The organism is Aquabacterium sp. (genome assembly GCF_016234775.1).
Classification (GTDB): Bacteria; Pseudomonadota; Gammaproteobacteria; order Burkholderiales; family Burkholderiaceae_C; genus Aquabacterium.
Map to the genome: position 1 here is coordinate 56,508 of NZ_JACRAH010000001.1, position 56,451 is coordinate 112,958.

Consider the following 56,451-nt stretch of genomic DNA (forward strand, 5'->3'; position numbering starts at 1 on the left):
TTGCGCAGAGCCTGTCCGATCTGCCCGACCTGCATCTGGTGCTGGGGCATCCCCGCACCGGCCCCGGCGACGATGTCCGCACACGTTCGTGGTCTGTCCCTCGCCACCTGAACTCGGCCAGCTTGATCCGTGGAGGCCAGCTGGTGGCCAGCTACGCCAAGCGCGAGCTGCCCAATTACCAGGTCTTTGACGAGCGGCGCTACTTTGTCAGTGGCCGTGAGGCTGGCCTGGGCCCGGTGGTGGTGGATGTGCTGGGCTGGCGTGTGGGCCTGCTGGTCTGCGAAGACGCCTGGTTCGACGAGCCCGCCCAATCGGCTGTGGCACAGGGCGCGCAAGCCCTGGTGGTGCTCAATGCCTCGCCCTTCCACGCGAGCAAGCGTGCCGAGCGTGAAGGCCGCATGGGTGACCGTGCCCGTGAGTTGGGCCTGCCGCTGGTGTATGCCCACATGGTGGGCGGCCAGGACGAGGTCGTGTTCGATGGCGCCTCGTTCGCGGTGGATGCACAAGGCCGGGTGGCGGCCCGCGCGCCCAGCTTTGAAGTGGCCACGCTGGCGGTGAGCCTGCAGCCGGGTGGGCAGGTCAGGGGCACCCTGGCGCCCGCCTTGTCGCCCGAAGCTGAAATCTGGGCGGCCCTGGTTTGTGGTGTGCGCGACTACGTGGGCAAGAACGGCTTCCCCGGCGCCATCATCGGCCTGTCCGGTGGCATCGACTCTGCATTGGTGCTGGCCATTGCGGTAGACGCACTCGGCGCCGACAAGGTGCGCACCGTGATGATGCCCTCACCGTACACCGCCGATATCTCGTGGATTGATGCGCGCGACATGGCCGATCGCCTGGGTGTGCGCCATGACGAGATCGCCATCGCGCCCATGTTCGATGACTTCAAGCAGTCCCTGGCGCCCTTGTTTGTGGGCCGTGCAGAGGACACCACCGAAGAAAACATCCAGGCTCGCATCCGCGGCACCTTGTTGATGGCCTTGTCCAACAAAATGGGCTCCATCGTGCTCACCACAGGCAACAAGAGCGAGATGGCCACGGGCTACTGCACGCTGTATGGCGACATGGCCGGTGGTTTTGCCGTCATCAAGGACCTGGCCAAGACGCTGGTTTACCGCCTGTCGCGCTGGCGCAATGCCCAGGCGCTGGAGGCCGGGCACGTGGAGCCCATCCCCGAGCGCATCATCACGCGGCCCCCCTCGGCCGAGCTGCGTCCTGATCAGAAGGACCAGGACAGCCTGCCCGAGTACGAGGTGCTGGATGCCATCCTGGAGCGCTATATGGAGCTGGACCAGTCCATCGAGGAGATCATCGCCGCGGGTTTTGACCGTGCCGACGTGGACAAGGTCACCCGCCTCATCAAGATCAACGAGTACAAGCGCAGGCAGGCGCCGGTGGGCATCCGCATCACGCACCGCGCCTTTGGCCGCGACTGGCGTTACCCCATCACCTCGCGATTCCGCGCATGAGCCCGAGTTGCTTGCTATTCCAGCGATCGGCGTGCGCCGAACGGCCCTCAGACGTGCTTAAATAGCTGTAATGCGATGCAGCATCGCCCATTGATTCGCTGACTTTATTTCGGAGTTCCCGCCATGAAACAGATCACCGCCGTCATCAAACCTTTCAAGCTGGAAGAAGTCCGCGAAGCCTTGGCCGAAGTCGGCGTCACTGGCCTGACCGTCACCGAAGTGAAGGGCTTTGGCCGCCAGAAGGGCCACACCGAGCTGTACCGCGGTGCCGAATACGTGGTGGATTTCCTGCCCAAGGTCAAGATCGAAGTGGTCGTCAAGACCGAGGACGTGGACCGCTGTATTGAAGCCATCATCAAGGCCGCCAAGACCGGCAAGATCGGCGACGGCAAGATCTTCGTGACCCCGGTCGAGCAAGTGGTCCGTATCCGCACTGGCGAAACCGACGAAGCCGCTGTCTGACCTCTCTACACCGCACCATCCCATCCAGCGAACACCGCAGATCCGGCTTTGCCGGTCTGCTGGTGTTGCCCCTCGAGGGGGCGCGCGAAGCGCGTAGGGGGGGGCTCAAATTTCCGGTGCGACGCCGCCCGGGCCAGGTTGAACCAGGTCCGGCGGCGTTTGTGCTTTCAGGCAGGCAAATTCGTCTTCGATGCGGTCAAGCAGGGCATTGATGTCGGTGTCGACCAGCAGCAACTCCTGCACGTCGGGCCACAGGAAACCGCTGTCGCGGCTGCGGTCGATGAAGCGCAGCAACTCGTCGTAGTAGCCGGCCACATTGAGCAGGCCCAGGGCCTTGCGGTGGTAGCCCAGCTGGCGCCAGGTCCAGACCTCGAAGATCTCTTCCATGGTGCCGATGCCGCCGGGCAGGGCGATGAAGGCGTCCGACTGCATGGCCATCTTGTGCTTGCGCTCGTGCATGCTGTCAACGACCTGCAGCTCGGTCACGCCGCCGTGGCCCAGCTCCTTTTCAATCAGCCGGTGCGGGATCACGCCGATGACCTGGGCGTTCTCGGCCAGCGCCGCATCGGCCACGGCCCCCATCAGGCCCGTGCTGCCACCGCCATAGACCAGGCGCCAGCCACGCAGGCCGATCTGCCGCCCGACCTCGCGGGCTGCGGCCAGATGGGCCGGGTCCAGGCCATTACGCGAACCACAGTAGACACACAGAGACAGTGACATGGACAGGTTTCCCGAAGACGGGCGTTCAGAGGGACGTTCAGGGACGTGTAGGGACGTGTAGGGACGTGCTGGAGGCGTTCAGGCGCGGGTATCGATCAGACGGGTCTTACAGATGACGTCGTGCAGGAACTGCTGCTGGGGCAACAGCCAGGTCAGCGCGGTGTAGATCAGGATCCACACGCCCATGGCGCCGTACAGCAGCTTGGATTGGTGCCAGCCTGCCAGCCAGGCGCCGGCCCAGGCGGGCATGAACCACAGCCAGGAGGCCAGGTAGCGCTGCAGGGCTTGTTTGAGTGGCAGGGGCGCGCCGGCCTGCGTGACAACACGGATGTGCCAGGTCTTCAAGGCCAGGGTCTGGCCGCCGTGCGTCCAGAACCACAGGAAATACGCAGACAGGGCCAGAAACTGAGCGGCCATCATGCCTTCGCGGCCGTGCAGCGCATGCCGCTGGTTGGTGGCAATGGAGTAGATGTAGCCCACCACCATGAACAGGCCGAACAGCAGCACGCCTTCGTAAACGAAAGCGGCCAGGCGGCGTCGAAGCGCAGGTGCGGGGCCTTGGGCTCGCGCCAGGCTGGCAGTGGCGCTCAGCCCGACCGGCGTCGAAGCGGGGGAAACCGTCATGGGATGAAGAAGGCGATCAACGAGGGCCGAACGATACACCAGCTTGGCGCCGATGCCAGCCGGGTATCAGCGCCGTTGCGTCTGGTCTGCCGTCGCGGTTGCCGGCAGCGAGGCCATGGCCGCACTCTGGGCGCCCTTCTTGGGCAACAGGGTGACCGGGTCCACGAAGCCCTTCGAGGCGGTGATCTTGGTCAAGCCTGTGTGCTGATGCAGGGGCGGCGTGGGGCGCTGGGTGACCAGGCTGGTCGTGGCGCCGGAGCCGGCCTTGACCATGGTCGGGCTGACCACGGTCTGGGAGGGCGCAGTCGAGCTCATGGCATTGGGCACCACGTTGGACTTTTTGTCCGAGGCCGCCTGAGCCAGATTGCGCTTGTTGGCATAGGCCTGACGGGCCTCGCGCGGGCCCACCATGTTGTCAGCCAGGAGAACGGGCTTGGCCTTGCGTTTGGCTTGCTGGACCAGATCCTGCCGGTCTTGCGCTGGCAGGGCCTGGTAGGCGGCCCATTTTTGCTGGCGCTCGTCGGCCGTCAACTGGCGCGTTTGCTGGAAACGCAAGCGCGCTTCGCCGCGCTCCTGAGGCTGCAGCTTGGACCACTGAGTCATGCGTTCCTGAACGCGCTGCTGCTCGGCAGGCGAGAGTTTGCTGAAGCGGTTGGCCACATTGATCCACTTGTCTCGCCCCGTGTCGTCCATGCCAGACCAATGACGCTCCAGCGGTGTGAGCACCTTTTTCTGTGCTGGCGTCAGTTCACGCCACTGTGTCGGGGTGTCGACTTCCACCACGCTGTTGGCGCTGGCCTTGCGCACCACGGCATCCGCCTGGGCGGGTGCATGGGCAAGCCACAGCATGCCAGCGGCCGTCAAGGCCAGGGGCAGGGTGCGGAGCAAGGCAGGGGTCAACTTCATGGAAGCCAGGGGTCAGGGCGTGGTGGAGGCGGGCGCGGTTTCGGTGGTTTGCAGATCGCCGGAGGCTTCGGGCGCCGTTTCGTCGATCGGGCGTACTGTCGGCCCGGTGTCGGTGCGCAGGAACTCGGCAAAGCCGGGGTCAGCGTAGGCGTTCGGTGGCAGATCGTCTGTCAGCAGGGCCATGTCCACGTCGGTGGCGGCTTGCACCTGCTCGTGCTTGTAGTATTGATGGATGCCCCACAGGCCGGCAACCAGGGCGATCACGGGCAGGGCTGAGGCGATGCGCCAGCCCCAGGACGGTGGGCTGTCATCCAGGCGGCGGCCATGATCGTTGGAGCGGGCGTGACGGCTCTCGCTCCAGCCGGCGTCTGTGCGCATGCCGCCAGCGCCCGCCGTGCTCAGGCCTGCCACGCTCACGTTCACCGTGGGGGCCGGGGCCATCACGGGGGCGGTGGCCGCCACGCGGGCCTCGCGGCCGGCACGAACGGCCTGCTCGCGGGCAACCCGCAGGCGCTCGGAGATATCGTAAGGAACAGATTGCGCACCCTCTTCCAGGCGCGCGCTCAGACGCAGGGCAAAGCGTGCCTCAAGGGCTTCGCGTTGCGCTGGTGTCAGCGGGGTGGGTGGCCGGGTTTTCACAATGTAATTCCGCGAGATTGAAGGGCTTTGGCAAGGGACTGAACCGCGCGTGAGCAGTGCGTCTTCACACTGCCTTCCGAGCAACCCATGGCTGCAGCGGTTTCCGCGACATCCAGTTCCTCCCAGTAACGCAGCAGGAACGCTTCCCGTTGACGCGTCGGCAATTTGCCGATTTCGTCTTCGATCTGCCCCAGTATTTCGGTTCTGGCGGCGGAATCATCAGCACCTTCTGCGCCGCCTTGGTCAGATCTGAGCGATTCCAGCAGGTTGAAGTCGCCGCTGTCATCGTCATCGACGGCCGCTTCCAGGTCGCCGATGTTCATGAATACCGCATTGCGAACTTTCTGGCGCCGAAACCAGTCCAGTGTGGCGTTGGACAGGATGCGCTGGAACAGCATGGGCCACTCGTTCGAGGGGCGCTCCGAGTAGCTCTGGGTCAGGCGGATCATGGCGTCCTGCACGATGTCCAGGGCGGCTTCTTCATCGCGCACGGCATAGACCGTGCGTTTGAACGCACGTCGCTCAACGCTTTTCAGGAACTCGTTGAGTTCTTCTTCGAAGGTGGGGCTGGGCAGGGGAGTCAAGACCGAATGAGCCGGTGGGCGAGCCATTTCGCGGGCGGATTATGGCACTGACACGTGAATGTGAAGCTTTGCATCTCAGGGTCTGCTTGAATTGACGCGAAGGGATGCGATAATGTTCGTCTTTGCGCCATCTCGATCTGGCCTGAGTCTGGTTGCCTAATCGGCATCAGTGGCAGGCCGCGCAGGCTCCAAATCCGCCTCACAAGGGCGAGCACGCTGGCAATCCGTTGCCGCAGTGCTGTTGTCGCAGCCCCCAAAGCTGTGGCGATGTAGAGGGGCACCGATCGTTTTTCGTTAGAGAAATTCGGAAAGGTTCTTTCAATCATGGACATGTCTCCTGCGGATATCCGCCGCGCCGGCTCGGCCGACGCCAATGCTCAATCCCCCTCCGGCGAGATCCTCAACGGGTCCGACATCCTCGTGCGCTGCCTTCAGGCTGAAGGCGTCAAGTACATGTGGGGCTACCCGGGTGGTGCGGTTCTCTATATTTACGACGCCCTGTACAAGCAGGACACCATCGAGCACGTGCTCGTGCGCCACGAACAGGCTGCCGTCCACGCGGCTGACGGCTATGCGCGCGCCACCGGCGACGTCGGCGTGGCCCTGGTGACCTCCGGCCCCGGCGTGACGAATGCCATCACCGGCATCGCTACGGCCTACATGGACTCGATCCCCATGGTGATCATCACCGGTCAGGTGCCCACGCCCGCGATCGGCCTGGATGCCTTCCAGGAGTGCGACACCGTCGGCATCACGCGCCCCATCGTCAAACACAATTTCCTCGTCAAGGACGTGGCCGATCTGGCCGTCACGATGAAGAAGGCCTTCCACATCGCCCGCACCGGCCGCCCTGGCCCTGTGGTGGTGGACGTGCCCAAGGACGTGTCGCTCAAGACCACCGCCTTCCACTACCCCGAGACGGTGGAAATGCGCTCGTACAACCCGGTGCGCAAGGGCCACGGCGGCCAGATCCGCAAGGCCGTGCAATTGCTGCTCAACGCCAAGCGCCCCTACATCTACACCGGTGGCGGTGTGATCCTGGGTGAGGCCTCCAACGAGCTGCGCGAACTGGTCAACATGCTGGGCTACCCCAGCACCAGCACCCTGATGGGCCTGGGCGCCATCCCCGCGTCCGACAAGACCTTCCTGGGCATGCTGGGCATGCACGGCACGTACGAAGCCAACATGACCATGCAGAACGCCGACGTGGTGATCGCCGTGGGCGCCCGCTTCGACGACCGCGTGATCGGCAACCCCAAGCACTTCGCCCAGGTCGAGCGCAAGATCATCCACATCGACATCGACCCTTCGTCGATCTCCAAGCGCGTCAAGGTTGACATCCCCATCGTGGGCGATGTGAAGGACGTGCTGCTGGAAATGATCGCCCAGATCAAGGAATCGCAGCTCAAGCCGGACCAGAACGCGCTGGCCGCCTGGTGGAGCCAGGTCAACGAGTGGAAGAAACGCGACTGCCTGAAGTACAAGACCTCGACCGAGGTGATCAAGCCTCAGTCCGTGGTCGAGAAGCTGGCCGAGCTGACCAAGGGCACTGACTACTACATCACCTCGGACGTTGGTCAGCACCAGATGTTCGCGGCGCAGTACAGTAAGTTTGAAGAGCCCCGTCGCTGGATCAACTCCGGTGGCCTGGGCACCATGGGTGTGGGCCTGCCTTACGCCATGGGCATCAAGCTGGCCAAGCCGGACGCCGATGTCTTCTGCATCACGGGCGAAGGCTCGATCCAGATGTGCATCCAGGAACTGTCGACCTGCCTGCAGTACAACACGCCCGTCAAGGTGCTGTCGCTCAACAACCGCTACCTGGGCATGGTGCGCCAGTGGCAGCAGCTGGACTACGGCGGCCGCTACTCGCACAGCTACATGGACGCACTGCCCAACTTCGTGAAGCTGGCCGAAGCCTATGGCCACGTGGGCCTGCTGATCGAGCGCCCCGAGGACGTCGAAGGCGCGCTGCGCGAAGCCATCAAGCTCAAGGACCGCACCGTGTTCCTGGACATCCGCACCGACCCGACGGAAAACGTCTGGCCGATGGTTCAGGCCGGCAAGGGCATCTCCGAAATGCTGCTGGGCTCCGAAGACCTGTAATTCCTCCATGCCCGGCATGAGGCGGGCAGGGTGCAGTCAGGCGCTTGCCGGTGCCTGATTGACGACCTTGACGCCTCGGCCAGGATCAACGCACAACCGATACCCATCGCACTACGTGGCCACGGCCTGGGGGTTACCGCCTCCAGGTGCTAAGAGCCCGCAAGGACGATCCATATGAAACACATCATTGCCCTTTTGCTTGAGAACGAACCCGGCGCGCTGTCGCGTGTGGTCGGCCTGTTCTCGGCGCGCGGCTACAACATCGAGAGCCTGACGGTCGCCACGACCGAAGACCCTTCGCTGTCGCGCATGACCATCGTGACCACCGGTTCGGATGACGTGATCGAACAGATCACCAAGCACCTCAACCGCCTGATCGAGGTCGTGAAGGTTGTCGACCTGTCCGAAGGCCCTTACACCGAACGTGAGCTGATGCTCATCAAGGTGCGCGCCGTGGGCAAGGAGCGCGAAGAGATGAAGCGCATGGCGGACATCTTCCGCGGCCGCATCATCGACGTGACCGACAAGACCTACACCATCGAATTGACTGGCGACGCTGCCAAGCTCGATGCCTTCATTGAAGCCATCGACCGCGCCGCCATCCTTGAAACCGTGCGCACCGGGACCAGCGGGATCGGGCGCGGCGAGCGCATCTTGCGCGTCTGACTCACCGCAGTCTCTTTTTTCTTCCCGCTATTCCTGAATCCCTTGCCTGATTTGTTCAGGCATTCAACAGTTTTTCCGACGGAGATACACACATGAAGGTCTATTACGACAAGGACGCCGATCTGAGCCTGATCAAGGGCAAGAACGTGGCCATCATCGGTTATGGCTCGCAAGGCCATGCCCACGCTCAAAACCTGCGTGATTCGGGCGTCAACGTGACGGTCGGTCTGCGCAAGGGTGGCGCTTCGTGGTCCAAGGTGGAAGCCGCTGGCATCAAGGTCGCTGAAGTCAATGACGCCGTCAAGAACGCTGACGTCGTGATGATCCTGTTGCCCGACGAGAACATCCCTGAGGTGTACAACAACAACGTCGCGCCCAACATCAAGCAAGGCGCTGTGCTGGCTTTCGCTCACGGCTTCAACGTGCACTACAACCAGGTCGTGCCCCGCGCTGACCTGGACGTGATCATGGTCGCCCCCAAAGGCCCAGGCCACACCGTGCGTTCCGAGTACCTCAAGGGCGGCGGCGTGCCTTCCCTGATCGCTGTGTACCAGGACAAGTCCGGCAAGGCCCGTGACATCGCGCTGTCCTACGCTGCTGCCAACGGCGGCACCAAGGGTGGCGTGATCGAAACGAACTTCCGCGAAGAAACCGAAACCGACCTGTTCGGCGAGCAAGCCGTTCTGTGCGGTGGCGCTGTCGAGCTGGTGAAGATGGGTTTTGAGACCCTGACCGAAGCTGGTTACGCGCCTGAAATGGCCTACTTCGAGTGCCTGCACGAGCTGAAGCTGATCGTCGACCTGATGTACGAAGGCGGCATCGCCAACATGAACTACTCGATCTCGAACAACGCCGAATACGGCGAGTACGTGACGGGTACGGAAGTGATCAACGAGAAGTCGCGCGAAGCCATGCGCAACGCTCTGAAGCGCATCCAGACTGGCGAATACGCCAAGATGTTCATCCTGGAAGGCAAGACCAACTACCCAAGCATGACCGCTCGCCGTCGTCTGAACGCTGTTCACCCGATCGAGACCGTGGGTGCCGAGCTGCGCGCCATGATGCCTTGGATCGCCAAGAACAAGCTGGTTGACCAGTCGAAGAACTGATCTGTGTGCCGGGTTTGGCCCGGTTGCATGATTGTTTGAATGAAAGCCGCCGGGGTTCAGGCCTCAGGCGGCTTTTTGTTTGCTTCTGACTGTCTCTGATGTGATTGTTTTGGCTGCGGCTGGGACGCAGCATGCGAAGGTGGGGGCGTTTTGTCGGGGCAGCGCGGGGCGCGGCTGAGGTGGCATGCGTCCGGGCTTCATGTTGGCGGTCCCGCCTTGCGGGACTGCTCTGCGGTGCTCGTCCGGCTCAGGTGGCTGCGCAACTCGGCCTGCGGCCTCAAACATGCTCGCCATCCCCTTGCCTGCGACAAGGGGCAAACCTGAGCCTCCCTGCGCGCCTTCGACGCCAACAAGGCGCCCGGCCGCATGCCCCCTCAGCCTTTTTCGCCCCGCTGGTGGTCTGCCACGGTCGTTGGTGCGGAATCGATCCTGCGATTTCTTGTGGCCACCGAGGCCATGCTGATTCGATTCAGCTTTGCGCGGTGAGCAGTGAAATTTAGCGGCGCATGCGGCCTGTGCATGAGGCCAGCGAGGCGGACAAGGGCTGAGCCGGCATCCGGCCGGGCGCCTTGTTGACGCTGAGAAGCGCAGAGGGGAAGTGGGCACGCGCAGCGTGCGTCGTCAACTGACTCGCCGGAGCTGTCTGACCGGAGTGGTCGCAGACCACGCAGGGAGTTCTCCGGCGCCACTTCCTCGCGAGCATCGCAAGGCAGTCCCGCTTGCAAAGCGGGACCGTCAACAATGAAGCCCGGCCGGATGTTGGCTCAGCCCCCGCCTCGCGCTCTACCGAAAAAACGCCCAACTCAACGCATGAGACCGCAGCAGCCCCAAAACGCATGCCATGCACTCAACGAGAAGGCGCTTCCCAATGCAAAGTCCCGCACACCTTGTCCATCAAGGGCAGCACGATGTTGAAGTTGTGCGTGTGCATGAGGTCACGCCGATGGTGCAAGCGGTGCAACTGACGCATCTCGCGCAACCACGGCAGATTCGTCAGCCAGTGCCCGTCAGGCAGATGGTGGCAGGTGTGGAAGAACTCGTAAAGCAGGTAGCCCATGGTGGCATGCGCCCCGAAGATCCAGCCCGAGTTGGCATCCACCAGTGCGCTGATGATCCACACGGAGGGCGCTACGAAGGCCGCCAGATACACCACGATCAACCAGGGCGGAAACAGGATCACCCGCCAGTCCAGCCAGCTGTCGTAGCTCATCTCTCGCTCGCTGAAGAAGCTGTGATGATCACCCGTGTGCCGCGCATAGAAAAGCGCCGCCCAGTTGCGTTTGTGATGGCCCAGTTCCCGGTGCACGAGGTACACAGCCGCGTTGAAGACCAGCAGGCCCAAAGGCGCGGCCAGCCATTGCCAAGCCAGGGGTTGCTGGACTTGATTCAATAGCGCGCCATAGGCCGCCAGGCCAAGCCCGAACACGAACAAGGTGTGCAGCAAGGCGCTGTAGTGCGGGCTGACCTGGGCTCGGTAGCGTTGGCGAAAGGCCTGGACGGCATCAGGTGTCATGGTGCGGGGGGCTGGGTGGCTTTGCCTTCCGGTAGAGGGCCTGCAGTCCACCCCCCACCGATCGCTTTGTAGAGTAGCACTGTGGTCAGTGCCCGCGCAGTCTGCGCCTGGATCAGATCATCCTCGCGCTGCAGGGCGCCGAGCTTGGCTTCCAGAACGGGCTGCAGCAAACCGGTGCCTTCGTTGAACAGTTTCTCGGCATGAACGGCCCCGTCGGCTGATGTGCGCCAGGCCGTGGTCAATTGCTGCGCGCGTTGATCCAGCGCACGTCGCGCGCTGTAGGCGTTTTCAACGTCTTCGAGCGCGCTCATCACGGCCTGTTCGTACTGTGCGGCGGCGGCTTCCAGCCGGGCATCGCTGGCCTTGATATTGGCCTGGATGCGCCCGCCTTCAAAGATGGGTAACTTCACGCCCGCACCCCAGGCCGTGAAGCTGGACGAGGCCGAAGGCAGGTTGCCGATTTCCAGGTGCCCGTCGTTGGACAGGAAACCCAGATAGAACTTGGGCAGCACTTCTGCCTTGGCGCTGCCCAGGCGAGCAGCCAGCGCACGCACCTGATTGGCACTGCCGCGCACATCGGGGCGGCGTTCGAGCACGTCGGATGGGAGGATGCCGGGCAGTTGATCAGGGATCACGCTGCCATCGGCCGGTGCACTCGCTGTCGGAACGGGCAGCGCTTTGAGCGCCTCCGGTTGCTGACCCGTCAGTACGGCCAGGCGGCGCAGGCGGGCGCCCAACAGGCTTTGCAGTGGTGCCTTCATGGCCCCCAGCGCTTCGACGGCGGCTTGCGCGCGGTCCACGTCATAGCGGTTGGCCTGGCCGGCGTCAAAGCGGCCCTGCGCATAGCGTTGCAGGCGCTGGGCTGTGCTGAGGCTGCGTTCCAGCACGTTCATGCGTCGCTCGATGCTGCGGGCTTCGATGTAGTTGCTGGCGATGTCGCCCGCCACGATCATCTGTGCGCCGTGCAGCTTTTCCTCATAGGCCAGGGCGGCCTGGCGGGCGGCTTCGGCGTCGCTGCGGCGTGAGCCAAAGATGTCGACTTCCCACGCCGCCGCAAAACCACTCCCATTGAACGAGCTGATGGGGATGTTGATGGGGGGAACGCTGACCGGAATCGGCAGTGGCGGCAGGCTGGGAGGGCTGACATCATTGAACTTCTGGCGGCCCGTGGCGCCGTAGGCCATCAGGGTCGGGTACAGCGCCGATTCGGCCATGGTCACGACGGTGCGTGCTTCCTTGACGCGGGCAATGGCCATGCGGATGTCGGCGTTGGCTGCCAGGCCTTGATCGATCAGTTGGACGAGCGTCGGGTCGGCGATGCCGTGCCACCATCTGGCGATGTCTTGGTCCGTGGCTGTGGCGTTCGGGCTCTTGCTCACTTCGTCAAAAGCCTTGGGCGTGACCACGTCTGCGGGCATGTCCACCTTGATGGTCGTGCAGGCCATGAGGGACAGGCTCAACAAGGTCGCCAGGCCGCAGGTGCGCAGGGCAGGGTGTCGGGTGTTCATGTCAGGTATTCGCAGATAGGCTCGGTACGCGGCGCTCGGCAGGGGCAAGGTGCGATAAGTTCAGTTGACTGCTTCCAGCTGACCTTGCGCGGCTGCCAGCAACACCGCCAGGGCCGTGGAGGCCACGCGTGTGCGCGGGCTGTCGGTCGAGTCGGTCAGGATCACCGGGACGCGGCAACCCAGCACGATGCTGGCCACATCGGCACTGGCCAGAAAAATCAGCTGTTTGATCAGCATGTCGCCCGTTTCCAGGTTGGGCACCAGCAGCACGTTGGCCTGACCAGCTACGGGGGATTCCGGATCCTTGATGCGGGCCACGTCAGCATTGATCGCCGAGTCGAAGGACAGCGGGCCGTCGATCAGACCGCCGGCAAGCTGGTGCCTTTCCAGCATCTTGCACAGGGCAGCGGCGTCCATGGAGGATGGCAGGGCACTGGTGATGGAATCTGCTGCCGACAGGATGGCCACACGGGGCTCGTCGAAGCCGAGGATGCGGGCCAGATCGATGGCGTTCTGGACGATGTCGCGCTTGTCTTCCAGCGTGGGTTGCACGTGGATGGCCGCGTCAGTGATGATGATGGGGTGATCGCACTTGGGCACGTCGGCCACATAGGCATGGCTGGCGCGGCGGTGGAGGCGCAAGCCGCCTTCTGGCGCCATCACTGCTTGCAGCAGCGTTTCACGACCGATGTGGCCTTGCATGATGGCATTGACGCTGCCCGCTCGCGCCATGGCCACGGCTTGCAGGGCGGCGCGCATGGGTGTGGGGGCCTCGTCCCACTCACAGCCCGAGAGGTCCAGCGCCAGTTCTGCAGCCAGTGCCTCGATGCGCGCGCGCGGGCCGATGACGAGGGGCTTGATCAGGCCAGCTTTGGCCGCATCCAGCATGGCCATCAAATTGTGAGCCGCATCGGGAAACACCACGGCACATCGGATGGCGGCGTGGGATGTGGTCAGGGCCATGAGTTGCGCAAACCGCTCATGACGGTAGAGCTGAAGATCAGGCAAGGGCTGGGCTGCCCGCTTGACCTTGAGCGTAGGTGCCATGACCTCCGCCTCACCGGTGATCACGGGCTTGCCCAACTGGTTGCTGCACAGGCAGTCCAGCAGCACCATGTTCTTGTCGCGCTTTTCCTTGACGGTGACCTTGACCGTGATGATGTCGCCCACGTTCACCGGTCGCACGAAGCGCAGTTGCTGGCCCACATAGATCGTGCCGGGCCCGGGCAGTTTGGTGCCCAGCACGGTGGAGATCAGGGTGCCGCCCCACATGCCGTGCGCGATCACTTTGTGGAAAGGCGTGTCACGGGCATAGGCCTCATCGAGGTGTGCGGGGTTCACGTCACCGCTGAGGATGGCGAACAGCTCGATGTCGGTCTTGGTCAGCTCTCGGGTCAGTGAGGCACAGTCACCCACCTGCAGTTCGTCGTAGCAGCGGTTCTCCAGCATCACGGGTGCGGCGGCATCCAGTTCGGTGTTCATCTTGTTGGTGCTCACTGTTCGTGCACGTAGTCGCCGGGGGCGTCGGGCAGCTTCTTCTTCTGGCCGGGCAGGCCCATGCGCGGCGCTGCGGTCAGGCCGCTGGAGTGCTCGACCAGCCAGTTTTCCCAGGCAGGCCACCAGGAGCCCTCCTGATGTGGCGCCTCTGCCTGCCAGCGTTCGGGCGAGATGTAGCGCTCGTCCGGTGTACGGTGGCGCATCTGGAAGTGGCGATGCGGGTGTCCTGGCTCGCTGACAATGCCCGCGTTGTGGCCGCCACTGGTGAGCACGAAGGTGATGTCCAGCGGCAGCAGGTGCAGCTTGTAGACGGACTTCCAGGGCGCCACGTGGTCGCTGATGGTGCCCACGGCAAAGCAGGGGATACGGATGTCGGTGAACCAGATGGGGGAGCCATCCACCTCGTAGCGGCCCGTGGCCAGGTCGTTGTGCAGGAAGAGCTTGTGGAGGTACTCCGAATGCATCCGGGCCGGCATGCGCGTGGTGTCGGCGTTCCAGGCCATCAGGTCATTGGGCTTGTCGCGCTGGCCCAGCATGTAGTCCTTCAAGGCGCGTGACCAGATCAGGTCACTGGTGTGCAGCAGCTTGAAGGCACCGGCCATCTGCGAGCCTTGCAGCACGCCTTGTTCGGCCATCATGGCCTCCAGCAGGTTCACCTGGCTGTGGTTGATGAACAGCAGCAACTCGCCAGCTTCGGTGAAGTCGCCTTGCGCAGCAAACAGGGTGATGGTGCCCAGGCGGTCGTCGCCATCGCGGCCCATGGTGGCGGCCGCGATTTCCAGCATGGTGCCCCCCAGGCAGTAACCCACGCTGTGGATCTTGCGCTCAGGGATGATGGTGCTGATGGTGTTGACGGCGGCCATGACCCCATCGACACGGTAGGTCTCCATGCTCATGTCGCGGTCGACCGAAGTCGGGTTCTTCCACGAGATCATGAAGACCGTGTGGCCCTTGTCGACCAGGAACTTCACCAGCGAGTTGTGCGGCGAGAGATCCAGGATGTAGTACTTCATGATCCATGCCGGCACGATCAGGATGGGCTCGGCGTGCACCTTGTCGGTCGTGGGGCTGTACTGGATCAGTTCGATCAGGTGGTTGCGGAAAACGACCTTGCCCGGCGTGATGGCCACGTTCTGGCCGGGGGTGAATTCGTCCACGCCGGCTGGAGGGAGCTTGTGCACGATGCGATGCAGGTCATCGAGCCAGTTCAGCGAGCCGCGAAACAGGTTCACGCCGTGTTCGTCCTGGGTGGCATTGAGCACGTCCGGGTTCATCCAGGGCACGTTGGACGGCGAGAACACGTCCATCCACTGGCGTGCCGCAAAGGTGGCCACGTTCTCGTGCTTGTGGCTCACGCCGGGCACATCGCGTGTGGCGCGGTCCCAGGCGCGCTCCATGACCTGGAAGGTCTGGGCATACAGGTTATAGGGCCAGTGTTGCCAGGCCGGGGTGCTGAAACGCGGGTCGTTGCAGCATGTGGCAGACGGGTTGGCCTGCATCAGGTTGGCCGCAGCCTGCTGGGCATCTTCCAGCGTGCCCTTGATCACGTCGAGCTGCTTGCCCGGCGAGATCATGAGGTGCGACAGCCAGTCGAGGTAAACCAACATGCCGTGGATGTGCGACATGCCGCCTGTCAGTTGGCCCAGTTCGCCCTGCACATGGCGGTCGATCTTGTGGACCAGTTCCTGCCACTGGTCGCCGGCGGGCGTTTGTGTTTGTACCTGGATGTCGTTGCTCATGTTATTCACCTTGTATGTGTCGATGTCAGCCTTGTCTGGCCAGCATCGAACGGAATCTTGTCAGGGCGATGAAAAGAAAGAGTGCCCCACAAGCGGCCACGGCCAAAAGTTGGGGCCAGACGATGTCGATGCCCGCACCCCGGTACAGCACGGCCTGGGTCATCTTCACGAATTGCGTGGTGGGCGATATCTGCACGATACGCTGAATCAGCTCCGGCATGCTCTCGACCGGCGTGGCGGCGCCGGACAGCAGGTACAGCACGACGTAGACAGGGGCGGCCAGCAGCCCGAATTGCGGCATGGACGAGGCCAGTGTGGCCAGCAGGATGCCCAGGGCCGTGACGGCAAACAGGTAGAGCGCCGTGCCTGTGAGGAACAGCGGCACCGAACCCAGCAGGGGCACATGCAGCCATTCATGCACCACCAGCCACAGCGACAGACCGACGGCCAGCAGGATCACGCCACCGTTGGCCAGGATCTTGGCCATGGCGATCTCGCTGGGCCTTACCGGCATGACCAGCAAGTGTTCGATGGTGCCGTGCTCGCGTTCGCGGATGACGGCCGCACCCACCAGGATGATGGCCAGCACGGTGACGTTGGTGACGATCTGCATGACCGACGTGAACCAGTGCGACTGGTTGTTCGGGTTGAACAGCACATGCATCACCGGCGGTGCGGGCAGCATGGATTCGATGCCTTGCTGGTGGAAGAAGTCCAGCAGTTCCTTGAGGAAGATTTGGTTGAGGTAGACCACGCCCAGGCCGGCCTGCGTCATGGCGGTGGCATCCACGGTGACCTGGATGGCGGGTGCGCGGCGCGCCAGCACATCGGCTTCAAAGCGCGGCGGGATGTCGATCACGAAGATGACGTCGCTGCGGTCCAGCGCCAGCGTCGCCTCCTGGTGGGTGATGTCACGCGGGGCCTTGAAGTAGGGCGGGCGAATGGCATCGCGCAGGCGGCGCGAGAGCGCCGAGTTGTCGCTGTCGATGATGCCGACCGAGGCGTTGGCCACTTCGGCCTTGACGCCCTTGGCCGTGGAGTAGATGGCCACCGTGAAGGCGAAGATGATGAGGGCCATCAGTGGCACGTCGCCAAACAGGCTGCGCAGCTCCTTCATGGCCAGGCGCGAGACGTTGAGGATCCATTGGCGCATGGTGCTCAACCCTCCTGCTTTCTGACCAGCACCCGTGCCAGCCCCAGGTAGAGCAGGCCGAAGCCGGTCAAGGCGGCGTACATGGGCACGAAGCTGTCAAAGCTCAATCCCTTGGTGAAGGTGCCCAGGCTGATCAACTGGAACCACGATGCCGGAAAGCCTTTGCCGACCCACAAGGCCGAGCCCGTGAGGGTGGACACCGGGTAGAGCAGGCCCGAGAAGTTCACCGAGGGGATCAGGCAGATGATGGCTGAGGCAAAAGAGGCGGCGACCTGTGATTGCAGGAAGGCCGAGATCAGCAGGCCCAATGCGGTGGTGGCGAACACGAAGGTCAAGGCGCCGAGCGCCAACGCGAAGAAGTTGCCTTTCAAGGGTACCTGCAACAGCACGATGCTCAGGAAGACCAGCGTGAGAAAACTCACCATGGCCAGCGCGATGTACGGCAGTTGCTTGCCCAGCAGGAACTGGCCCACGCTGGCCGGCGAAGCGTACAGGTTGATGATGGAGCCCATCTCTTTTTCGCGCACCACGCCCAGGGCCGTGAGCATGGCCGGGATGATGATCAGGCACAGCATCAGCAGGCCCGGTGTGGAGGCATAGATGCTGCGGAATTCCTGGTTGTAGGAAAAGCGCGGTTCCAGGCTGGCGGGCAGGGTGGGCGGCGTCAGTCCCGGTTGCTCCCTGGCAAAGCGCATGGCGTGTTCCAGCACGATGCCGGTGGCATAGCCCCGCACGTTTTCGGCGGTGAAGGGGCTGGCGCCGTCAATGTAGAAGGCGACTTCGGGCCGCCTGCCGCCGATCAGGTCTCGCCCGTAATGCGGCGGGATCTCCACCACCAGCGCGGCGTCGTGGGCTTGCAGCACGCGGTTGATGTCGGCCATGTCCCGCAGCGGTTCGCGTTGTTCAAAGTAGCGCGAGCCAGCAAAGTGCTCGATCAACTGGCGGCTGTCGTAGCTCTGATCGTGGTCCAGCACCGAAAACGCCACGTGCTCGATGTCGAAGGAGATGCTCCAGGCAGCGGTCACCAGCAGGATGATGGGGCCCAGGATGGCGAAGGTCAGGCGGATCGGGTCACGCTTGAGCTCCATGGCCTCACGGCGGGCGAAGGCCCACATGCGTGACAGCCACAGGGTCATGCCATTGCTGCGCTGGTGGTTGGCTTGTATCGACGCTCCGCTGGTTGGTGATGGTGCGGCTTGTTGCCCGGTCTGTGGCACCTCGGCCTTCACCGTAGAGGCTGCCTGCGCGGCCTGCACGGTGTCGTCGGCCTGTTCGAGGTAGGCGATGAAGGCGGTCTCCAGCGTGTCGGCCTGCTTGCTGTCGCGCAGTTCCTGCGGCGTGCCCACGGCCAGTACCGTGCCACGGTGCATCAACGAGATGCGGTCGCAGCGTTCGGCCTCGTTCATGAAGTGGGTGGACACGAAGATCGTGACCTGTTCTTCGCGTGCCAGCTTGGCCAGCTGACGCCAGAACATGTCGCGCGCAGCCGGGTCCACGCCCGAGGTGGGTTCATCCAGAATCAGCACCTCCGGGCGGTGCAGGCAGGCTGCGGCCAGTTGCAGGCGCTGGCGCATGCCCAGAGACAGCGCCATCGGGTTGGCATCGGCGTGCTCGGCCAGATCAAAGCGCTTCAGGCCGTCTTCAATGGCGGCATCGGCCGCCGCACCTTCGAGGCGATACAGCCGGGCATGCAGCGCCAGGTTTTGCCGCACGCTCAGTTCTTCATACAGCGAGAAGGCCTGGGACATATAGCCCACACGCATGCGCGTGGCCAGGTCCCAGGCGTTGATGGGCTGGCCCAGCAGCATGGCTTCGCCGTCGCTGATGTCCAGCAAGCCGGTGAGCATCTTCATGGTCGTGGTCTTGCCGCAGCCGTTGGAGCCCAGGAAGCCGAAGATCTCGCCCCGCTCGATGCGAAAGCTCACGTTGTTGACGGCGATGAAGTCGCCAAAACGGCGTGTCAGCCCCCGGGCTTCGATGGCGGGCGGGCCGTCCGTGTGGGCGCGAGGCGGGATCACCAATGGCTCGCCGCTGCCGCGCTTGTCCGGTGGCAGCAAGGCGATGTAGGCTGCCTCCAGTGTCTTCTCGGGTGTGCGCGCCAGCACCGCGCGCGTTTCATCAAACACGAGGATGCGCCCGGCGTCCATGGCCACGAGGTATTCGAAGCGCTCGGCCTCTTCCATATAGGCCGTGGCCACGATGACGGTCATGCCCGGGCGTTCGCGGCGCAAGGTTTCCACCAGCGACCAGAACTGGCGGCGAGACAAAGGGTCCACGCCCGTGGTGGGCTCATCCAGGATCAACAGATCGGGGTCGTGGACGAGCGAACAGCACAGGCCCAGCTTCTGCTTCATGCCGCCCGAGAGCTTGCCGGCGGGGCGGTCGCGGAAAGGCGCCAGACCGGTGGCGTCCAGCAGGCGCTGGATGCGGGCTTCGCGCTCGGCGGCGCCTTGCCCGAACAGGCGCGCGAAGAAGTCGATGTTCTCGGCTACCGAGAGGGTGGGGTACAGGTTGCGCCCCAGGCCTTGCGGCATGAAGGCCACGCGCGGCGCCATTTGCGCGCGGTTGTTGGCGTCGTCCATGTTCAGGCCGAGCACCTCGACCTGCCCGTGCTGGATGCGCTTGACACCCGCGATGATGGACAGCAGTGTGGACTTGCCCACGCCATCAGGCCCGACCAGGCCGATGGTCTTGCCCATCGGGAGCGTCAGGTTGACGTGGTCCATGGCACGCGTGGCGCCATAGGTGTGCCCCAGGTCTGTGACCTTGACGGCCAGCTCCTGCGCAGCGCCCACGGGCTTGTCGGCTTCAGGCCGGTTCATGATGGTGTGGCCTGTGCTCAGGGTTCGGCAGCTGAGGCGGCTTCAGCGGGAGGCAGTTTGACGCTGAGCTTGGCGGGCCAGGCCACAGACGCATCCGAGCGAACGAAGCCATAGCCGGTGAGGCCTGCCTTCACATAGGCGGCATATTGATTGGCCACGTCCGTGGGCACCTGCAGCTTGACGCGGTAGACCAGCTTGTCTCGCTCCGACATGGTCTCTACGTACTTGGGCGTGAACTGCGCTTCACCGGCCACAAAGGACACCCGCGCGGGGATGACGAACTGCGTGGCGGCATCCAGCACGATGCGGGCCTCGTCGCCCACCTTGAGCTTGCCCGCCACCGAGGTGGGCAGGAACACGGTCATGTAGACGTTGGCGGTGTCCAGCAGCGTGGCCACACGGCCGCCGGACGGGATGACGGATCCTGGCTCCACCACGCGGTATTCGATGCGGCCTTTCACGGGCGCACGCAGGCTCATGTCGTCGATGGCGATGTCCAGGCGCTTCATATGTGCTTCGGCTTCAGACCGGGCCGCAGTGGCCTCGCCAATAGCAGCGGTGGCCACCATGACCCCGGCATTTTCGCCATCGCGTTGGGCCTGCCGACGCTCCACTTCGGCGCCGGATACCAGTGCATCCTGCTTCAGGCGCGTGGTGTGATCCAGCTCCAGCTGAGCCATGCGAGCCATCACCTTGCGGACCTCGGTTTCTGCCGCCGCGCGTTGCATGGCCTGACCTGCACGCTGGCGGGCGGCCTCCACGGCGGCGCGTTGCGCGACCAGCTCGGTGCTGTCTTGCCGGGCGATCAGGTCGCCAGCTTTGACTACATCGCCTTCACGCACGGGCAACTCGATGATGCGCCCGGGGTACTTGGCCGCGATCTCGATGCGTTCGACCTCCAGCCGCCCGTTGCTGCGCACCAGCCCGGCAGGAATCGGATCGCGATGGCTGTTGACCCACCAGGCCACGCCACCGGCCACGCAGGTCAGGGCTGCCAGGATCAGCCAGGTGTTGGTTTTCTTGCTCATGGGTGGACAGGCAGATGGGCCGCGCTCAACAACTGGGCGCGCAGATGAGGGGCGATCACGTCGAGCAACTGTTCGACGCGTTCGGGGGTGATGGCGTCCCAATCCATGCGACGCATCAATACCGAGTCTGCAAGACGGAAGCAGACAAACTGATGAAGCGTGACAAAGGAGAGCACGCGGGTCTGGAAATCGTCAGGCGAACGCTGGATGATGCGCGCCATGATGTCGGTGAGACATTGCTGCATGGGCTCGACCACCTGCGCAAAGATGCGCTCGAAGGCTTCGCCATGTTCGGCTTGTGCGCGCAGAAAGAACTGGATCCAGCTGGCAGGCACCTTGTCGGCCAGCAACAGACGGGCCTGTGTGAGCGTGAAGGCCATCACCTGGTCGATCAGTGCGCGTACGTCTGTTGTTTGGTCGCTCTGCTCTTTGAGCAACTGGAGCGGTGCGGCTTGTTCCTGCTCGATGAAATCAGCCAGATAGCCAGCCGCTTCCGCGTACAGGTCTTCCTTGGATCCAAAGTAATAGGGGATGGCGCCCAGGTTCATTTCGGCCGCCTGCGCGATCATGCGCGTGGTGGTGGCATCGAAGCCGTGTTTCCCGAACAGATCCAGCGCAGCCAGGACCATGCGCTCGCGAGCCTGGGCGCCACGGGATGCGTCCGGTGTTCGGCTGGCAAGATGGGCTGGAGCAGACATGGCACGATCTGAAATCAAAGTCAGTCGATCGTATGACTTTGAGTTTCTAAGGGTTTGACCTAGGTCAAGCTGCCCTTGCCGCAGTTCGAATTCGCGTCAGGCAGCGGTGCCAGATTGACGACGTTGAAGCATGAAAACGGCGTCCGCCCCAAAGGTGACCAGCTTGTCTGCGCTCACCAGGCGTTCGCTCTCATCGACCTCGAAGCCGAATTTGCGCCAGAACATGCAGGATCCCTGTACCGCGATCAGCCCCATGTTTTGAAGCCCCAAACCCTGTCGCTGCACCTTGGCCTGCTGTATCAACACGGATGCCAGACCTGTGCCTCTCGCGGTGTGCCCAATGGCCAGGTCATGAACGTAGAGCCAGTCGGCACGTTCGGCGCATCGGAAGTCGCTGGCGTGCAGGGCAGGCAGTTGGCTGCCTTGTATGGGCAGGCACACCAGATAAGCGCATACCTCGCCGCCCAGTTCGGCGACCCAACAGGTGTCGGGGGATGCCGTCCACTTGGATTCAAACGCCTCAACAGGCTCCTGGAAATCCGAGGAATAGCACTGTTGCTGAATCAAGAGCACCGCGGCAAGATCTCGCTGCAGCATGGGGCGAACCTGATAAGTGGAATGAGCCATCACGAAGAAAGTGCGCGTTTAACCTGAGGTGTTTTTTTCAGACAGTCGCCAGTGGTCACGCAAACTGATCGGCGCTTCGTGCAAACTGCTGCCTTTTGTGGCGTAGGTCGTTTGAGGTCAAGTATTCATGATTACATATCAGCGTTCCAAGTCCTGGCAGATTGCGGCGGCAGTGGCCGTGGTGGCCGGGGTGGCAGGGGCCATTTACTGGTTCTCTGGCTCCTCTGGTGAGCAATCTGGCGTGGTGCTGGCAGACAACGCCGCCAGCGGCGCAGGCTGGGTGCAACCTGGTGTGGGTACCGACGATCTGGCTGCATCGCTCAAAGTACAGATGCTGGCCGATGGCCGTCCGGCTGATGTCCAGTCTGAAGACTGGGACACCTTGAATGCGGTGATCACCAAGCTGGGGCAGCCCAAACAGGAAGCCGAGCGCATCGTCGGCTATTTGCGCTACCAGCATACATTCGAAGCTTGGCAGACCCTGGATGAAATCAAGGACGCCAAGCGCCGTCAGGCCGCCGCCAAAGCCTTGTTGGGCGAGTTGCCCGGCCGTCTGTCATCTGGCGAGTTCACGCCCATCGAAGCCAACCTCATGGGTGCCGTGTTGCTGGCCGATATCGAGCCTGACGAGAACAAGCGCAACAAGTTGGTCGAAGAGTTGCAAGGCAATCTCAATGGCATTGCGCCCATGACCGAGGACGAGCAGCAGATGCAGGCCAAGACACGCCAGACTGAACTCAAGCGCCGCATGGCCACGGCCTATGGCGAGTGGCAGGCCAAGACCAATCCCGCCGACCGCACGCCAGCCAAGCTGGAGCAGGCGCTGGAGGAAGTGCGCCGCGCCTACAACAGTGGCGAATTTTGATTCGACAGGCAGACGTGCGTCGGCCCTGTCTGGCGACGTTTGTCAGTTGTTCAGTTTGCGGCGGGCGGCAATCGCGATGCCGAACAGCCCTAGTGCCAGCATGCCCACGCTTGGGATCTCGGGCACCATGGTGCTGGTGTAAGCCTTGTCTGAGACGTTGAAGCGCAGGCCGGGCGAGATATTGATATCCAGCCGGCCGAAGTCAAGGTCGCCCAGCACCGCAACAGCGAAATCTTGCAGCACAAGCGCTTGAGCGAATGCGGTTTGTGCGCCCTTGGTCAAGTGCATCTGTGTCAGCGACATCTGCATCGACAGGCCACCTGTGGTTGAAACGTGCAGACCTTGCGCCACGTTGAAGTTGTAGACGTCAAAGTTCTTGCTCGTGCCTGCCGCAGTGATGAGGTCGGCAGACAGGACATTGCGTTTGAAGTCCAACGAGAAGTTGGCGAGTTGCAAGCCACCTTCCTCGCTGTAGATCCCCAATGCCGAACCACTGGCTTTGCCTGACACAGGTGACAGGCTGAGCGGCAGCAGGTTCATGGACAGCGCCACTTCCGTCACCGGCATGTTGAACGACCAGGCTGTGGGCGAGGTCTGTTTGCTGTTGCCCAGACCCGTGACGTACATGCCCATATTGGTCATCAGATCCTGCACGTCGCTGTTGAAGCTGAACACCGAGTTGGCGTCCAGATTGGTGGTCGGCAGTGTCATCGTGATGGCAGATGCCGACGTGCTGAGCGACGCGGCCACGAATCCGATCGAGACCGTGGCGAGTTGCAGTGTGGATTTGAAGTGTGTAGCCATCTGATACTCCTGCCGTGGCTGGCCATGTTCGGGCGATGACCCGACCTTGCCTTGACTCAAGGATGACAGAAGGTATCCGGCGTGACACGCCCCGCATTGCACTGAAAGCGGGGGGCGGTCAAATTGTTCACGATATGGCGCGATGTGCTGTGTGGCCTTGGCGACAGCATTCGCCGTGGTGCGTTGCTTACGAAATGAGTCTGGGCGCAGGAGCGTGATCTGGTTCACGCTAGAATACACATCAGCGCGGGTGTCGTTCAATGGTAGGACTCTTGCTTCCCAAGCAAATAACGTGGGTTCGATTCCCATCACCCGCTCCAGATGCGCATGAAAAAGGGCCAGTCACATTGACTGGCCCTTTTTTCGTTCCGCGCTTTCTGGCGCGAAGCTTGTCAGCGCGGCAGCAGCACTTACTTTGCAATCCCATGCGGGTAGCACAGGCCCCCGGTGATTTCGATCGTCGTGGCGTTGAGCGCTTCATTGCTGACGCAATGCGCAATCAATTCGGCGATTTCATTTGGTTCGATCAGGCGATCAATGTGCACATCTTCCAAAATGGCGTGCAAGGCAGCCTGGTTCATGCCCGTCAGCATGGGGGTGGCGGTGTAGCCCGGTGCAATGCCCACGCAGCGAACGTGCCGTATGCCCCGCATCAGGAACTCGCCCACGATCATTTTGGGCATCATGGCCACGGCCGCTTTGGCCGATGCGTAGTTCAGTTGCCCGATCTGGCCCACCTTGTTAACCGATGAAATCGGCACCAGCAGGCCTTCCCATCCGCCATTGACCATGGCTTCTGCTGCATCGCGCAGGGTAAGGAAGGTGCCGGTGAGGTCGATGTCGATCACGGGCTGCCATTTGTCCAGCCCCAGCTTCTTGGAGACCTTGCCGGTGTCCTTGTCCAGCGAGAGCATGGTGCCGTCACGGATGATGCCGGCGCAAGCCACAGCGATGTTGAGTTGCCCGAAAGCCTCCAGCGTGCCCTGGATGAACCGGGCGGTTTCGGCTTCGCTGGTCACGTTGGCCTGGATGCCAATTGCTTCGCCACCCGCAGCCTTGACGTCGGCCACCACGCGATCGATGTCTTGTTGAACCATGTCGATCACGGCGACCTTGGCGCCTTGTTGCGCAAACAATTTGGCAATGGCCTCGCCAATGCCCTTGCCAGCGCCCGTGATGAGCGCAACGCTACCTTGAATGTTCATGACGTTTCCTGAAATGGATGGTTGACGGGTCAATTCGCCTGGAAGGAGGTGCTGTCCTTGTTCCAGTTGATGAAGTTGGGGTGCGCCACGTTCGGCCCGACGATCTTGAGATCGCCCACCAGGGTGGGATGCGCTACATCGGGGCCGACGACCTTGATGCCGACCGGGTAGATGGATTGGATCAAGGCGTGTGCACGCCGCATGGCTTCGTCCGCTGTCCGCCCCTTGAACAGGCCGGCGCCAACCAGGGCTGAGCCACCCGTGGCCAGGTCGCGTGTGATGTCCCAGGCATTGCCGGCGGCGACGACCGAGAAGGCCAGGTTGTTGTAGGTGAGCTTTGTCATCTTCGTGTCCTTAGAGCGCTGGGCTCAGAGCTTGCGCAGGACGGTGACGCAGTTGGTCACGGCCGAGCCACCCACGTTGAACGCCACGCCGATGTCGGCCTTGCGTGCGGGCACACCGATGGGCTCGCCAATCAACTGCTTGTAGATCAGTGTGTGCATGGAGGCGCCGGTTGCGCCGACGGGGTGCCCCTTGGCTTTCAAGCCGCCTGACAGGTTGATGGCCACGCGGTCATCGCGCGTGAAGCGACCTTCCAGATAGTCGTAACCTGCGCGACCGTCCTCGGCCAGCCCCAGGGCCTCGGCGGACATGATCTGGTTGATCGTGAAGCAGTCATGCACCTCAGCGAGATCGATATCGCCCGGCGTGATGCCCGCTTCCTTGTAGGCTTTGGCGGCGGCGTCCTTGCCAGCCATCAACTCGTACATATTGGGTCGCACGTTTTCAGGCAGACGCTCAACCGAGTGGCCGATGCCTGCGATCTCTACTGCGCGGTGTTTGTTGGGTACGTGGGCAGTCTGCGTGATCACCAAAGCGGCCGCACCATCCGACACCAGCGAGCAATCGTGCAGACGCAATGGCGCTGCGATCACCATGTTCTTGCTGCGGCCGCGTTCGTCGAGTTCATTGAGCTTCATGATCTCGGCCACGGTTTGCGGGCCGTTGCGGACGTGAGCCAGCGGGTTCTCCGCGCCATGTCGATAGGCCAGTGCGCCGACGGTCCAGAGCATCTGCTCCAAGGTGGCCTGGTCGATCTTGTGATGAGCCTGATAGCCCTTCGCATACTCGGCAAACAGCATGGGGAAGTTCCAGCCCTTTGACCCCTCGCTGGGCCAGTGTGAACAGCAGGCCAGCACGTGCGTCATTTGAGGGGTCGGCAGGAGGTTCATCTTTTCGACGCCAATCACCAGCACATGGCGCGCGCGCCCGGCTTCGATGGCATAGATCGCGTCATACAGGGCCACCGTGGATGAGGCACAGGCGCATTCGCACCGTGTCATGGGCTTGAAACGCAGCGAGGGGTCGATCTCTGCGGCGATGGGGGCCACATGCTCCTGGTTGACGAAGGAGGCCGGCGAACAGGATCCCACATAGATGGCATCGATGTCCCTTGCATCCAGCCCGGCATCGGCAATTGCACCACGGCCCGCTTCAATGAGCAGGTCGTAGTAGGTTTTGGTATCGGTCAACAATCCGGTCGCCTTGTCCTTGTGTACGAAAGCGCCGAATGCCGTGTTGTAGGCACCAATGATGCTGGCCTTGCTCATGTTTCACCTCAGCCGAACGTGATTCGACGGATGCCGAACCTTCTGCTCGCAGCATGTGAGCACAGGCGCTTCAACTTGATGACAGGACGTCAAGTGCGAACGATTCCCTTGGTGTGGATCAAGGCCATGGATGTCATCTTCCACTGTCGAGAAGTTGTCATGGTGTGGCGATAGATTGATCCAGCAAGCAATTCAAGTATCGGAGTTTTGCCATGTTGACAACTGAACAAATCGTCGCAACAAACAGTGCCCACATGGAGGCCGTGCATGAGCTGACTGGTACTGCCGCCTCGTACAGTCGAGACCTGTTTCAGATCGCTGTTGGACTGGGTTACGAGTTCAGCCGCTTGGCCGAGGCTCACCTGGCTGAGTCCCACCAACACGTGGTCAGCGTCATGGAGAGGGCCATGAAGCACGTGCCGAATGGCGCGGAAACCATTCAGAAGGCCATGGAAAGCTATGTGTCCAACTCGGCTCAGGCGGAGGGTGTCGCGAACAAGGCTGTCGCAAAGCGCCGCAAGGCCGCATGAACGCGGCGCTCAGCGCGAGGTAAACAGGACGCCGCCTTTTGGCAGCGCGCGTGCTGCTTCACACCACCAGATGCTGCGCCGACATGTAATCCTGCCGAAACGCTTCGAACGGTTGGGTGTCGGCTGCCTCTATCGCAGCCTGTTCGGCCATGGAGTCCAGAGCCTGCTGTGCAAACTGCGCGAATTCCATGGCGGGCAGTGCACTGGCCATCAGAGCTTGACGAATCTGTGTGGATCTGGCGTGCGCAAAGCCCACGTGGCCGTTAACGGGATCCTGCTGCATGGCTGCCACCACGCGGGCTGAAGGTAGCGGTGCCGCATCGTTCAAGGCGTTTGCGGCAGATTGACAGGCTTGAGCGTGGGCCTCTCCGCCGTGCAGTTTGTCCAGTGCGTGGGCGATGGGAGCGCACTCGGCCAGCAATTCCTTGGCCCAGTCTGCGAGCAAGACCTGCTGGGCCCCGCGCTCCAGTCGAAGGCCTGGTTCGCGCCCTCGCGAAGCGACTGCCTGCTGGTTGCGAGCCAGTGCCGCAATCTCCTGGGGCGTGTCCAGCGGGCTGTCAGACAGGAGGCAATGCAGCAGGAAGACATCCAGAAACAGCATGGTGTTTTCATCGATGCCGACTGGCAGGAAGGGGTTCAGGTCCATGCACCGCACCTCGACGTACTCCACGCCTCGTTCGCGCAGGGCGTGCAATGGCCGTTCACCTGATCGGATGACGCGCTTGGGGCGAATGGTGCTGTAGAACTCGTTTTCGATTTGCAGCAGCGAGGTGGACAGTTGCCTGTAGTCCCCTTGGCTGTCACGGATACCCATGGCTTCATACGGGGGGTAGGCGCGTGTGAGTGCATCTTGCAGTGAGGCGGCATAGCCCTTCAAGCCGTTATAGCTGACCGCCAGCGTGCTTTGTGCATCGCTCTGGTAGCCCAGGCGCCCCATCCGCAAGGAGGTGGCGTAGGGCAGGTACAGGGTTTGATCTCCCAGAGGCTGCAGGCCATGTGGCTGGCCCTTCACGAAATCGGACGTTACAGCGGGTGAGGCGCCGAACAGCATCAGCAGGAGGAACGATTGCCTGCGAAAGTTCCGAATCAGGCCAAAGTAATCGTCGTTGCTCAGGCCGGGCATCGACCAGTTGTAGTGGATGCCGGAAATGGTTTGCATGCGCCGGCCATAGCGATGTGACAGTCCCATGCGGTAAACCGTTTTGGCGCGCCCCACGTTGGACGTGCCGTACTGGCCGATCGGGATTTCGTCGTCTGGCGGCAGGTTGCAGGGCATGCTGCTGACCCACAGTTGCTCATCGCCAATGGCCTGGTACACAAACTGGTGGATGCGGGTGAGTTCAGCCAGGCAATCCTTCGCCTGGGTATGCGCGCCAGTGACCAGTTCGACCTGCGACTCGCTGAAGTCGGTGGTGATATGGGGATTGGTCAGTGCCGAACCCAACAGGCGAGGGTGGGGCGTCATGGCGAGTTGACCGTCCGAGAGGGTGCGCAGGCTTTCCTTTTCGACCCCGCGGCGAATGCCACGCAGGCGTTCTGGCGGCATCGCACTCAGGCGTTCATGCAAGCGGGTCAAACGCGATCTCCTCAATTCCTGTTGAGGCGCGAAGTTAGCAGAGTTCGGCGAATCTTGCTGAGCGCGGGTTGGGGCGCTGGTATCTGGTGACGAATTTCTTGCGAAAAGTCAGAAGCAGCCTACGGAAAAATCAAATTTGGCCGATACCCCGAAAAGCCGTTGGCCCAAGCAATTCATGACATGTGTTTGATCATCAAGAAACCCCTCGGACGCTGCATCGCGGCTGACTTTTTGGAGAATGCCTGGCAAAGCAACGCCGATGGTTGGGGCAGCTTTCACCTCGCGCAAGGTGAGGTGGTGTGGGCACGTGGGCTGTGTCTGGATGAGCTGCTTGCGCACAATGCCCGTCTGCCGCAGGATGCAGAGGTCTATCTGCATTTGCGCCGCGCTACCTACGGCGAGGTCCATCACGACATGACGCATCCTTATGTGGTCCGACCGGGCTTGCTGCTGATGCACAACGGCAGCATCGATCGCCTGGCGCCGCATGATCCGGCCCGTAGCGACACCTCCGAACTTGCCCGCTTGCTGCATGACATGCTCGGGGGCTTGAGCGACGCGCAGGCCTCGGCCCTCATTCGCTCTCAAGGGTTTCGCACGCTTACCGCGCCATTGATCGAGGGATCCATGGTGCTGCTGATGGATGTGCTGGGCCCCTTGCGGCTAGGACGCGAATGGCACACGATTCAGGTTGGCGACTGGAGCGATGCCATGGTTGGTGTGGATGTGTCCAACATCCACACATGGAGGCGCCCTATGCCAAAGCCAGGACACCAGGACACCAGGACACCGATTCTCAGGGCTGCGCCACTGCCGCCCTGGTTTGATCAGGGACGGGCGCAGGGCCAGCCAAAAAAGAAGTGCTGAACGTGATGCTCCGGCGTGCGGATCAATCCTCGTGCAGCCATCGCCTTGATGGCCGAGCCGCAGAACTCGTCGTCATGCAGCAGCGCGCGCAATGCTGCCAGTGGCGTGAAGCCATTGACCACCGCCAGCAGCCTTCGCTCGCTGGCGTTCAGCGATGAATGGTTGGACAGCAATGCAGATTGGCCTGCGGCGGTTCGCTCGAACACGGAATCCTGAACGTATGACGTAGTCGGGTACATGCCTGCTCCTGGAAGTTGCCAAAATGATCAATCACCATCGCCAGATACCGTCGTCGTCAATGACTGTGTTCTGAGTTCCTCAGTTCGGCTTGAGCATAGCCGGCAACCCTGGTGAAACCCGAATACCCCCTCGCGATGATGGGGCACCTTGTTGTCCTGTCATGCCGCTGGTGGCTGTCCTCGCAGCTTGACCTACTAAAGCACTGCTCTGCCATGGTTTCGTCACAAGTGGATAGCAGACTCGTTGGGATGATTTCTCGGGGGGTAATCAAGCATGCAAAAAAGTCAGGCACTGGCGTCATTGGGGCAACGCGGTCTGTTGATGCCGGTATGGGTGAAGGCCGCATTGGCCGCGAACGACCGGCTCAAGGTTTACCTGACCGTGTTACAGGCTGCATCGAGTCATGCAGGTCACCCAGATCGCGAGGCGCTGGACCTCACCCGCGAACTGGACGCTGCCGGCTTGGGCAACGCCACCTGGTTGCATGATTTGCCCTCTGGCGCCAGTTGCATCGATGGCACTTTGATCGTGCCCGAACTGGATCGCCTGATCAGCAGCCTGTCGGACGATCTGGCCACGATGGCCAGGCCGGTGCTGGAGGCCTGTACCGACGACGCCGAGCCGCATCTGCGTGTGCACCAATGGCAGGACTGGCTGGACGCACTGCACGGCGAACAACTGGACAAGGCACAGTTGCACAGCCTCACGCATGGCGATCGACATGCGGACGACAGCGTGCACCTGCTGATCATGGACCTGCACAAGCAGATCAACCATCTGGCTGCCTCGCTGGCCAGCGAGGTGATTGATGGGGCGCATGTCTGGCAGTTGAACGATGAGGATCGGCCCCTGGTCAGCGCCTTCATGCGGGGGCTTAACCGTACTGCGCCACTGAAGCTGGATCACCCGGGACTGGACACGGCTGCCACGCGTGACGGCGATCAGTTGCTGCTGCAAAACGACATTGGCACCAATGACGCCCACGTGCTGGTCATGCGCGTCAAAGGGCTGGACATCAGTCTGACTTACTCTGATCTGCACAGCAGCCGCTTTGCCTTTTTCCAGAGCCTGCTGGCGCCGCTTGGGGCCTCCTGGTCCGCCACCGAGTCCCGTGTGACGGCCGATCTCAATCAGGGGGCGGCCTATTCGGTGGGGTCTGCGCTGTTTGCTTGCAAGGACGAGGCGCAACTGGCTCAAACGCTGGAGGGCCTGGGCGCCAGCATCGTGTTCCTCATTGACTGGAACCGGGCCCGCAAACGTTTGCTGCATTTCGTGAACAAGGAAGGTGCCATCACCGTGTTGACCGCCGCGGCTCAGGCGGAAGTCGGGCACATGGCCTGGTTGAAGGCCGGTGGCGAGCGGCTGGTATTCAATGCGATGCAAGCCGCTGGCGCAGGAGCCTTTCGCATCGGGGATCGCCTGGATGATGTGTTGGGCGATGCCCAGGCACAGAACTTCCTGCTGGATGTGATGCGCCTGGCCAGCGAGGCCTTGTTGCATGGTCAGCCTCTGGCGCTGGTCGCCGATGAAACGCGTCTGCTCTTGTCTCGGCAGGTGCAAAAGCGCACGACAGAATTTGACCTGCTGGATGACCACGCTGCCTATTGCCAGGCTCTGGCGCAGGCGGTCAGCGATGGGCTGGCTCACGGGCACGACAGCTTGCACGAGGTAGCACAGGATCTGGCTGCGCGTGCCAAGGCCTGGGAGCGTCGCGCCGATCACCTGGTGATGCAGGCCAGGCAGGAAGCCGAGCGTCAACCGCGCTGGCAGCCTGTGGCGCGGCTGATGGCGCTGTCTGATGATGTGGCTGATGCGCTGGAAGAAGCGGCCTTCATGATGAGCCTGATTGCTGATCATCATCAGAAGGGTTGGAACCATGATGTGCGGCAAGCCTTGTCCAGGTTGGCTCGGACCGTCCTGCAGGCCACACAGGATCACATCAAGGCCCTGGCCATTGCGCGCACGCTGGGTAGCCAGAGTGATGCATCCGACAGCGATGCCTTCCTCGCTGCCACGTGGAACGTGCTGAGGGCGGAGCGACAGTGTGATGAATTGCTGCGCCACGCTCGGCGCGTGATCCTCCATGCGATTGACGACGCACCCTCACTGATGTTGGCCAATGACCTGGCCATGACGCTGGAACTGGCGTCCGACCGCTTGCTGGCCGCGGGCTACGGGCTGAGGGAGCTGGCGTTTGACAAGGCAGGAGCACAGTCATGAACACAGCCAACGCGCTGTACCTGATCGGTTGCGGCAGCGCTGAGCAGTTGCGCGATCAACAAAGTGCCGCTACGGCCCAAACCATGGGTTTCAAGGCATACAACCTGCTGCGCATGGCTCAGATCGACTTGCCAGTGCCCCCAGCATTTGTATTGGGGACAGCCTACTGCCAGAACGACACCACACGTGCCGAAGCTTCTGCGCCCAGGACCTGGGTGCCGGGCTTGACGGCCTTGCAGGAGAACTGCGGGCTGTGGCTGGGAGATTCGCGCCGACCCTTGCTGTTGTCGGTTCGATCGGGCGCACCTGTGTCCATGCCCGGCATGATGGAGACGCTGCTCAATATCGGCCTGTGTGATGCCACCGTGGCGGGCATGGTTCGCCAGACCGGCAACCCGCGCCTGGTCTGGGATGCCTACCGCAGACTGGTCGTCACTTACGGCGAAGTCGTGGCAGGGCTGGATCCGGCCTTGTTCGACGCAGAGACAGCCGCCATTGCGGGCGGGCGCGACGAAAGGGATCTGGATTTTGCCGAGTTGCGTGCCATCACGCGCGCCTGTCTGGCTACGTACGCGAGGGAGGCAGGGCACGCATTCCCGCAAGATCCTCAGGCTCAACTGACTGCGGCGATTGCCGCCGTGCTGAAGTCCTGGCAATCGGCCAAGGCCTGTGAATACCGGCGTGTCAACCAGTTACCCGACGACCTGGGGACCGCCGTGACCGTGCAGGCCATGGTGTTTGGCAATGCAGGCGGTCAGTCCGGCGCGGGCGTGGGTTTCACGCGAGACCCGGCAACCGGTGAGCCTCATCTGTGGGTGGACTTCCTGTTCAATGCGCAAGGTGAAGACGTGGTGTCGGGCCGTCGCAGTGCCCATGGGCATGCCGAGATGGCCTCTGTGCTCACACATGCCTGGCAGTCGCTGCAAGACGCAGCCAGCCAAATCGAGCAGCACTTTGGCGACATGCAGGATTTCGAATTCACCGTGCAGGATGGGCAGCTCTACATGCTGCAGACCCGCACCGGCAAGCGCACGCCGCAGGCAGCGGCACGCATCGCACTGGATTTGCTGGATGAAGGCTTGATCTCGCGAGATACGGCCAAGGCGCGCACGGCCAAGTTGACACCGCAGGTCTTGATGACGCAGCGGGTGGTGTCGGCCGATGGGGCTCCTTTGGTGCCACTGGCTCAAGCCGCAACCGCGTGCAATGGTGTGGCCATTGGCGAAATCGCCTTTGACGAGGCCCGGGCTCGCGCGCGCCTGGCAAGCGGGGCGGTTGTCATCCTGGTGCGGCGCGATGCAGAGACCAGTGACATGGCCGCGCTGGAATCTGCAGTGGGTTTGCTGACGCAAAGAGGCGCGCGAACCTCACATGCTGCGGTGGTCGCACGTCAGCTGGGCAAGGTGTGCCTGGTGGGCTGTAGCGCCATGTCGCTGGACGAAGCCACGCGCACCTTGTCGTTTGGCGCCGTGACCTTACACGAAGGTGATGTGCTTACCCTGGATGGCAATGAAGGGGCGATCTATCAGGGGGCGGCCAACACCGTGGCGGAAGAGCCAGTCGAGCTTCTGGCTCGGCTGGCGCAACTCAACAGCGCTCAATGAGCCCCAGGGCCAGCAGCCGATCAACGATGATCCGCGTGTCATGCGGTGACATGCCTGCCAATGTCATCAGCGCGTGAGTGGGTGTCTGGCCATTGACCATACGCAGCCAGAGGATGAGTGCGTGCTCAACTGATGACGCTTGTCCTGCTGCAACGATCTGTCCTTTGTGTGTGCGTTGATAGACCGAGCTATCAAATGGATCCAGATCGTTGCGCATGTACTTCCACACCTTCGGGGTTTTCGCGGCCGATTGCCGCGAGCCGGCAATCTTGCTATCCGTTGGTGACAGTAGCTTGAGCCGGCCATGATCCCTTTGGCGCATTGATCGGCATGCGCAGCCTGCACCTCGGACAGGGCTTACTTGTCCAGCCCACCCAGGCAGATGTACTTGGCTTCCACGTAGTCATCCATGCCTTGGCGTGCACCTTCGCGGCCCAGTCCCGATTGCTTGACGCCGCCAAACGGCACCTCACAGGTCGAGATCAAGCCGGTGTTGACGCCCACCATGCCGTACTCCAGCCCTTCGCTGACCCGGAAGATGCGGCCCACATCACGGCTGAAGAAATAGCTCGCCAGTCCGAATTCGGTGTTGTTGGCCAGTTCGATGGCCTCTGCTTCGGTCTCGAACTTGAACACCGGCGCCACGGGCCCGAAGATCTCTTCGCGGGCCATGCGCATGTCGGCCGTCACGTTGGCGAGCACGGTCGGTTGGTAGAAGTGGCCTCCCGCGATGTTGGCACGCGCACCGCCGGTTACCACCTTGGCGCCTTTGGCCAGCGCGTCGGCCACCAGTGTCTCCACCTTGACCAAGGCGTCAGCCTCGATCAGGGGCCCCTGGGTCACGCCGGCTTCAAAGCCATTGCCCACCTTCATCTGCGCCACGCGCTCGGCCAGTTTGGCCACAAAGGCGTCGTAGATGCCCGATTGCGCATACAGGCGGTTGGCGCACACGCAGGTTTGTCCCGCATTGCGGTATTTGCTGATCATCGCGCCTTCCACCGCGGCATCCAGATCGGCGTCGTTGAACACGATGAAGGGGGCATTGCCGCCCAGCTCCAGCCCCAGCTTCTTCACGGTGGGCGCGCATTGCTTCATCAGGATGCGGCCCACCTCGGTCGACCCCGTGAACGACAGGTGGCGCACCGTGTCGCTCTCGCAAAGCGCCTTGCCTACTTCGATGGACTGGCTCGCATCCGCGGTGATGATGTTGAGCACGCCAGCTGGCATGCCCGCGCGTTGGGCCAGTTCGGCCACGGCCAGGGCCGACAAGGGCGTGGCTTCGGCCGGCTTGATGACCACGGGGCAGCCGGCCGCCAGGGCAGGCGCCACCTTGCGGGTGATCATGGCGATGGGGAAGTTCCAGGGCGTGATGGCCGCGCACACGCCAATCGGCTGGCGGATGACCAGAAAGCGCTTGCTCGGGTCGGTGCTGGGCACGGTTTCGCCGTACACGCGGCGCGCTTCTTCGGCAAACCACTCAATGAAACTGGCGCCATAGCCCACTTCACCCTTGGCCTCAACCAGGGGCTTGCCTTGCTCGGCGGTCATGATGCGGGCCAGGTCGTCGGCGTGCTGGTTCAGCAGGTGGAACCACTTCATCATGATGGCGGCGCGGGCCTTGGCCGTGAGCGCACGCCAGGCGGGCCAGGCGCGGTTGGCAGCCGCGATGGCTGCCTGCGCTTGCTCGGCGCCCAGATTGGCGACTTCCGCCAGGGTGGCACCCGTGGCGGGATCCGTCACGGCAAAGCGGGCAGGGCCGCCCACCCATTGGCCATTTATCAGGGCCTGGGTTTTCAGCAGGGTGGGGTCTTGAAGCAACGCCAGCGGAGAAGTGCTCGTGTTCATCTTGTCGGTCCTCTTGTCTGTCCTCGGTTTTGCGTGCGCCTGGCCCGCTTGAGACGGGTCGGGTGCCATCCGCCATGATAGGGCGCCTCAAACCTATAATCTCTGGTTGCGCCCTTGACCCCTGTCGGGCGGGCAGCATTCCGATACGAGCGACAAAAGTAGAAAGCCCTCATGAAAGCCGCTGATATCCGCAAGACCTTCCTGGAATTCTTCCAGTCCAAGGGACACACCATCGTGGCGTCCAGCCCCGTTGTGCCGGGCGACGACCCGACCCTGCTGTTCACCAATGCGGGTATGAACCAGTTCAAGGACGTGTTCCTGGGCTTTGACAAGCGTCCCTACACCCGCGCCACCACCTCGCAAAAGTGCATCCGCGCTGGCGGTAAGCACAACGACCTGGACAACGTGGGCTACACCGCGCGCCACCACACCTTCTTCGAAATGCTGGGCAACTTCAGCTTTGGGGATTACTTCAAGCAAGCTGCCATCAGCTACGCCTGGGAGCTGTTGACCACGCAGTTCAAGCTGCCCAAGGAAAAGCTCTGGGTCACCGTCTACCACGAAGACGATGAAGCCTACGAGATCTGGAACAAGGTGGTAGGCGTGCCCGCCGAGCGCATCGTGCGCATCGGCGACAACAAGGGCGGCCGCTACATGTCCGACAACTTCTGGATGATGGGTGACACCGGCCCTTGCGGCCCCTGTACCGAGATCTTCTACGACCACGGCCCCGAGATCGCTGGCGGCCCTCCCGGCAGCCCCGATGAAGACGGTGACCGCTATATCGAGATCTGGAACAACGTCTTCATGCAGTTCAACCGCACGGAAGACGGCGTGATGCACCCGCTGCCCAAGCCCTCGGTGGACACCGGCATGGGCCTGGAGCGCATCGCCACGGTGCTGCAGGGCAAGCACAGCAACTACGAAATCGATCTGTTCCAGGCGCTGCTGGCTGCGGCCAAGGGGGCGGTGGACACAGCCGGTGGGGCCTCGGCCGCCACGGGTATCGAAGGTGCAGGTTGTGACGCCAGCAGCCCCAGCCTGAAGGTCATCGCCGACCACATCCGCGCCTGCTCGTTCACCGTGGCCGATGGCGTCATTCCCAGCAACGAAGGCCGTGGCTACGTGCTGCGTCGCATCACCCGTCGTGCCATCCGCCACGGCTACAAGCTGGGCGCTCGCACGCCGTTCTTCCACAAGCTGGTTGCCGCCCTGGTCGAGCAGATGGGCGAGGCCTATCCCGAACTGCGCCAGCACGAAAAGCGCATCACCGATGTGCTCAAGACGGAAGAAGAACGCTTCTTCCAGACCATCGCGCACGGCATGGAAATCCTGGAAGGCGCGCTGGCGAATTTGGAAACCTCGGGTGCCAGTCAGGTCGATGGCGAAACCGCCTTCAAGCTGCACGACACCTATGGCTTCCCGGTTGACCTGACTGCCGTCGTCTGCCGTGAGCGCGATGTGACGGTGGACCAGGCTGGCTTTGACGCTGCCATGGCGCACCAGCGCCAGCAAGCCCGCGCCGCCGGCAAGTTCAAGATGGCTGCTGGCCTGGAATACAGCGGCGTGGCTACTGGTTTCCATGGCTACGAACACCTCACGGTGGACGCCGCCAACGTGACCGCTATCTACGTGGATGGTGCGGCAGTGACCGAAGCCAATGCCGGTGACGACGCCGTCATCGTGCTGGATCACACCCCGTTCTACGCCGAGTCTGGTGGCCAGGCCGGTGACAGCGGCGACCTGCGCAACGGCTCCAGCCGTTTCGTGGTGGAAGACACCCTGAAGATCCAGGCCGAGGTCTTTGGTCACCACGGCCGCGTGGTCGAAGGCAGCATCAAGGTGGGCGACAAGATCAACGCCCGCGTGGACGCCGACGTGCGCGCCAAGACCGTGCGCAACCACAGCGCCACCCACCTGATGCACAAGGCCTTGCGCGAAGTGCTGGGCGATCACGTCCAGCAAAAGGGCTCGCAAGTCACGGTAGACCGCACCCGTTTCGACTTCGCCCACAACGCCCCGATGACGGATGAAGAGATCCGCGAAGTCGAGGAGCTGGTCAATGCAGAGATTCTGGCCAATGCTGAAGCGCAAGCGCAGGTCATGGCCCTGGACGACGCCCAGAAGTCCGGCGCGATGATGCTGTTCGGTGAGAAGTACGGCGAAACCGTGCGCGTGCAGACCATCGGTTCCTCCAAGGAGCTGTGTGGTGGGACCCACGTCAAGCGCACGGGTGACATTGGTCTGTTCAAGATCGTGGCCGAAGGCGGCGTGGCCGCTGGCGTACGCCGCGTGGAAGCCATCACCGGTGCAGCCGCTCTGGCCTACACCCAGAACCTGGAAGCCACGCTCGACGGCGTGGCCGCCCTGATCAAGGCCACCCCGCAGGAAGTACCTGCCCGCGTGGCCGCCGCGATGGACCAGATCCGTGCGCTGGAAAAAGAAATCGCCGCACTCAAGGGCAAGCTGGCATCCAGCCAGGGTGACGAGTTGATGGCGCAAGCCGTGGACGTCAAGGGCGTCAAGGTGCTGGCTGCGGTGCTGGACGGCGCCGATGCCGCCACGCTGCGCAACACGATGGACAAGCTCAAGGACAAGCTCAAGACCGCCGCCATCGTGCTGGCTGCTGTGGACGGTGGCAAGGTCCAGATCGCCGCAGGCGTCACGGCCGATACCACATCGAAGGTCAAGGCTGGTGAGCTGGTCAACTTTGTGGCCCAGCAAGTGGGAGGCAAGGGTGGCGGCAAGCCGGACATGGCCATGGCCGGTGGCACCGATGCCGCAGGTTTGCCCAAGGCCCTGGCAGGCGTTCAGGGCTGGGTGAGCGACAAGCTCTGAGCCCGCCCTCAGCAGGCGTCAAACAACGGCCGCAGCCACCACCCGGTTGCGGCCGTTTCTCTTGCCCTCGTACAGCGCCATATCGGCGCGGGCGATGGCCTGCTCGGCGTTCTCGGTCTTCTGGATCACAGCCACGCCCAAGGTCATCGTGACCTTGAACGGCTCATTGCCGGTGGTATCGATCAGCGTGCCTTCGATCTTGCCGCGGATCCGCTCCGCGACCAGCTTGGCACCTTCCTCGTCGGTATCGGGCAGCACGACCAGGAATTCCTCGCCGCCCCAACGCGCGACAAAGTCCACATCGCGCATGCAACTTTGCAGCGTCTTGCTCACGGACCTGAGTACCGCATCACCCGCGTCGTGCCCTTTGCTGTCGTTGATCGACTTGAAGTGGTCCAGATCACACAGGATGAAGGACAGGTAGGGGGTGCCTCGACGCACTCGGCTTTCTTCGCGGCGGATCACCTCGGTGATCGCGCGGCGATTCTTCAACTGCGTCAACGGATCCGTGGAAGCCATCTCGCGCAGCGCCGCCGCTGCTTTATCGATCAGATAGTAGTAATAGCCGGCCAGGAAGATCAGGATGATCATCACGCCCACCACATTGAAGTAGTGCAGGCCATCGATCACCACCATGGGTAACTCGTTGGGGGGCGTGCGGTGCCGCAGCACGATGTCCAGCACAAGGTAGGTCATCATCACGCCGAGTACCGTGGCGGCCTTGAGTGCCACCGGGCGAATCGAGCTGATCACCGCCACAGGGATAACCAGCAGGATGTAGTAGTGGAAGCCGGTGTCCCAGCCGATCACGGACACCGCCAGGATGGCGTGGCCCAGCACTTCCAGCACGGTCACGGCCCAGGCTTGTTCAACCTGCCCCCGTCGCGCCAGCGCAAACACCCACACATAGCTCAGCACGCTGCCGATGTTCACATAGGCCAGCGAGGTGACATGCGCCCAGAAGAACAGCGAGCAAAAGGCGACATGCGTCAGGCCGGCGATGACGCCGATGCCTTGCAGCAAGGCGCGAAACGCCTCAGGCTGCGTGGCTTCCGTGCCCACCTGCCAGGCCTGTTGCTCACCCTCGTTGGACAGAGATGTGGCAGGCTGGGGTCTGACTGAAGCGGATCCGGATGCGGATGGGGAAGAAATGGCCACGCCGACACTCCTCGCTTGGTGGTTGCATTGATATCGGAATATCGGAAGCGGCACTTGAGTCACCTGGGGTGTGACATTTGCCACGAAGCCCTCTTTGAGTTGGGTGGAAGAAGTGTGAGTTTGTCGCAGCTGCACCCTCGCTGTCATCCCTGATCCTGTGCGTGCTTGCGTTGATCGGGCTAAATTAAAGAACCGAGGAACCGATCAACAGGTGATGAACATGAGCGCCAACAATACAAAACACGATGCCGTGCATCCGATCATCCCGCGCGAGAAGCTGGACTTTGGTCTGAGCGGCGACGTCCCCAAGTACTGGTTCGGGGGGGATCCCTTCAAGAGTCGTTTCTGGGATGCCCTGTCCATCATCTTCCCGCCTGGCGAGAAGTTCTTCATGACCTGCGTGCGCGATTTCCGCGACCAGATCCAGGATCCCAAGCTGCTGGAAGACATTCAGGGCTTCAACCGCCAGGAAGCTCAGCACACGCTGGTGCACCGTCAGGACAACGACCGCCTGCGTCGCCAAGGTGTGGATGTCGATAAACTGACCAAGTATGTCGACAAGATGCTCAACGTCGACTATCGCAATCAGTACAGTCGCGAGTACACGCTGGCCATCACGTCTGCGCTGGAGCACTTCACCTCGATCATTGCTCACAGCCTGTTTGACAAGCGTGATGTGATGAAGGAGGCTGACTATCGCGTTCGTGCCATGTACGCTTGGCACGCCATTGAAGAAGTCGAGCACAAGGGCGTGGCCTACGACGTGATGGAGGACTATGCCAAGGTGGGCTACCTCAAGCGTGTGTGGGCGCTGGTGCATGCTTCGGTGATGTTCCCCAAGACCATTTTCGTGATCCAGCGCCAGTTGATGATCCATGATGGCTTCAATGCCTGGCAGCGCGCCAAGATGATGGTCGGCGGCATGTGGTGGCTGTTCAAGCCGGGTGGCCTGCTGCAGCCGATGGCCAAGCACTACTGGACTTACTACAAGCCTGGCTATCACCCCTGGCAAGAGGCCGATCAAGTGGGTTACGAGGAGTGGTTGGCCGCGTTCAACAGCTCCAAGGACCCACTCAAGGCCAGCGAACAGATGCGTCACGACCTTGCGCTGAGTGCGTAAAGAGTCCACCAATGACGGTGATTGAAGGCCTCCGTGGGAGGCCTTCTTATTTGGTGAAAGTGAAGAAATACCTAGTAGAAATACCAGGTTGTTGATGTCGCACAGGAAACCCTGCTGTCACACCTCATCCTGTTGTTTCAGGCCACCTGTTCTTACAGTAGAGCCATCCTGGAGAACGAGGAGAGATTCATAACATGGCCAAACATCCGCAAGCCCTGCACCCCATCATCCCGCGTGAAAAGCTGGATTTCGGTTTTGACAGCAGCATCCCCAAATACTGGTTCGGCGGTGACGCTTTCAAGAGCCGTTTTTTTGACGCCCTGTCGGTGATTTTTCCGCCCGGCGAAAAGTTCTTCATGACCTCGGTGCGTGATTTCCGCGACCGCGTCAACGACCCCAAGCTGTTGCAGGACATCAAGGATTTCAACCGTCAGGAAGCCCAGCACACGCTGGTGCACAATCAGTTCAACGATCACCTGAAGACCCAGGGCGTTGACGTGGACTATCTGCTCAAGTGGCTCAATCAGTTGTTGTTTGACAAGTACCGCAGTCGTTACAGCCGCGAATACACGCTGGGACTGACCTCGGCGCTGGAGCATTTCACCGCCCTGGGTGCGCACGCCATGTTTGACAAGCGCGATGTGTTGAGAGATGCACATCCGAAGGTGCGCGCCATGTACGCGTGGCACGCCATCGAGGAAGTCGAGCACAAAGGCGTTGCCTACGACGTCATGGTTGATTACGCGAAGGTCGGCTATGTCCAGCGCATCTGGACGCTGCTGCACACCACGCTGATTTTCCCGCTGGTGATCTTCAAGTTCCTGAACTTCATGCTCAAGCATGATGGGTTCAGCTGGTGGCAGCGCGTCAAGCTCAACGCCAAGGGCATTTGGTGGTTGCTCAAGCCAGGTGGTTTCGTGGGCCCGCTCTACAGCCACTACTTCCTGTACTACAAGCCTGGCTACCATCCGTGGGATGAAACCGACCAGCCAGGCTACGACGAATGGTTGCAAGCCTTCAATCTGCATCGCGACCCAGTGGAGGCCAGTGAATTGATGCGCACGCGGATGGCTTTCTGATTTTTTATTGCGTTGACAGCCCTGTAGTTGGTTAGACTTCGGCACACCTCATGGGGGTGTGCCGATTTCGTTTATGCGTATTCCACTGCCACCACAAGCCGTTCTAGAGGCGATGGGCATCAAGCCCATTCCCTTGTTCATGTTGTCCGCCTGGATCAAGGCGGCTACCAAATGCGGTTTTAACGTTCAGCCCCTGTTCAAGGAGGCTGGCATCAAGATCGACCTGATTCGACTGGAAGATGCTCGCGTCTCGCCGCTGCAACTGATTTCGGTATTGGAGCAATGCGTTGCCCTGTCGCCGCCAGACAAGCATTTTCCGCTTGTGCTGGGTGACACCTTCGCCTTTGAGTCTCTGCCCGAGTTCGAAACGCTGCTGACCACCAGCCCGTCCTTGCGCGAGGCCTTGCGCGTGGCCGACCTGGCTCGACGCATGGTGTTGCCCTGGCTAACCTTGGAGGTGAGGGAGGAGGGCGATCTGGCCAAGGTCATCGTCGGTCTTGACGTGCCTATTCCCAATGTGGCGGCCTATGGTCTGCCGTTGCAACTCGTGTCTCAAGCCATCCTGGCTTGCATCCGCAAGTTCGGTCGTACGCTGCAGGGCTCTGAAACCGGCTTTGTCGGTGTGACCATGCAGGGGCCACCACCTCCCTACGCCGCGCAGTTCGAGCCCTTCTTTGGCGTGCCCGTGACGTTCAATGCCCCGCAGGATGCCCTGGTGTTCGAGCGCCGCATTCTGGATCTGCCACTGGAAGGGGCCTTCCCGGCCTTGCACGAGCAGGCTCATTTCCTGGCCGAGCAGCGCCTGGGCAAAGAGGCGCGTCGCCAGGGTGTGGCCGCCGAGATCGAAGAGTTCATCACGCGCGATCCCAGCCTGCTGGCTTTGGGCGTGGAAGACATGGCCGACCGGCTCAATCTGCATCCGCGCACCTTGCAGCGTCGGCTCAAGGATGAAGGCGACAGTTATCTAAACGTGCAGGCGCGTATGCGTCATCGCCTGGCATGTCAGTGGTTGCGCCAGGGGGATGTGTCCATCGACGATATCAGCGCACGCCTTGGGTTTTCTGATCGCCGCGCATTCACTGCGGCCTTCAAACGCTGGGAGGGCGCCACACCCAGTGCCTGGCGCGAGCAGCAGGCTTGAGCGACTTGTAACGGTTTATCTGATCTTTTGAAAAGTCAGATAGACCGTTGTCAGGCGTCATGGCTTGGCGGATTTGCACTTGTCCCCAGTGCTTCGGGGTTAATGCTTCCCCGGACCGGGTTAGATGCGGCGCAGCATTTTCAATATAGTCGTGAAATGGCCCTTTTGGCCGCCCTCGGTGATTGCTCGGCCGAGCGCTTGCACATAGATTGAAGTGATTCAGACGACCGTTTGAATTCGCGCAACGCACTACATCGGTTTTTGGTTTGGTGTGTTGTCAGAACCGTTCCTTGTGCTGGATTCACTGATGCATCACCCGTCGCCAATCTCTTCTGTGCCACTTCCTGCCTTGGGTAGTTGGCGTCAGGCTGCCAATGTGTGTGGTTTCACGATCGAGCCGGTCTTGCGTGATGCCGGTATCGCCACGTTTGACATGCAGACGCCGCTTCGGGTGGCGCCCATGCACCTGTACAAAGCCTTCTCGATGTGCGTCGAGCGAGCGAAGGGTCACCATTTCCCGTTTGCCTTGGGCGACTCCTTTGTGTTCGAGCATTTTGCGGAGTTCGAAGCCTTTATTGCCTCCTGTGCTACCTTGCGCGAAATGCTGGAGATGGCCGGTTGGGCGCGCGATTTGCTGGCGCCCTGGCTGGTGGTCCACCTGGATGAATTCGGCGCCGAGGCGCACTTGCGCGTCGAGATGAAGGTGCCTGATCCTGATCCACATGCCCTGTGCCATGTGCGCGAGGTGGCCTTGTCGGCCATCAACCAGCTCATCCGCCGGGCCACAAAAGGTTCTCGCTGGCTGTTGTCGGTGCGCGTGGCCAGCATGCCGCCCAGCCATCAGCAGCAGTTCGTCGATCATTTCGGTGTGCCGGTGTTTTTTGGCGAGGCAGCTGATGCGCTGGTGATGGACCGTCGCTGGCTGGACATGCCCCTCAATACCTTCGTGCCGGAGTTGCACAGCCAGGCTCGTCAGATGATCGAGCGTCGCCTGAACCGCGAGGTGGGCGAGCGCAGTCTGGTGGACGAGGTGCGCTGGGCCTTGGAGCGCCGCCCCGAGTTGTTGCGCGATGGGCTGGAGGCCACGGCGGCGGCCTTGTCCTTGCATCCACGCACGCTGCAACGGCGCTTGCAGGCCGAGGGATTCAAGTACGTGGACGTCCAGTCCCAGGCGAAGTGCCAGCGCGCGCAGACCATGCTCAAGCGCCGCGCCATCAGCATGGAGTCCATCAGCGTGGAGCTGGGGTTCTCCGACCGGCGCGCCTTCACCTTTGCTTTCAAGCGCTGGACGGGCCTGTCACCCAGCGCCTACCGTGATCAATTGGGCCTGAGCACGCGGTGAGCCGGCCCTGAACCTCAGAGCACAGGCGCGGGACTGCATGGGGCTCTGATAGAGTGCCGCTCATGTCAGAACGTTCAGATCTCCAAGGCAGGCACATCGTGCTGGGCCTGACGGGCGGCATCGCCTGCTACAAATCGGCCGAATTCGTTCGCCTGCTGACCAAAGCGGGTGCCACCGTACAGGTGGTCATGACGGAGGCGGCCGAGGCTTTCATCACGCCGGTGACCATGCAGGCCCTCTCAGGGCGTTCCGTGGTGACCAGCCAGTGGGATGCGCGCGAGCCCAACAACATGGCGCACATCAACCTGGGTCGAGAGGCTGACGCAGTGATAGTGGCGCCCGCCAGTGCAGATTTCATCGCCAAGCTCGCGCAGGGCAGAGCAGACGAGTTGCTCAGCCTGCTGTGCCTGGCGCGGCCTCGCGAACGTTGCCCTTTGCTGGTGGCGCCAGCGATGAACCGCGAGATGTGGTCGCATCCGGCCACGCAACGCAACGTCGCCACCCTGAGTGCCGATGGCGCCCGCATCCTGGGTCCTGGTTGCGGCGACCAGGCTTGTGGCGAGGTGGGTGACGGCCGCATGCTGGAGCCTGCTGAGTTGCTTGAGGATTTGATCGCGTTCTTCCAGCCCAAGCTACTGGCCGGGCGTCGCTTGCTGATCACAGCGGGCCCGACTTTCGAGCCCATCGATCCGGTGCGGGGCATCACCAACCACTCGAGCGGCAAGATGGGTTTTGCCTTGGCACGCGCTGCGGCAGAGGCTGGCGCCGACGTTACCTTGGTGGCGGGGCCTGTTCACCTGCCTACGCCCCGTGGCGTCAAGCGTGTCAACGTGATGACCGCCAGTCAGATGTATGACGCGGTAGTGCCTAACGCAGCGGCACACGAGGTGTTCATCGCCACGGCGGCCGTGGCCGACTGGCGGCCGGCCAGCCTGAGCGAGCACAAGATAAAGAAAGAGGGCAAGAAGGTTGCCCCGACTTTCGAGCTGACCGAGAACCCGGACATCCTGGCTGCCGTTGCCGCCTTGCCCAAACCGCCGTATTGCGTTGGTTTCGCGGCCGAAAGCGAAAACCTGCTGGAGCACGCGCGTGCCAAGCTGATCCGCAAGCGCATTCCGCTGATCATCGGCAACCTGGGGCCTGCCACCTTTGGCCGTGATGACAATGCCTTGCTGGTGGTCGATGCCCAGGCGCATCACGCGCTGCCTGCTGATGGGCAGCCTACCGACAAACTCACCCTGGCCCGCGCCCTGATTCAGGAGCTGGCCCAACGTCTTCAAGCAGTTCAAGCATGACCACCGTCGATATCCGCGTTCTCGATCCCCGCATGAGTGACAGCCTGCCTGCCTACGCCACGCCTGGCAGTGCCGGCCTGGACTTGCGCGCGTGCCTGGATGAGCCTGTCGTGCTGGAGCCCGGGCAAGCGCATCTGATTCCCACAGGCCTGTCCATGCACCTGGGTGATCCGGGGCTGGCCGCCATGATCCTGCCGCGCTCGGGCCTGGGCCACAAGCACGGCATTGTGCTGGGCAACCTGGTCGGCCTGATCGATTCAGACTACCAGGGCCCGTTGATGGTGAGTTGCTGGAACCGCGGCAGCGCGGCGTTCACGATCCAACCCATGGAGCGCATCGCGCAACTGGTGATCGTGCCCGTGGTGCAGGCCAGCTTCCGTTTGGTTGACAGCTTTGAAGACGCATCTCATCGAGGCGAGGGTGGCTTTGGTTCAACTGGTCGCGGTTGAACCGTCCCTGTTCAGTGCAGGGTCTCGTCTGTGGGTGCGGCCTGCAGCAGGCTGAACGGTGAGTCCGAGACGGAGCCTTGCTCCGTTTCCTCTTGCGTGGCTGCCCGCACGTTGATCACCTTGAGGGCCAGGCGCAGTGCCAGGCCAGCCAGCGGGTGGTTGCCATCGAGTACCACGTGAGTGTCATACACCTCGGTCACGGTGTAGATCGCGTCCTTGAGCAGATCAGGGGTGGTCGAGCCTTCCGGCGGGCCTTCGAACTGCATGCCCTCCGAGACTTCAGGCGGGAAGATGTCGCGGGTTTCGAAGAACACCAACTCGGCGTTGTAGTCGCCAAAGGCGTCTTCGGGTTCGAGGTGCAGGTTGGCCTCGAAGCCGGCGGACTGGCCAAGCAATGTTTGCTCTACCTTTGGCAGAAGGTCTTCGCCGCCCAGGAGAAACTCCATCGGGTCGGTCAGTTCGTCGATGAGTTGGCCCTGGGCGTCTTCCAGACGCCACATCAGGCTCACTACGCAGGGGGAGGAAATGATCATGCCCCCGATCATCTCATGCCGTACAGCCCCGGGCCTTTGACGTGGCACCAGGCTCGTTGAGCCTGATCAGGGTGTGGCGGGGCGCAGGCGTCGCACAATGGCAGCATGAAAGCCCCCAAGACCACCTCCCGCTCCCCCGCCCAGGCGGTTGCGGCACCACGTGCTGCCTTTGCCGCCCTGGACATCGATCAGATCACACCCCTGCTGGGCGGCATGTCGCCGGCTCGGTTCATGCGTGATTACTGGCAGAAGAAGCCATTGTTGATCCGGCAAGCCATCCCAGGCGTTACGCCACCCATCGAGCGCAGCAAACTGTTTGCGTTGGCGGAGAGCGAAGACGTCGAGTCTCGCCTGATCGTCAAGACCGAAGGCGCCGCGAAAAAATCGAAGAAAGCTGTGGCTGATGCGGGTTGGCGCCTGTCGCACGGGCCCATGAGCCGACGCAGCCTGCCCGCCATCTCTCAACCTGGCTGGACTTTGCTGGTGCAGGGCCTGGATCTGCACGTGCCTGCAGCTTATGACTTGCTGCAGCAATTTCGCTTCGTGCCCGATGCCCGTCTGGACGACCTGATGATCTCGTACGCCACCGACGGCGGCGGCGTGGGCCCACACTATGATTCCTATGACGTGTTTTTGTTGCAGGTGCACGGGCAACGACGCTGGCGCATCGGGCCGCTGAAGGATGCCAGCCTTCAGGCTGATGTGCCCTTGAAGATCCTGACCCAGTTTGTGCCTGAGCAGGACTTGGTGCTGGACCCGGGTGACATGTTGTATTTGCCCCCTCGCTGGGCCCATGACGGTATCGCCATCGGCGAATGCATGACGTGTTCGGTGGGGTTCCGCGTGCCTGAGAAGACGGATCTGGCGCGCGAGGTGCTGATGCGCCTGGTGGAAGGCCTGGAGTGCCCGGACGTGCCGGACTTGTACAAGGACCCCAGGCAGCCTGCGACCGTCACGCCCGGACAGATCCCAGCGGCCTTGCAGGAGTTTGCCTTGGCAGCCGTGATGAAGGCCTTGAAGGATCCGTCGGCCTTGCATTCCGCTTTGGGTGAGGTGTTGTCCGAGCCCAAGCCGCGCGTCTGGTTCCAGGCTGGTGAGCCCCTGCCAGATGGCGCAGGTGTGCGCCTCGACCCGCGAACCCGCATGGTTTACGATGAAAAACGCGTGTTCGCCAATGGTGAGTCGTGGCTGGCGGCCGGCAAGGATGCCCGTCAGTTGCGCCTTCTGGCTGATCGACGCGCGCTTCCTGCCGCCGAGGTCGCCAAGTTCAGCCCGGCGCTGAGGGAGTTGCTGGACCAGTGGACGGAAGACGGTTGGGCACACCCCGTGCTCTGACGCAGCACTTGCGGGAGATCAACGCCATGGAACACACGCCTGTGACACCAGCAGAGTCCGACCAGTCCGGTCAGATCAGCAGCTGGCGCGATTTCCAGGACCGCTTCAGGGCTGCGATGGCCATGGCTGCAACGCAGGCCGCAGACCTGACACTGGTCGATCATGACTTTGCGCACTGGCCCTTGGGCGAGCGCAGCGTGATGGAAGCGTTTCACCAGTGGAGTCTGCTGGTGCGTGGTACGCATTGCCAGGTGCTGTCAGCCAGCTATGATGTCTTTGCTAACGCACATCCGCGCTGGGTGGCTTGGCGTGGAACGTGGTCACACCGCGTGAAATGCTGGCTGGCTCCCGATGAACTGGCGCCTTCATTGGCTCCGGTGTTCATTGTTCATGGCGTGATTGGGCTGCGTCTGAATGAACCGCTTCACGGAACAGGTATCTGGACTCGTGAAAGTGGGGTTTTGCGGACGTGGCTCAGCGAAATTGATGTAAATTTGCAACGCTCGCACGAGGCCTTGCCTCCCACGACCCTGGGACTATAGGGAATAGCCTTATGCGACGTATAATCAATGGCTGAATGTGGAGCAACGCCAGTTGCGATGCATCCTTTGCCCTTGTCTCGTATTGCTATGGGACTATGGGCTCTGCACATAGTTCCAAGACCACAGTTTTATTGACACTCCTTTTGAGGATACAAGCATGAAAAAGTCGCTCCTGCTGGCTTCGCTGATCGCTGCTATGGCTCTGACCGCTTGCGGCAAGCAAGAAGCTGCCCCCGCTGCTGAAGCCGCTTCCGCTGCTTCTGAAGTCGCTTCGGCTGCTTCTGAAGCCGCTCCTGCAGCCCCTGTGGCTTCTGAAGCTGCTTCGGCCGCTACTGAAGCCGCTTCGGCCGCTGCCAGCGCTGCCTCGAACTAATTCCAGTTCGATGGTACAAAAAGCCGCTCTTCGGAGCGGCTTTTTTTCGTCTGTATTTGGCACTTGACGGCCTTGTGGTGACGAAAAAAATCCCGGCACAGGCCGGGATTTTGATGTGGCACGACGGCCGTGCCGTATGTGTGATCAGTTCAGTTCGTCAAGCAACTGTTTGGCAATGCGCTTGGCAGTGTTTGAGGTGCTTGGCTGGCCGTTCTCTTTGAGTACGCTGATCAGTGCGCTGCTGCGGCTCTGGCCTTGCACCAGCACCTTGTAGCGACTCAGGCCATCTTGGCTTTCGGCCTTGGCGCCAAACAGTCGCGCAAAGAAGCCCGGCTTGCTGGCGTCAGGATCGTTGTCCGAGAGTCTGACTTCGAACGCACCTTGTTTGCGATCCCGGTTCTCGACGGTGAAACCGCTGCGATCCAGGGCCAGGCCCACGCGACGCCATGCCGTATCAAAGTCGGCATCCACGGAGATGGACAAGCCATCTGCATTCATACGTGCGACGTTGGGCGCTGCTGTCGCCGATGCTGCTGGGGCGGTGGCCTTGTCGGTCATCTTGACGGCTTGCGCGGCTTCTTTGCTGGCGCCCAGCTTCACCATCAGGCGAGCGAGCATTTCAGCTTCCAGATTCGGGTCACTGGGGCGCGCACGCCACGTCGTCCGATCCTTCTTGCTGTCTTCGTATTCTTCGGTCAGTCCCTTGTGGCTGATGTAGATCTCGCTGCCTGTAGCGGTTCGTTCGATGCGGGTGCGATACAGGTCGCGTTCGCCGGTGTCGTACAGCAGATCAAACACGCGACCCAGAGCCTTGCGAACGGTCCCGTCTTGCGGCACCTTGGCCCTGTTTTCAGACCAGTTCGTCTCCATCACGCCAGCTTCGGGTTGGTCTGTGGCCAACTCGAAACCCACTTCGCTCCAGAAAGTCCGAACCTGACCCCAGATTTGTTCAGGGGGCTGGTTGATGGACAGCCAGCGCATCTGGCCTTGCCGCTCGAGTTTCACACCTTGGCCCTTGTTCGGGGCAATGCTGCTTGCGGGCGCTTCAGCCTTGTCGGTATTGCGCATCAGGCTGCTGGCCGACACGGTGGCGGCAGGCGCCTGGCCGAATCGGGTCTGGCCGGGCAACTGGCTCAAGTCAGGCGGCACGTCCAGTCGGACACTTTGAGTGCCACTGGTGCGGTAGTCAATCTTGTCACCCGACAGGGTGTCACTGACAGAGGAGCAGCCGGAAGTGGCAAGCGCGGATGCCAGCGCCGCACTCAGAACGATGGTGGTCTGGTGACGTTGTTTGATCGACATGGGGTAATCAGGTTCGGGCCCCGGCGCGAACCGGGGTTGGTGTCAATAGTCGGGTGTGCTCAGAGCACGCCAACTTCACGCATGGCCGCTTCCACCACGGCTTGCGAGGACTCGCTCAGCGGTGTCAGGGGCAGGCGCAGCGTACCACCAACTTTGCCCATTCTGGCCATGGCCCACTTCACAGGGATCGGGTTGGGCTCGACGAACAGCTGTTTGTGCAGCGGCAGCAGCTTCATGTGCAGTTCGACGGCGCGTTTGGTGTCTTGCGCCATCGAGGCCTTGCACAATTCAGCCATGTCGCGCGGCGCTACGTTGGCCGTCACGCTGATGTTGCCGTGACCGCCCAGGAGCATGAGCAGTGCGGCAGTGGGATCGTCACCCGAGTAGATAGAGAAGCCTTTGGGCGCCTGCTTGATCAGCCAGGCAGCACGCTCCAGGTTGCCGGTCGCTTCCTTCACACCAATCACGCCAGGCAGCTGGGCCAGACGCAGGGTGGTTTCGGGCAGCATGTCCGCCACCGTACGCCCGGGCACGTTGTAGAGCACCACGGGTATGTCCACCGCTTCGACGATGGCCTTGAAGTGTTGGTACATGCCTTCTTGCGTCGGCTTGTTGTAGTAGGGCACAACCTGCAGGGTGCAATCGGCGCCGACCTTCTTGGCGAAGTGGCTCAGCTCGATCGCTTCCTTGGTGGAGTTGGCGCCGGCGCCAGCCATGATGGGCACGCGTCCAGCCGCTTGTTCGACGGCCACGCGGATGATTTCGCAGTGCTCGTCGACGGTCACGGTGGGCGATTCGCCCGTGGTGCCAACCACACCGATGCAGTTGGTACCTTCGGCGATATGCCAGTCGATCAGTTTGCGCAGGCTGTCGTAATCGACGCTGCCGTCTGCGTGCATGGGGGTAACCAGTGCAACGATGCTGCCAAAAATGGGTTTCATGCTGATTCCTTCAATCCCTCGATTCTAATGGGCGACGAGCGGTGTATCGGGGGTGGCGGCGCTACGGGAAAAGCCTCAGGGCCGGTTCGTATGGCACTGTGTAGGTCTGCTGGGGCAGTTCAATGGGGGCGCGCGCCGCGTTTGTGTGCGGTCATCCCGACAAGGGGGAGCCTGGAGCCCGTGATGATCTCCGCGCTGGTTGTCACGTCAGATGCAACTCCAGATGCGGGTGGCCAGGTCGAAGGCCATGTCGGCTTGCCCATACAGGCAGAAAACGGCGACCAGTGCAGCCAGCGCCAGAGTGATCAGGCCGATTTGCCGCCAACGGTCACGGGTTTTCATGTTGCTTGCAGCCTGCCGCCGGGCTGACGCTGCTCCTGGATAGGCAGATTGACCAGCGCCGCCAGCACGCCCAGCGCGATGGCCAGCCACCATACCACCTGGTAGCTGTCGGTGAAGTCATATAGACGGCCAGCCAGCCAGACGCCCAGGAAGGAGCCGATCTGATGTGAGAAAAACACGATGCCCCCCAGCATGGACAGGTGCCGCACACCATGCATCTGGGCCACGATCGCGTTGGTCGGCGGCACGGTAGACAGCCACAGCGTGCCCATCGCTGCTGCAAAGATGCCTACGCTCCACGCCGACAGGGGCGCCATGATGAACAGCAGCATGGCCAGTGCGCGCAGCCCGTAAATACTCGACAGGATCCAGTTCTTTCTCACGCGAGCGCCCAGGGCCCCGGCTGCGTAGCTGCCCAGTACGTTGAACAGCCCGATCAAGGCCAGGGCCGTGGTCGCGACCTGGGGCGCCAGTTGGTGATCCTTGAGGTAGCTGGGCAGGTGCACCCCGATGAAGGCCAGCTGGAAGCCGCAGACGAAGTAGCCGGCCGTCAGCAGGAGGTAGTCGCGGTGGCCGAAAGCCTCTTTCAGTGCCTGTCCGGCGGTTTGGGGGCTCATATTCGTGCCAGCGGTGCCGGCCCCCGGTACAGCCACAGCACCGGATGCGAAGCGCTTTTCCCGCAATCCGAAAGCCAGAGGGCCGATGGCCAGGGCCGTGACAGCCAGGATCAGCAAGGCGGATGACCAGTCCGTGTTGTGAAGCAGCAGGCTGGCCACGGGCACCATGAGGAACTGCCCGAAAGAGCCGGCGGCGGCCGTGATGCCCATGGCCATGGAGCGCTGTTCCAGCGTGACGTTGCGGCCTACCACGCCGAAGATGACCGTGTAGGTGGAGCAAGCTTGCCCCAGGCCAATCAGCACCCCGGTGGTCAGCACGAAGCCGAGGTGCTGGGTGGTCGTGGCCATGCCCACCAGCCCCAGTGCGTAGAGCAGGGCGCCAGACCACAGCACCTTGAAGGCCCCGCTGCGATCCGCCCACCAGCCCACGACGGGGCCGGCGGCCCCCCAGACCAGGTTCTGGATGGCCATGGCCAGTGAGTAGTCTTCGCGCGTCCAGCCATGCGCCATGGTGATGGGCTGCAGCCACAGTCCGAAGCTGTGCCGGATGCCCATGGACATGGTGACGATCAGGGCGCCGCACAAAAGCAATTGCCCCATCGGAATGGGGCGAACAGGGTGATGCATCTCGGTGTTCCATGGTGGCCAGCGCGCCACCGCCCCCATGAGGCTACTCCAAACCAGCGCGCAAGGCGTGGCTAGACCTGCATGTTCATGATGTCGGTGTACGCCTGAACAAGTTTGTTGCGTACCTGAACGGCAGATTGGAAGCCCAGTTGGGCCTTCTGCATGGCGACCATGGTTTCTTCCAGACTGACGGTAGGGTTATCGAACTGAACCTCGCGTTGCATGGTCGCTGCCGTGGCTTGCGATTTGCTGATGGAGTTCAGTGCACTGCTGAAACTGGTCTGGAAGCTGGGCTTGTCGACGACTGAACTTTGGCCAGCCGCCTCGGCGCGGGTCTTGGCCTCAACGCGCCGAGCGACGTCGGCCATGCCTGCCCTGGCGGCGGCTTGCGCGAAATCGAAGGGTTTGAGTTTCAGATCCATGATGCCGATAAGTCCCGACAAGGGTTGATTCAGTTCACCACGTTCTGGAATGTACGCATCCCTGGGCAGTGCCATGCTCGGAAGAGGGCGGCATTTGACTGGCTGTTTCCGGCACTTTTACCTCTCCTGACTCCGAATAATGGGGCTGTTACGGCGGGTTTGTTGCATCGTATGGTTTCGATGCGCGGCCCAACGCTTCGACCGCCCATGGAAGTCACTGTCGCTCAACCCACCTCTGTTGCTGTCGCCTCACCTGGCATGGTGATCGACAACGCTCAACCCCCTGGATTCGTTCAGCGGGTCACGGCCCTGCCGATGCAGCGCAAGCTGATGTTGGCCGGGGGCGTCGCTGCGATCTTCGCCATCTTCGTGGCGATGATGATGTGGGGGCGTGATGGCGATTACCGCGTGCTCTACACCAACCTGTCCGACAAGGACGGTGGCGCGATCCTGGCTCAGTTGCAGCAGATGCAGGTCCCCTACAAGCATGCCGATGGCGGTGCGGCCATCCTGGTGCCGGCCGACAAGGTGCATGATGTTCGCCTGAAGCTGGCGTCGGCTGGCCTGCCCAAGGGCTCGGTGGTGGGTTTTGAACTGATGGAAAACCAGAAGTTCGGTGTGACCCAGTTCCAGGAGCGCCTGAACTTCCAGCGTGGCCTGGAAGGCGAGTTGATTCGTTCTATCCAGGCGCTGGCCAGCGTGCAAAGTGCCCGTGTGCACCTGGCGCTGCCCAATCAGAATGGTTTCTTCCGCGAACAGCAGAAGGCTTCGGCTTCTGTGGTGCTCACGCTGTACCCCGGTCGTACCCTGGACCGTGGTCAGATCGCTGGCATCGTGCACCTGGTGTCGTCCAGCGTGCCGGAGATGTCGCCCAAGGCAGTGAGCATCGTCGATCAGAGTGGGGCGCTGCTGTCCGGTTCGCAAGAAGGCGCGGATCAGTCCGGCCTTGATGCCCAGCAGTTGCAGTATGTGCGTCAGCTGGAGAGCAACTACACCCAGCGCATCCGCGACATCCTGGAGCCCGTGGTCGGCAAGGACAATCTGCGCGCGCAGGTGACGGCCGACCTGGATTTCTCTCAGGTGGAATCCACTGCAGAGGAATACAAGCCTAACCAGGGGCAGCAGGCCAGCGCCTCGATTCGCAGCCAGCAGACCACCGAACAGATGGGGCAGGGCAGCGCGACACCTTCCGGCGTGCCTGGTGCCGCCAGCAACCAGCCACCTGTGCCCGCGACAGCGCCTGTCAATGGCGCATCCCAGCCCCTGCAGGCAGCTCAAGGTGGCAGCACCGGTGGCAGCAGCCGCCGTGAAGCGGTGACCAATTACGAGGTCGACAAGACGGTTCGCGTGGTGCGCAACGCCACAGGCAACGTCAAGCGTTTGAATGCGGCGGTGGTGCTGAACCACCGCACTGTGACGGACGCCAAGGGCAAGACCACGACTCAGCCGATTCCGCAGGAAGAACTGGATCAGCTCACCGCGCTGGTTCGGGAAACCATTGGTTTTGACGACAAACGAGGCGACTCGATCAAGCTGATCAATACCCCCTTCCAGGTCACCAAGGAAGAGCCTGACAACACGCCCTTCTGGAAGCAGCCGGAGACGGTGGACCTGATCCGCACCCTGGCCGTTCCTGGCGCGCTGACGCTGGCTGCCCTGATCGTGGTGTTTGGCGCCATTCGTCCGGCCATCAAGGCTGCGCAACCCGTGCCGCTGACCGAGGAAGAAGCGCAGAAGCAAGGACTCAATGCCGTGGTTGATGACGCGGAAGAGCTGCCCATTGCGCACGAAGCTGGCCACATGCCTCAGCTCGAAGGCCCGGCCACCGACGAGCGCCTGGAAGCCGCCCGCGCTTTTGCCCGCGACAACCCGATGGCCATGGCCAACGTGATGCGCGGCTGGATGAACAATTGACCGATAAGGACACTTAAGCCATGGACGAACAAGGTGTCGAAGACGCTGCCATCCTGTTGATGTCTTTGGGTGAGGAAGAGGCATCCGAGGTGTTCAAGCATCTGGAGCCCAAGGAAGTCCAATGCCTGGGTGAGACGATCGCCAAGCTCAAGACGGTCAACAAGGACCGGGTCGGGTCGGTGCTGGATCGCTTCTCCAAGGAATCTACAGAAATGGGCATGCTGGTGCCCGATACCGACGAGTACATCAAGTCGGTGTTGCGCAAGGCGCTGGGCGATGAGAAGGCCAATCTGCTGATCGACCGCATCATCCAGGGCAGCGACGTCACCGGCATCGAGAGCCTCAAGTGGATGGACCCCGGTTCCGTGGCTGAATTGCTGCGCAACGAGCATCCCCAGATCGTGGCGGCCATCCTGGTTCACCTGGATCCGGACCAGTCTTCCTCGGTGCTCAAGTGCTTCACCGACCGCCATCGCAACGAGGTGATGGTGCGCATCGCCACGCTGGACGGCATCCAGCCTACCGCCTTGAAGGACCTCAACGAGGTGCTGTCGCGCGTGCTGGCTGGTGGCACGCAATTGCGTAAGGCCTCTCTGGGTGGCGCCAAGCCCGCAGCGGAAATCATCAACCTGATGGGCTCCAGCCTGGAAACCTCGGTGCTGGATTACATCCGCGAGGCCGATGGCGATCTGGCGCAGAAGATCATGGACAACATGTTCACCTTCGACGACCTGATGAAGCTCGACGACAAGGGCTTTCAGTCGCTGCTCAAGGAAGTGCAGACCGAATCGCTCATCATCGCGCTCAAGGGGGCTTCGCCCGAAATCCGCGAGAAGGTGTTCAAGAACATGTCCAGCCGTGCGGCGGAAACGCTGCGAGAAGATCTGGAGTCTCGCGGCCCGGTCAAGCTGTCCGAGGTCGAAGGCGAGCAAAAGGAAATGCTCAAGATTGTGAGACGCCTGGCCGACGAAGGCCAGATCACGCTGGCCGGCGGAGGCGACGATGAGTACGTCTAAGCCGACGACGCAGCCTCCCGGTGGGGCAGCGCCTCAGGCTGCAGGCGGCACGGCTGGTGGATCGGCGCCCAATCCTTACACGCGCTTCATTCCGCGTGAAGAGCTGGGCTCTTTTTCTGCCTGGGCGCCGGAGACCTTCGAGCAGCCAAGCAAGGCGGCCAATCCGGAAGAGGGTGGGGTACGCAAACCCACGCTGGCCGAGCGCGCGGCCGCTGAAATGCGGCCGTCGATGAAGCCGAATCCTGCCAAACATGCGCCGCAAGCGACAGGTGCGCAGGCTGCGCCCACAGCCAAGCCGGCCGCCATGGCCACGCCCAAGCCGGCGCCAGTCAAGCGCCCGATCGTGGGTGGGGTGCCTGGACAGGCCGAGGCAGAGGCCAAAGCGGCTGAAGCAGCGCCCGCCGCGCCACCACCCAATGTGGATGAGCTGGTTCGCGAGGCGCGCCAGACGGGCTACCAGGATGGCTATCGTAATGGCCTGGCCGCGCTGGAAAGCTACAAGCAGACGCAGGCGGCGCAAATGGCTGCCTACATGAGCGACCAGGTTGGCGCGCTGGCGTCGGATTTTCACCATCGCCTTGAATCGCTGGAGCAGCAACTTGCTGGCCGCATTGCCGGTGTGGCGCTGGAGCTGGCGCGTCAGGTGGTGCGCAGCGAGCTGCAACAGAACCCCGAAGTGGTGGTGGATGTGGCCGAGCAGGCCCTGACCACGCTGCTGGCTTCGGCGCGCCAGATCGTGCTGAGGCTGAACCCGGACGACCATGGCCTGGCGCAGGCGCAACTGACGGAAGTCCTGGCCGCGCGAGGCGCCCGCATGGTGCCGGACGCGAGC

53 protein-coding genes and 1 tRNA gene (2 of these 54 running past the window's edge) are annotated in these 56,451 nt (G+C 62.2%); 24 read left to right on the top strand and 30 right to left on the bottom strand.

The genetic code is table 11. The features are described from left to right. A protein-coding gene (locus HY836_RS00250) for an NAD+ synthase (protein WP_290672162.1) crosses the window boundary here: on the top strand, positions 1-1,466 show its 3' portion. It extends 244 nt beyond the left edge of the window; the window shows 1,466 of its 1,710 coding nt (coding positions 245-1,710); its start codon lies off the left edge, out of view; it ends in the stop codon at positions 1,464-1,466. A 123-nt stretch (positions 1,467-1,589) separates the two neighbouring features. After that, positions 1,590-1,928 carry a P-II family nitrogen regulator gene (locus HY836_RS00255; RefSeq protein WP_290672164.1) on the top strand — a complete coding sequence of 113 codons (339 nt, stop codon included), beginning with the start codon at positions 1,590-1,592 and terminating at the stop codon, positions 1,926-1,928. Positions 1,929-2,033: 105 nt separating this feature from the next. On the opposite strand, the gene HY836_RS00260 is transcribed toward HY836_RS00255, so the two are convergent. From HY836_RS00260 to HY836_RS00285, 6 genes are all read right to left on the bottom strand, one after another. After that, a complete protein-coding gene (locus tag HY836_RS00260) occupies positions 2,034-2,648 on the bottom strand; it encodes a TIGR00730 family Rossman fold protein (RefSeq protein WP_290672166.1) in 615 nt (204 codons plus the stop codon). Between the two features lie 78 nt (positions 2,649-2,726). Continuing rightward, positions 2,727-3,272, bottom strand: a complete 546-nt coding sequence (locus HY836_RS00265) for an RDD family protein (protein ID WP_290672168.1) — start codon at positions 3,270-3,272, stop codon at positions 2,727-2,729. Between the two features lie 66 nt (positions 3,273-3,338). After that, positions 3,339-4,178 carry a DUF3106 domain-containing protein gene (locus HY836_RS00270; protein ID WP_290672170.1) on the bottom strand — a complete coding sequence of 280 codons (840 nt, stop codon included), beginning with the start codon at positions 4,176-4,178 and terminating at the stop codon, positions 3,339-3,341. 12 nt (positions 4,179-4,190) lie between these two features. Further along, positions 4,191-4,817, bottom strand: a complete 627-nt coding sequence (locus tag HY836_RS00275) for a DUF3619 family protein (protein ID WP_290672172.1) — start codon at positions 4,815-4,817, stop codon at positions 4,191-4,193. Next, a complete protein-coding gene (locus HY836_RS00280; protein WP_290672174.1) occupies positions 4,814-5,401 on the bottom strand; it encodes an RNA polymerase sigma factor in 588 nt (195 codons plus the stop codon). Before HY836_RS00280 ends, HY836_RS00275 begins: the two co-directional genes overlap by 4 nt. Beyond that, on the bottom strand, positions 5,398-5,727 hold the full coding sequence (locus tag HY836_RS00285) for a hypothetical protein (protein WP_290672176.1): 330 nt from the start codon (positions 5,725-5,727) through the stop codon (positions 5,398-5,400). The genes HY836_RS00280 and HY836_RS00285 overlap by 4 nt, the downstream gene beginning before the upstream one ends. On the opposite strand from HY836_RS00285, the gene HY836_RS00290 reads away from it, so the two are divergent. The 3 genes from HY836_RS00290 to ilvC all read left to right on the top strand — a co-directional run bounded on the left by HY836_RS00290 (position 5,726) and on the right by ilvC (position 9,282). Continuing rightward, positions 5,726-7,507, top strand: coding sequence for an acetolactate synthase 3 catalytic subunit (locus HY836_RS00290; RefSeq protein ID WP_290672178.1), 1,782 nt, complete (start codon positions 5,726-5,728; stop codon positions 7,505-7,507). The genes HY836_RS00285 and HY836_RS00290 overlap by 2 nt on opposite strands. 174 nt (positions 7,508-7,681) lie before the next feature. Beyond that, positions 7,682-8,173 (top strand): acetolactate synthase small subunit, encoded by a 492-nt coding sequence (ilvN, locus tag HY836_RS00295; protein WP_290672180.1) that lies wholly within the window; start codon positions 7,682-7,684, stop codon positions 8,171-8,173. 92 nt (positions 8,174-8,265) lie between these two features. Then, positions 8,266-9,282 (top strand): ketol-acid reductoisomerase, encoded by a 1,017-nt coding sequence (gene ilvC / locus HY836_RS00300; protein WP_290672182.1) that lies wholly within the window; start codon positions 8,266-8,268, stop codon positions 9,280-9,282. A gap of 847 nt (positions 9,283-10,129) precedes the next feature. Here ilvC and HY836_RS00305 read toward each other — a convergent pair. The 9 genes from HY836_RS00305 to HY836_RS00345 form a co-directional block, all read right to left on the bottom strand. Continuing rightward, positions 10,130-10,795, bottom strand: a complete 666-nt coding sequence (locus HY836_RS00305) for a sterol desaturase family protein (RefSeq protein WP_290672185.1) — start codon at positions 10,793-10,795, stop codon at positions 10,130-10,132. Beyond that, positions 10,792-12,303, bottom strand: coding sequence for a TolC family protein (locus HY836_RS00310; RefSeq protein ID WP_290672188.1), 1,512 nt, complete (start codon positions 12,301-12,303; stop codon positions 10,792-10,794). The genes HY836_RS00305 and HY836_RS00310 overlap by 4 nt, the downstream gene beginning before the upstream one ends. Positions 12,304-12,363: 60 nt before the next feature. Then, positions 12,364-13,785 carry a bifunctional enoyl-CoA hydratase/phosphate acetyltransferase gene (locus tag HY836_RS00315; RefSeq protein WP_290672190.1) on the bottom strand — a complete coding sequence of 474 codons (1,422 nt, stop codon included), beginning with the start codon at positions 13,783-13,785 and terminating at the stop codon, positions 12,364-12,366. A gap of 11 nt (positions 13,786-13,796) precedes the next feature. Next, complete coding sequence (locus HY836_RS00320) at positions 13,797-15,539, bottom strand: alpha/beta fold hydrolase (RefSeq protein ID WP_290672192.1); 1,743 nt, start codon at positions 15,537-15,539, stop codon at positions 13,797-13,799. A 25-nt stretch (positions 15,540-15,564) separates the two neighbouring features. Next, on the bottom strand, positions 15,565-16,692 hold the full coding sequence (locus tag HY836_RS00325) for an ABC transporter permease (RefSeq protein WP_290672194.1): 1,128 nt from the start codon (positions 16,690-16,692) through the stop codon (positions 15,565-15,567). A gap of 5 nt (positions 16,693-16,697) precedes the next feature. Beyond that, the gene (rbbA, locus tag HY836_RS00330) at positions 16,698-19,514 is read right to left on the bottom strand and encodes a ribosome-associated ATPase/putative transporter RbbA (RefSeq protein ID WP_290672197.1); all 2,817 of its coding nucleotides are present in this window, start codon (positions 19,512-19,514) and stop codon (positions 16,698-16,700) included. Between the two features lie 17 nt (positions 19,515-19,531). Continuing rightward, positions 19,532-20,542, bottom strand: a complete 1,011-nt coding sequence (locus tag HY836_RS00335; RefSeq protein WP_290672199.1) for an HlyD family efflux transporter periplasmic adaptor subunit — start codon at positions 20,540-20,542, stop codon at positions 19,532-19,534. Further along, on the bottom strand, positions 20,539-21,240 hold the full coding sequence (locus HY836_RS00340; RefSeq protein ID WP_290672202.1) for a CerR family C-terminal domain-containing protein: 702 nt from the start codon (positions 21,238-21,240) through the stop codon (positions 20,539-20,541). Before HY836_RS00340 ends, HY836_RS00335 begins: the two co-directional genes overlap by 4 nt. 96 nt (positions 21,241-21,336) lie before the next feature. Continuing rightward, complete coding sequence (locus HY836_RS00345; RefSeq protein WP_290672204.1) at positions 21,337-21,867, bottom strand: GNAT family N-acetyltransferase; 531 nt, start codon at positions 21,865-21,867, stop codon at positions 21,337-21,339. A gap of 127 nt (positions 21,868-21,994) precedes the next feature. Here HY836_RS00345 and HY836_RS00350 point away from each other — a divergent pair, with 127 nt between their 5' ends. Next, positions 21,995-22,732 (top strand): hypothetical protein, encoded by a 738-nt coding sequence (locus HY836_RS00350; RefSeq protein ID WP_290672206.1) that lies wholly within the window; start codon positions 21,995-21,997, stop codon positions 22,730-22,732. A 42-nt stretch (positions 22,733-22,774) separates the two neighbouring features. Here HY836_RS00350 and HY836_RS00355 read toward each other — a convergent pair whose 3' ends face one another. Then, on the bottom strand, positions 22,775-23,536 hold the full coding sequence (locus HY836_RS00355) for a hypothetical protein (protein WP_290672209.1): 762 nt from the start codon (positions 23,534-23,536) through the stop codon (positions 22,775-22,777). Positions 23,537-23,782: 246 nt separating this feature from the next. On the opposite strand from HY836_RS00355, the gene HY836_RS00360 reads away from it, so the two are divergent. Continuing rightward, positions 23,783-23,856 (top strand) — tRNA-Gly (locus HY836_RS00360). Positions 23,857-23,946: 90 nt separating this feature from the next. On the opposite strand, the gene HY836_RS00365 is transcribed toward HY836_RS00360, so the two are convergent. Genes HY836_RS00365 through HY836_RS00375 form a run of 3 tightly spaced genes read right to left on the bottom strand, consistent with a single transcriptional unit; the run spans position 23,947 to position 26,351 of the window. Further along, positions 23,947-24,741: an SDR family NAD(P)-dependent oxidoreductase gene (locus tag HY836_RS00365; protein WP_290672212.1), complete on the bottom strand. Its 795-nt coding sequence runs from the start codon at positions 24,739-24,741 to the stop codon at positions 23,947-23,949. A 29-nt stretch (positions 24,742-24,770) separates the two neighbouring features. Next, the gene (locus tag HY836_RS00370) at positions 24,771-25,085 is read right to left on the bottom strand and encodes a hypothetical protein (protein ID WP_290672214.1); all 315 of its coding nucleotides are present in this window, start codon (positions 25,083-25,085) and stop codon (positions 24,771-24,773) included. A gap of 24 nt (positions 25,086-25,109) precedes the next feature. Further along, positions 25,110-26,351, bottom strand: coding sequence for a thiolase domain-containing protein (locus HY836_RS00375; protein WP_290672217.1), 1,242 nt, complete (start codon positions 26,349-26,351; stop codon positions 25,110-25,112). A gap of 212 nt (positions 26,352-26,563) precedes the next feature. Between HY836_RS00375 and HY836_RS00380 the strand changes: the two genes are divergently transcribed. Further along, on the top strand, positions 26,564-26,881 hold the full coding sequence (locus HY836_RS00380) for a hypothetical protein (RefSeq protein WP_290672220.1): 318 nt from the start codon (positions 26,564-26,566) through the stop codon (positions 26,879-26,881). A 58-nt stretch (positions 26,882-26,939) separates the two neighbouring features. On the opposite strand, the gene gshA is transcribed toward HY836_RS00380, so the two are convergent. After that, positions 26,940-28,427: a glutamate--cysteine ligase gene (gshA, locus tag HY836_RS00385; protein ID WP_290672840.1), complete on the bottom strand. Its 1,488-nt coding sequence runs from the start codon at positions 28,425-28,427 to the stop codon at positions 26,940-26,942. 210 nt (positions 28,428-28,637) lie between these two features. On the opposite strand from gshA, the gene HY836_RS00390 reads away from it, so the two are divergent. Continuing rightward, a complete protein-coding gene (locus tag HY836_RS00390; protein ID WP_290672223.1) occupies positions 28,638-29,324 on the top strand; it encodes a hypothetical protein in 687 nt (228 codons plus the stop codon). On the opposite strand, the gene HY836_RS00395 is transcribed toward HY836_RS00390, so the two are convergent. Then, on the bottom strand, positions 29,285-29,563 hold the full coding sequence (locus tag HY836_RS00395) for a hypothetical protein (RefSeq protein WP_290672226.1): 279 nt from the start codon (positions 29,561-29,563) through the stop codon (positions 29,285-29,287). The genes HY836_RS00390 and HY836_RS00395 overlap by 40 nt on opposite strands. Before the next feature lie 274 nt (positions 29,564-29,837). On the opposite strand from HY836_RS00395, the gene HY836_RS00400 reads away from it, so the two are divergent. Continuing rightward, positions 29,838-31,784: a phosphate transport regulator gene (locus HY836_RS00400; protein WP_290672229.1), complete on the top strand. Its 1,947-nt coding sequence runs from the start codon at positions 29,838-29,840 to the stop codon at positions 31,782-31,784. Further along, complete coding sequence (locus HY836_RS00405) at positions 31,781-33,388, top strand: PEP/pyruvate-binding domain-containing protein (protein ID WP_290672232.1); 1,608 nt, start codon at positions 31,781-31,783, stop codon at positions 33,386-33,388. Before HY836_RS00400 ends, HY836_RS00405 begins: the two co-directional genes overlap by 4 nt. Here the strand turns inward: HY836_RS00405 and HY836_RS00410 are convergent. After that, positions 33,372-33,605: a hypothetical protein gene (locus HY836_RS00410; protein WP_290672235.1), complete on the bottom strand. Its 234-nt coding sequence runs from the start codon at positions 33,603-33,605 to the stop codon at positions 33,372-33,374. The two genes, HY836_RS00405 and HY836_RS00410, sit on opposite strands and share 17 nt — an antisense overlap. A 140-nt stretch (positions 33,606-33,745) precedes the next feature. Beyond that, positions 33,746-35,233, bottom strand: coding sequence for an NAD-dependent succinate-semialdehyde dehydrogenase (locus tag HY836_RS00415; RefSeq protein WP_290672238.1), 1,488 nt, complete (start codon positions 35,231-35,233; stop codon positions 33,746-33,748). Positions 35,234-35,404: 171 nt separating this feature from the next. Here HY836_RS00415 and alaS point away from each other — a divergent pair, with 171 nt between their 5' ends. Continuing rightward, positions 35,405-38,071 carry an alanine--tRNA ligase gene (gene alaS / locus HY836_RS00420; protein WP_290672242.1) on the top strand — a complete coding sequence of 889 codons (2,667 nt, stop codon included), beginning with the start codon at positions 35,405-35,407 and terminating at the stop codon, positions 38,069-38,071. An 18-nt stretch (positions 38,072-38,089) separates the two neighbouring features. Here the strand turns inward: alaS and HY836_RS00425 are convergent, their stop codons facing one another. Further along, complete coding sequence (locus HY836_RS00425; RefSeq protein WP_290672245.1) at positions 38,090-39,229, bottom strand: diguanylate cyclase; 1,140 nt, start codon at positions 39,227-39,229, stop codon at positions 38,090-38,092. Between the two features lie 220 nt (positions 39,230-39,449). On the opposite strand from HY836_RS00425, the gene HY836_RS00430 reads away from it, so the two are divergent. The 6 genes from HY836_RS00430 (at position 39,450) to dut (ending at position 45,655) form a co-directional block, all read left to right on the top strand. Further along, positions 39,450-40,349, top strand: a complete 900-nt coding sequence (locus tag HY836_RS00430; RefSeq protein ID WP_290672248.1) for a metal-dependent hydrolase — start codon at positions 39,450-39,452, stop codon at positions 40,347-40,349. Positions 40,350-40,543: 194 nt separating this feature from the next. Further along, positions 40,544-41,428 (top strand): metal-dependent hydrolase, encoded by an 885-nt coding sequence (locus tag HY836_RS00435; RefSeq protein ID WP_290672250.1) that lies wholly within the window; start codon positions 40,544-40,546, stop codon positions 41,426-41,428. A gap of 73 nt (positions 41,429-41,501) precedes the next feature. Beyond that, a complete protein-coding gene (locus HY836_RS00440; protein ID WP_290672252.1) occupies positions 41,502-42,569 on the top strand; it encodes an AraC family transcriptional regulator in 1,068 nt (355 codons plus the stop codon). Between the two features lie 334 nt (positions 42,570-42,903). Beyond that, entirely contained in the window at positions 42,904-43,911 is a 1,008-nt protein-coding gene (locus HY836_RS00445; protein WP_290672255.1) for an AraC family transcriptional regulator, read from the top strand. 62 nt (positions 43,912-43,973) lie between these two features. Then, entirely contained in the window at positions 43,974-45,206 is a 1,233-nt protein-coding gene (gene coaBC / locus HY836_RS00450) for a bifunctional phosphopantothenoylcysteine decarboxylase/phosphopantothenate--cysteine ligase CoaBC (protein ID WP_290672257.1), read from the top strand. Then, positions 45,203-45,655, top strand: a complete 453-nt coding sequence (dut, locus tag HY836_RS00455) for a dUTP diphosphatase (RefSeq protein ID WP_290672260.1) — start codon at positions 45,203-45,205, stop codon at positions 45,653-45,655. The genes coaBC and dut overlap by 4 nt, the downstream gene beginning before the upstream one ends. 11 nt (positions 45,656-45,666) lie before the next feature. On the opposite strand, the gene HY836_RS00460 is transcribed toward dut, so the two are convergent. Continuing rightward, a complete protein-coding gene (locus HY836_RS00460) occupies positions 45,667-46,188 on the bottom strand; it encodes a peptidylprolyl isomerase (RefSeq protein ID WP_290672263.1) in 522 nt (173 codons plus the stop codon). Positions 46,189-46,365: 177 nt separating this feature from the next. Here HY836_RS00460 and HY836_RS00465 point away from each other — a divergent pair, with 177 nt between their 5' ends. The 3 genes from HY836_RS00465 (at position 46,366) to HY836_RS00475 (ending at position 48,438) form a co-directional block, all read left to right on the top strand. Then, the gene (locus tag HY836_RS00465) at positions 46,366-47,523 is read left to right on the top strand and encodes a cupin domain-containing protein (protein WP_290672843.1); all 1,158 of its coding nucleotides are present in this window, start codon (positions 46,366-46,368) and stop codon (positions 47,521-47,523) included. Between the two features lie 26 nt (positions 47,524-47,549). Continuing rightward, entirely contained in the window at positions 47,550-48,065 is a 516-nt protein-coding gene (locus HY836_RS00470) for a hypothetical protein (protein ID WP_290672266.1), read from the top strand. A 157-nt stretch (positions 48,066-48,222) separates the two neighbouring features. Next, positions 48,223-48,438 carry a hypothetical protein gene (locus HY836_RS00475; RefSeq protein WP_290672269.1) on the top strand — a complete coding sequence of 72 codons (216 nt, stop codon included), beginning with the start codon at positions 48,223-48,225 and terminating at the stop codon, positions 48,436-48,438. A gap of 144 nt (positions 48,439-48,582) precedes the next feature. Here the strand turns inward: HY836_RS00475 and bamC are convergent, their stop codons facing one another. The 5 genes from bamC to fliE all read right to left on the bottom strand — a co-directional run bounded on the left by bamC (position 48,583) and on the right by fliE (position 52,689). Then, a complete protein-coding gene (bamC, locus tag HY836_RS00480) occupies positions 48,583-49,740 on the bottom strand; it encodes an outer membrane protein assembly factor BamC (RefSeq protein ID WP_290672271.1) in 1,158 nt (385 codons plus the stop codon). Positions 49,741-49,799: 59 nt separating this feature from the next. Continuing rightward, positions 49,800-50,681 (bottom strand): 4-hydroxy-tetrahydrodipicolinate synthase, encoded by an 882-nt coding sequence (gene dapA / locus HY836_RS00485; protein WP_290672274.1) that lies wholly within the window; start codon positions 50,679-50,681, stop codon positions 49,800-49,802. A 207-nt stretch (positions 50,682-50,888) separates the two neighbouring features. Then, positions 50,889-51,023: a hypothetical protein gene (locus tag HY836_RS00490; protein WP_290672277.1), complete on the bottom strand. Its 135-nt coding sequence runs from the start codon at positions 51,021-51,023 to the stop codon at positions 50,889-50,891. Then, a complete protein-coding gene (locus HY836_RS00495) occupies positions 51,020-52,267 on the bottom strand; it encodes an MFS transporter (RefSeq protein ID WP_290672280.1) in 1,248 nt (415 codons plus the stop codon). Before HY836_RS00495 ends, HY836_RS00490 begins: the two co-directional genes overlap by 4 nt. A gap of 71 nt (positions 52,268-52,338) precedes the next feature. Next, positions 52,339-52,689, bottom strand: a complete 351-nt coding sequence (fliE, locus tag HY836_RS00500; protein WP_290672846.1) for a flagellar hook-basal body complex protein FliE — start codon at positions 52,687-52,689, stop codon at positions 52,339-52,341. 258 nt (positions 52,690-52,947) lie between these two features. On the opposite strand from fliE, the gene fliF reads away from it, so the two are divergent. The 3 genes in view from fliF to HY836_RS00515 are tightly spaced (at most 20 nt apart) and all read left to right on the top strand, a layout consistent with a single transcriptional unit that may run on beyond the window. Next, the gene (gene fliF / locus HY836_RS00505; RefSeq protein ID WP_290672849.1) at positions 52,948-54,603 is read left to right on the top strand and encodes a flagellar basal-body MS-ring/collar protein FliF; all 1,656 of its coding nucleotides are present in this window, start codon (positions 52,948-52,950) and stop codon (positions 54,601-54,603) included. Between the two features lie 20 nt (positions 54,604-54,623). Continuing rightward, the gene (gene fliG, locus HY836_RS00510; RefSeq protein ID WP_290672284.1) at positions 54,624-55,619 is read left to right on the top strand and encodes a flagellar motor switch protein FliG; all 996 of its coding nucleotides are present in this window, start codon (positions 54,624-54,626) and stop codon (positions 55,617-55,619) included. Next, a protein-coding gene (locus tag HY836_RS00515) for a FliH/SctL family protein (protein WP_290672287.1) crosses the window boundary here: on the top strand, positions 55,606-56,451 show its 5' portion. It continues 228 nt past the right edge of the window; the window shows 846 of its 1,074 coding nt (coding positions 1-846); it begins with the start codon at positions 55,606-55,608; the stop codon falls past the right edge of the window. Before fliG ends, HY836_RS00515 begins: the two co-directional genes overlap by 14 nt.

Excerpts from the sequence above, each read along its gene's own strand:
- HY836_RS00255 (WP_290672164.1), top strand. The coding sequence starts at position 1,590 with ATGAAACAGATCACCGCCGTCATCAAACCTTTCAAGCTGGAAGAAGTC.
- HY836_RS00260 (WP_290672166.1), bottom strand. The coding sequence starts at position 2,648 with ATGTCACTGTCTCTGTGTGTCTACTGTGGTTCGCGTAATGGCCTGGAC.
- HY836_RS00265 (WP_290672168.1), bottom strand. The coding sequence starts at position 3,272 with ATGACGGTTTCCCCCGCTTCGACGCCGGTCGGGCTGAGCGCCACTGCC.
- HY836_RS00270 (WP_290672170.1), bottom strand. The coding sequence starts at position 4,178 with ATGAAGTTGACCCCTGCCTTGCTCCGCACCCTGCCCCTGGCCTTGACG.
- HY836_RS00290 (WP_290672178.1), top strand. The coding sequence starts at position 5,726 with ATGGACATGTCTCCTGCGGATATCCGCCGCGCCGGCTCGGCCGACGCC.
- HY836_RS00285 (WP_290672176.1), bottom strand. The coding sequence starts at position 5,727 with ATGATTGAAAGAACCTTTCCGAATTTCTCTAACGAAAAACGATCGGTG.
- ilvN (WP_290672180.1), top strand. The coding sequence starts at position 7,682 with ATGAAACACATCATTGCCCTTTTGCTTGAGAACGAACCCGGCGCGCTG.
- ilvC (WP_290672182.1), top strand. The coding sequence starts at position 8,266 with ATGAAGGTCTATTACGACAAGGACGCCGATCTGAGCCTGATCAAGGGC.
- HY836_RS00305 (WP_290672185.1), bottom strand. The coding sequence starts at position 10,795 with ATGACACCTGATGCCGTCCAGGCCTTTCGCCAACGCTACCGAGCCCAG.
- HY836_RS00310 (WP_290672188.1), bottom strand. The coding sequence starts at position 12,303 with ATGAACACCCGACACCCTGCCCTGCGCACCTGCGGCCTGGCGACCTTG.
- HY836_RS00315 (WP_290672190.1), bottom strand. The coding sequence starts at position 13,785 with ATGAACACCGAACTGGATGCCGCCGCACCCGTGATGCTGGAGAACCGC.
- HY836_RS00320 (WP_290672192.1), bottom strand. The coding sequence starts at position 15,539 with ATGAGCAACGACATCCAGGTACAAACACAAACGCCCGCCGGCGACCAG.
- HY836_RS00325 (WP_290672194.1), bottom strand. The coding sequence starts at position 16,692 with ATGCGCCAATGGATCCTCAACGTCTCGCGCCTGGCCATGAAGGAGCTG.
- rbbA (WP_290672197.1), bottom strand. The coding sequence starts at position 19,514 with ATGAACCGGCCTGAAGCCGACAAGCCCGTGGGCGCTGCGCAGGAGCTG.
- HY836_RS00335 (WP_290672199.1), bottom strand. The coding sequence starts at position 20,542 with ATGAGCAAGAAAACCAACACCTGGCTGATCCTGGCAGCCCTGACCTGC.
- HY836_RS00340 (WP_290672202.1), bottom strand. The coding sequence starts at position 21,240 with ATGTCTGCTCCAGCCCATCTTGCCAGCCGAACACCGGACGCATCCCGT.
- HY836_RS00345 (WP_290672204.1), bottom strand. The coding sequence starts at position 21,867 with ATGGCTCATTCCACTTATCAGGTTCGCCCCATGCTGCAGCGAGATCTT.
- HY836_RS00350 (WP_290672206.1), top strand. The coding sequence starts at position 21,995 with ATGATTACATATCAGCGTTCCAAGTCCTGGCAGATTGCGGCGGCAGTG.
- HY836_RS00355 (WP_290672209.1), bottom strand. The coding sequence starts at position 23,536 with ATGGCTACACACTTCAAATCCACACTGCAACTCGCCACGGTCTCGATC.
- HY836_RS00365 (WP_290672212.1), bottom strand. The coding sequence starts at position 24,741 with ATGAACATTCAAGGTAGCGTTGCGCTCATCACGGGCGCTGGCAAGGGC.
- HY836_RS00370 (WP_290672214.1), bottom strand. The coding sequence starts at position 25,085 with ATGACAAAGCTCACCTACAACAACCTGGCCTTCTCGGTCGTCGCCGCC.
- HY836_RS00375 (WP_290672217.1), bottom strand. The coding sequence starts at position 26,351 with ATGAGCAAGGCCAGCATCATTGGTGCCTACAACACGGCATTCGGCGCT.
- HY836_RS00380 (WP_290672220.1), top strand. The coding sequence starts at position 26,564 with ATGTTGACAACTGAACAAATCGTCGCAACAAACAGTGCCCACATGGAG.
- gshA (WP_290672840.1), bottom strand. The coding sequence starts at position 28,427 with ATGCCGCCAGAACGCCTGCGTGGCATTCGCCGCGGGGTCGAAAAGGAA.
- HY836_RS00390 (WP_290672223.1), top strand. The coding sequence starts at position 28,638 with ATGTGTTTGATCATCAAGAAACCCCTCGGACGCTGCATCGCGGCTGAC.
- HY836_RS00395 (WP_290672226.1), bottom strand. The coding sequence starts at position 29,563 with ATGTACCCGACTACGTCATACGTTCAGGATTCCGTGTTCGAGCGAACC.
- HY836_RS00400 (WP_290672229.1), top strand. The coding sequence starts at position 29,838 with ATGCAAAAAAGTCAGGCACTGGCGTCATTGGGGCAACGCGGTCTGTTG.
- HY836_RS00405 (WP_290672232.1), top strand. The coding sequence starts at position 31,781 with ATGAACACAGCCAACGCGCTGTACCTGATCGGTTGCGGCAGCGCTGAG.
- HY836_RS00410 (WP_290672235.1), bottom strand. The coding sequence starts at position 33,605 with ATGCGCAACGATCTGGATCCATTTGATAGCTCGGTCTATCAACGCACA.
- HY836_RS00415 (WP_290672238.1), bottom strand. The coding sequence starts at position 35,233 with ATGAACACGAGCACTTCTCCGCTGGCGTTGCTTCAAGACCCCACCCTG.
- alaS (WP_290672242.1), top strand. The coding sequence starts at position 35,405 with ATGAAAGCCGCTGATATCCGCAAGACCTTCCTGGAATTCTTCCAGTCC.
- HY836_RS00430 (WP_290672248.1), top strand. The coding sequence starts at position 39,450 with ATGAGCGCCAACAATACAAAACACGATGCCGTGCATCCGATCATCCCG.
- HY836_RS00435 (WP_290672250.1), top strand. The coding sequence starts at position 40,544 with ATGGCCAAACATCCGCAAGCCCTGCACCCCATCATCCCGCGTGAAAAG.
- HY836_RS00440 (WP_290672252.1), top strand. The coding sequence starts at position 41,502 with ATGCGTATTCCACTGCCACCACAAGCCGTTCTAGAGGCGATGGGCATC.
- coaBC (WP_290672257.1), top strand. The coding sequence starts at position 43,974 with ATGTCAGAACGTTCAGATCTCCAAGGCAGGCACATCGTGCTGGGCCTG.
- dut (WP_290672260.1), top strand. The coding sequence starts at position 45,203 with ATGACCACCGTCGATATCCGCGTTCTCGATCCCCGCATGAGTGACAGC.
- HY836_RS00460 (WP_290672263.1), bottom strand. The coding sequence starts at position 46,188 with ATGATCATTTCCTCCCCCTGCGTAGTGAGCCTGATGTGGCGTCTGGAA.
- HY836_RS00470 (WP_290672266.1), top strand. The coding sequence starts at position 47,550 with ATGGAACACACGCCTGTGACACCAGCAGAGTCCGACCAGTCCGGTCAG.
- HY836_RS00475 (WP_290672269.1), top strand. The coding sequence starts at position 48,223 with ATGAAAAAGTCGCTCCTGCTGGCTTCGCTGATCGCTGCTATGGCTCTG.
- bamC (WP_290672271.1), bottom strand. The coding sequence starts at position 49,740 with ATGTCGATCAAACAACGTCACCAGACCACCATCGTTCTGAGTGCGGCG.
- dapA (WP_290672274.1), bottom strand. The coding sequence starts at position 50,681 with ATGAAACCCATTTTTGGCAGCATCGTTGCACTGGTTACCCCCATGCAC.
- HY836_RS00490 (WP_290672277.1), bottom strand. The coding sequence starts at position 51,023 with ATGAAAACCCGTGACCGTTGGCGGCAAATCGGCCTGATCACTCTGGCG.
- HY836_RS00495 (WP_290672280.1), bottom strand. The coding sequence starts at position 52,267 with ATGCATCACCCTGTTCGCCCCATTCCGATGGGGCAATTGCTTTTGTGC.
- fliE (WP_290672846.1), bottom strand. The coding sequence starts at position 52,689 with ATGGATCTGAAACTCAAACCCTTCGATTTCGCGCAAGCCGCCGCCAGG.
- fliF (WP_290672849.1), top strand. The coding sequence starts at position 52,948 with ATGGTGATCGACAACGCTCAACCCCCTGGATTCGTTCAGCGGGTCACG.
- fliG (WP_290672284.1), top strand. The coding sequence starts at position 54,624 with ATGGACGAACAAGGTGTCGAAGACGCTGCCATCCTGTTGATGTCTTTG.